This window comes from Pajaroellobacter abortibovis (genome assembly GCF_001931505.1).
GTDB lineage: Bacteria > Myxococcota_A > Polyangia > Polyangiales > Polyangiaceae > Pajaroellobacter > Pajaroellobacter abortibovis.
Window position 1 is genome coordinate 1,554,633 of record NZ_CP016908.1, and the last position, 57,671, is coordinate 1,612,303.

General features: G+C 48.3%; 57 protein-coding genes and 1 tRNA gene (1 of these 58 only partly in view). 33 read left to right on the forward strand and 25 right to left on the reverse strand.

Annotated features, from left to right (window positions below; translation table 11 throughout):
• Positions 1 to 168 precede the first annotated feature (168 nt).
• The 4 genes from ttcA to BCY86_RS07860 all read right to left on the reverse strand — a co-directional run bounded on the left by ttcA (position 169) and on the right by BCY86_RS07860 (position 5,797).
• A complete protein-coding gene (ttcA, locus tag BCY86_RS07845; RefSeq protein ID WP_075277227.1) occupies positions 169 to 1,005 on the reverse strand; it encodes a tRNA 2-thiocytidine(32) synthetase TtcA in 837 nt (278 codons plus the stop codon).
• Positions 983 to 2,509 carry a leucyl aminopeptidase gene (locus tag BCY86_RS07850; protein WP_075277228.1) on the reverse strand — a complete coding sequence of 509 codons (1,527 nt, stop codon included), beginning with the start codon at positions 2,507 to 2,509 and terminating at the stop codon, positions 983 to 985. Before BCY86_RS07850 ends, ttcA begins: the two co-directional genes overlap by 23 nt.
• 174 nt (positions 2,510 to 2,683) lie before the next feature.
• Entirely contained in the window at positions 2,684 to 2,971 is a 288-nt protein-coding gene (locus BCY86_RS07855) for a hypothetical protein (protein ID WP_075277229.1), read from the reverse strand.
• A 222-nt stretch (positions 2,972 to 3,193) separates the two neighbouring features.
• Positions 3,194 to 5,797, reverse strand: coding sequence for an FtsK/SpoIIIE family DNA translocase (locus BCY86_RS07860; protein WP_075277230.1), 2,604 nt, complete (start codon positions 5,795 to 5,797; stop codon positions 3,194 to 3,196).
• Positions 5,798 to 6,099: 302 nt separating this feature from the next.
• Between BCY86_RS07860 and BCY86_RS07865 the strand changes: the two genes are divergently transcribed.
• From BCY86_RS07865 to BCY86_RS07880, 4 genes are read left to right on the forward strand one after another with little or no spacing between them, the layout of a single operon-like run.
• A complete protein-coding gene (locus BCY86_RS07865) occupies positions 6,100 to 7,623 on the forward strand; it encodes a hypothetical protein (RefSeq protein WP_156865164.1) in 1,524 nt (507 codons plus the stop codon).
• On the forward strand, positions 7,620 to 8,387 hold the full coding sequence (locus BCY86_RS07870) for an FHA domain-containing protein (RefSeq protein WP_075277232.1): 768 nt from the start codon (positions 7,620 to 7,622) through the stop codon (positions 8,385 to 8,387). The genes BCY86_RS07865 and BCY86_RS07870 overlap by 4 nt, the downstream gene beginning before the upstream one ends.
• Before the next feature lie 34 nt (positions 8,388 to 8,421).
• Complete coding sequence (gene rph / locus BCY86_RS07875; protein WP_083604277.1) at positions 8,422 to 9,177, forward strand: ribonuclease PH; 756 nt, start codon at positions 8,422 to 8,424, stop codon at positions 9,175 to 9,177.
• Between the two features lie 4 nt (positions 9,178 to 9,181).
• Positions 9,182 to 9,817, forward strand: a complete 636-nt coding sequence (locus tag BCY86_RS07880) for a non-canonical purine NTP pyrophosphatase (RefSeq protein WP_075277234.1) — start codon at positions 9,182 to 9,184, stop codon at positions 9,815 to 9,817.
• 4 nt (positions 9,818 to 9,821) lie between these two features.
• Here the strand turns inward: BCY86_RS07880 and BCY86_RS07885 are convergent, their stop codons facing one another.
• Complete coding sequence (locus BCY86_RS07885; protein WP_156865165.1) at positions 9,822 to 10,505, reverse strand: hypothetical protein; 684 nt, start codon at positions 10,503 to 10,505, stop codon at positions 9,822 to 9,824.
• Positions 10,506 to 11,228: 723 nt separating this feature from the next.
• Here BCY86_RS07885 and atpB point away from each other — a divergent pair.
• Together atpB and BCY86_RS07900 are read left to right on the forward strand one after the other, a co-directional pair.
• Positions 11,229 to 11,996, forward strand: coding sequence for a F0F1 ATP synthase subunit A (gene atpB / locus BCY86_RS07895; RefSeq protein ID WP_075277237.1), 768 nt, complete (start codon positions 11,229 to 11,231; stop codon positions 11,994 to 11,996).
• 131 nt (positions 11,997 to 12,127) lie between these two features.
• Entirely contained in the window at positions 12,128 to 12,478 is a 351-nt protein-coding gene (locus BCY86_RS07900; protein ID WP_075277238.1) for an ATP synthase F0 subunit C, read from the forward strand.
• A gap of 10 nt (positions 12,479 to 12,488) precedes the next feature.
• On the opposite strand, the gene BCY86_RS07905 is transcribed toward BCY86_RS07900, so the two are convergent.
• Entirely contained in the window at positions 12,489 to 13,247 is a 759-nt protein-coding gene (locus BCY86_RS07905; RefSeq protein WP_075277239.1) for a hypothetical protein, read from the reverse strand.
• Positions 13,248 to 13,322: 75 nt separating this feature from the next.
• Between BCY86_RS07905 and BCY86_RS07910 the strand changes: the two genes are divergently transcribed.
• Positions 13,323 to 14,588, forward strand: a complete 1,266-nt coding sequence (locus tag BCY86_RS07910; RefSeq protein WP_075277240.1) for a prolipoprotein diacylglyceryl transferase — start codon at positions 13,323 to 13,325, stop codon at positions 14,586 to 14,588.
• Between the two features lie 8 nt (positions 14,589 to 14,596).
• On the forward strand, positions 14,597 to 15,121 hold the full coding sequence (gene tsaE / locus BCY86_RS07915) for a tRNA (adenosine(37)-N6)-threonylcarbamoyltransferase complex ATPase subunit type 1 TsaE (protein ID WP_075277241.1): 525 nt from the start codon (positions 14,597 to 14,599) through the stop codon (positions 15,119 to 15,121).
• A 36-nt stretch (positions 15,122 to 15,157) separates the two neighbouring features.
• Here the strand turns inward: tsaE and BCY86_RS07920 are convergent, their stop codons facing one another.
• Complete coding sequence (locus BCY86_RS07920) at positions 15,158 to 15,571, reverse strand: hypothetical protein (protein ID WP_075277242.1); 414 nt, start codon at positions 15,569 to 15,571, stop codon at positions 15,158 to 15,160.
• A 143-nt stretch (positions 15,572 to 15,714) separates the two neighbouring features.
• On the opposite strand from BCY86_RS07920, the gene BCY86_RS07925 reads away from it, so the two are divergent.
• From BCY86_RS07925 to BCY86_RS07945, 4 genes are all read left to right on the forward strand, one after another.
• Positions 15,715 to 16,668: a carboxypeptidase-like regulatory domain-containing protein gene (locus BCY86_RS07925; RefSeq protein ID WP_172824839.1), complete on the forward strand. Its 954-nt coding sequence runs from the start codon at positions 15,715 to 15,717 to the stop codon at positions 16,666 to 16,668.
• Positions 16,669 to 16,841: 173 nt separating this feature from the next.
• Positions 16,842 to 17,171, forward strand: a complete 330-nt coding sequence (locus tag BCY86_RS07930) for an acyl-CoA thioesterase family protein (RefSeq protein WP_075277244.1) — start codon at positions 16,842 to 16,844, stop codon at positions 17,169 to 17,171.
• Between the two features lie 25 nt (positions 17,172 to 17,196).
• Positions 17,197 to 17,607 (forward strand): hypothetical protein, encoded by a 411-nt coding sequence (locus BCY86_RS07935; RefSeq protein WP_156865166.1) that lies wholly within the window; start codon positions 17,197 to 17,199, stop codon positions 17,605 to 17,607.
• A gap of 678 nt (positions 17,608 to 18,285) precedes the next feature.
• Positions 18,286 to 18,708, forward strand: a complete 423-nt coding sequence (locus BCY86_RS07945) for a hypothetical protein (RefSeq protein WP_075277247.1) — start codon at positions 18,286 to 18,288, stop codon at positions 18,706 to 18,708.
• Between the two features lie 192 nt (positions 18,709 to 18,900).
• Here the strand turns inward: BCY86_RS07945 and BCY86_RS07950 are convergent, their stop codons facing one another.
• Together BCY86_RS07950 and BCY86_RS07955 are read right to left on the reverse strand one after the other, a co-directional pair.
• Positions 18,901 to 19,173: a hypothetical protein gene (locus BCY86_RS07950; protein ID WP_075277248.1), complete on the reverse strand. Its 273-nt coding sequence runs from the start codon at positions 19,171 to 19,173 to the stop codon at positions 18,901 to 18,903.
• Positions 19,173 to 20,153, reverse strand: coding sequence for a hypothetical protein (locus BCY86_RS07955; RefSeq protein WP_075277249.1), 981 nt, complete (start codon positions 20,151 to 20,153; stop codon positions 19,173 to 19,175). Before BCY86_RS07955 ends, BCY86_RS07950 begins: the two co-directional genes overlap by 1 nt.
• 469 nt (positions 20,154 to 20,622) lie before the next feature.
• Between BCY86_RS07955 and dnaA the strand changes: the two genes are divergently transcribed.
• Positions 20,623 to 22,113 (forward strand): chromosomal replication initiator protein DnaA, encoded by a 1,491-nt coding sequence (dnaA, locus tag BCY86_RS07960; RefSeq protein ID WP_075277661.1) that lies wholly within the window; start codon positions 20,623 to 20,625, stop codon positions 22,111 to 22,113.
• A 45-nt stretch (positions 22,114 to 22,158) separates the two neighbouring features.
• Here the strand turns inward: dnaA and cysS are convergent, their stop codons facing one another.
• Positions 22,159 to 23,727 carry a cysteine--tRNA ligase gene (gene cysS / locus BCY86_RS07965; RefSeq protein WP_216636013.1) on the reverse strand — a complete coding sequence of 523 codons (1,569 nt, stop codon included), beginning with the start codon at positions 23,725 to 23,727 and terminating at the stop codon, positions 22,159 to 22,161.
• A 154-nt stretch (positions 23,728 to 23,881) separates the two neighbouring features.
• Here cysS and BCY86_RS07970 point away from each other — a divergent pair, with 154 nt between their 5' ends.
• The 10 genes from BCY86_RS07970 (at position 23,882) to BCY86_RS08015 (ending at position 32,429) form a co-directional block, all read left to right on the forward strand.
• A complete protein-coding gene (locus BCY86_RS07970) occupies positions 23,882 to 24,385 on the forward strand; it encodes a hypothetical protein (protein WP_156865167.1) in 504 nt (167 codons plus the stop codon).
• 81 nt (positions 24,386 to 24,466) lie between these two features.
• Positions 24,467 to 25,252 carry an MlaE family ABC transporter permease gene (locus BCY86_RS07975; protein WP_075277251.1) on the forward strand — a complete coding sequence of 262 codons (786 nt, stop codon included), beginning with the start codon at positions 24,467 to 24,469 and terminating at the stop codon, positions 25,250 to 25,252.
• Between the two features lie 2 nt (positions 25,253 to 25,254).
• Entirely contained in the window at positions 25,255 to 25,818 is a 564-nt protein-coding gene (locus tag BCY86_RS07980; RefSeq protein WP_075277252.1) for a GTP cyclohydrolase I, read from the forward strand.
• Between the two features lie 16 nt (positions 25,819 to 25,834).
• Positions 25,835 to 26,527: an SDR family NAD(P)-dependent oxidoreductase gene (locus tag BCY86_RS07985; protein ID WP_075277663.1), complete on the forward strand. Its 693-nt coding sequence runs from the start codon at positions 25,835 to 25,837 to the stop codon at positions 26,525 to 26,527.
• 37 nt (positions 26,528 to 26,564) lie between these two features.
• Positions 26,565 to 26,894, forward strand: coding sequence for a Rieske (2Fe-2S) protein (locus BCY86_RS07990; RefSeq protein ID WP_172824841.1), 330 nt, complete (start codon positions 26,565 to 26,567; stop codon positions 26,892 to 26,894).
• Between the two features lie 7 nt (positions 26,895 to 26,901).
• The gene (locus BCY86_RS07995; RefSeq protein WP_075277254.1) at positions 26,902 to 27,906 is read left to right on the forward strand and encodes an aspartate-semialdehyde dehydrogenase; all 1,005 of its coding nucleotides are present in this window, start codon (positions 26,902 to 26,904) and stop codon (positions 27,904 to 27,906) included.
• Positions 27,907 to 28,052: 146 nt separating this feature from the next.
• Positions 28,053 to 28,328, forward strand: coding sequence for a hypothetical protein (locus BCY86_RS08000; protein WP_075277255.1), 276 nt, complete (start codon positions 28,053 to 28,055; stop codon positions 28,326 to 28,328).
• 46 nt (positions 28,329 to 28,374) lie between these two features.
• Complete coding sequence (locus BCY86_RS08005; protein WP_075277256.1) at positions 28,375 to 30,225, forward strand: hypothetical protein; 1,851 nt, start codon at positions 28,375 to 28,377, stop codon at positions 30,223 to 30,225.
• Positions 30,226 to 30,243: 18 nt separating this feature from the next.
• Complete coding sequence (locus BCY86_RS08010) at positions 30,244 to 31,413, forward strand: hypothetical protein (protein ID WP_075277257.1); 1,170 nt, start codon at positions 30,244 to 30,246, stop codon at positions 31,411 to 31,413.
• Positions 31,410 to 32,429, forward strand: coding sequence for a glycosyltransferase family 2 protein (locus tag BCY86_RS08015; protein ID WP_075277258.1), 1,020 nt, complete (start codon positions 31,410 to 31,412; stop codon positions 32,427 to 32,429). Before BCY86_RS08010 ends, BCY86_RS08015 begins: the two co-directional genes overlap by 4 nt.
• A gap of 52 nt (positions 32,430 to 32,481) precedes the next feature.
• On the opposite strand, the gene BCY86_RS08020 is transcribed toward BCY86_RS08015, so the two are convergent.
• Positions 32,482 to 32,555 (reverse strand) — tRNA-Arg (locus BCY86_RS08020).
• 129 nt (positions 32,556 to 32,684) lie between these two features.
• A complete protein-coding gene (locus tag BCY86_RS08025; protein ID WP_075277664.1) occupies positions 32,685 to 33,404 on the reverse strand; it encodes a polyprenol monophosphomannose synthase in 720 nt (239 codons plus the stop codon).
• Positions 33,405 to 33,952: 548 nt separating this feature from the next.
• Between BCY86_RS08025 and BCY86_RS10570 the strand changes: the two genes are divergently transcribed.
• The 4 genes from BCY86_RS10570 (at position 33,953) to BCY86_RS08040 (ending at position 35,238) form a co-directional block, all read left to right on the forward strand.
• A complete protein-coding gene (locus BCY86_RS10570) occupies positions 33,953 to 34,081 on the forward strand; it encodes a hypothetical protein (RefSeq protein ID WP_275935826.1) in 129 nt (42 codons plus the stop codon).
• 25 nt (positions 34,082 to 34,106) lie between these two features.
• Positions 34,107 to 34,397 (forward strand): hypothetical protein, encoded by a 291-nt coding sequence (locus BCY86_RS08030; protein WP_172824842.1) that lies wholly within the window; start codon positions 34,107 to 34,109, stop codon positions 34,395 to 34,397.
• Positions 34,372 to 34,776 (forward strand): histidine kinase dimerization/phospho-acceptor domain-containing protein, encoded by a 405-nt coding sequence (locus BCY86_RS08035; protein WP_075277260.1) that lies wholly within the window; start codon positions 34,372 to 34,374, stop codon positions 34,774 to 34,776. Before BCY86_RS08030 ends, BCY86_RS08035 begins: the two co-directional genes overlap by 26 nt.
• Positions 34,777 to 34,878: 102 nt before the next feature.
• Positions 34,879 to 35,238 carry an ATP-binding protein gene (locus BCY86_RS08040; RefSeq protein ID WP_075277261.1) on the forward strand — a complete coding sequence of 120 codons (360 nt, stop codon included), beginning with the start codon at positions 34,879 to 34,881 and terminating at the stop codon, positions 35,236 to 35,238.
• 524 nt (positions 35,239 to 35,762) lie between these two features.
• On the opposite strand, the gene BCY86_RS08050 is transcribed toward BCY86_RS08040, so the two are convergent.
• From BCY86_RS08050 to grxC, 3 genes are all read right to left on the reverse strand, one after another.
• Positions 35,763 to 36,533 (reverse strand): MXAN_2562 family outer membrane beta-barrel protein, encoded by a 771-nt coding sequence (locus tag BCY86_RS08050; protein ID WP_075277263.1) that lies wholly within the window; start codon positions 36,531 to 36,533, stop codon positions 35,763 to 35,765.
• A complete protein-coding gene (locus BCY86_RS08055; RefSeq protein ID WP_216636014.1) occupies positions 36,533 to 37,600 on the reverse strand; it encodes a hypothetical protein in 1,068 nt (355 codons plus the stop codon). The genes BCY86_RS08050 and BCY86_RS08055 overlap by 1 nt, the downstream gene beginning before the upstream one ends.
• A 78-nt stretch (positions 37,601 to 37,678) precedes the next feature.
• Positions 37,679 to 37,948 (reverse strand): glutaredoxin 3, encoded by a 270-nt coding sequence (gene grxC, locus BCY86_RS08060; protein WP_075277265.1) that lies wholly within the window; start codon positions 37,946 to 37,948, stop codon positions 37,679 to 37,681.
• A gap of 45 nt (positions 37,949 to 37,993) precedes the next feature.
• Between grxC and BCY86_RS08065 the strand changes: the two genes are divergently transcribed.
• From BCY86_RS08065 to BCY86_RS08080, 5 genes are all read left to right on the forward strand, one after another.
• Positions 37,994 to 40,579 (forward strand): ATP-dependent Clp protease ATP-binding subunit, encoded by a 2,586-nt coding sequence (locus tag BCY86_RS08065; RefSeq protein ID WP_083604282.1) that lies wholly within the window; start codon positions 37,994 to 37,996, stop codon positions 40,577 to 40,579.
• Positions 40,580 to 40,935: 356 nt separating this feature from the next.
• Complete coding sequence (locus BCY86_RS08070) at positions 40,936 to 41,145, forward strand: hypothetical protein (RefSeq protein WP_075277266.1); 210 nt, start codon at positions 40,936 to 40,938, stop codon at positions 41,143 to 41,145.
• A 42-nt stretch (positions 41,146 to 41,187) separates the two neighbouring features.
• Positions 41,188 to 41,376 (forward strand): hypothetical protein, encoded by a 189-nt coding sequence (locus BCY86_RS10855; protein WP_420814557.1) that lies wholly within the window; start codon positions 41,188 to 41,190, stop codon positions 41,374 to 41,376.
• Entirely contained in the window at positions 41,330 to 41,734 is a 405-nt protein-coding gene (locus BCY86_RS09915) for a hypothetical protein (RefSeq protein WP_156865171.1), read from the forward strand. The genes BCY86_RS10855 and BCY86_RS09915 overlap by 47 nt, the downstream gene beginning before the upstream one ends.
• A gap of 166 nt (positions 41,735 to 41,900) precedes the next feature.
• Complete coding sequence (locus BCY86_RS08080) at positions 41,901 to 42,758, forward strand: inositol monophosphatase family protein (protein WP_245776225.1); 858 nt, start codon at positions 41,901 to 41,903, stop codon at positions 42,756 to 42,758.
• Between the two features lie 69 nt (positions 42,759 to 42,827).
• Here BCY86_RS08080 and BCY86_RS08085 read toward each other — a convergent pair whose 3' ends face one another.
• The 4 genes from BCY86_RS08085 to BCY86_RS08100 are packed head-to-tail and all read right to left on the reverse strand — an operon-like array spanning position 42,828 to position 50,402.
• On the reverse strand, positions 42,828 to 45,377 hold the full coding sequence (locus tag BCY86_RS08085; RefSeq protein WP_075277269.1) for a S8 family serine peptidase: 2,550 nt from the start codon (positions 45,375 to 45,377) through the stop codon (positions 42,828 to 42,830).
• Entirely contained in the window at positions 45,377 to 46,909 is a 1,533-nt protein-coding gene (locus BCY86_RS08090) for an acyl-CoA carboxylase subunit beta (RefSeq protein WP_075277666.1), read from the reverse strand. Before BCY86_RS08090 ends, BCY86_RS08085 begins: the two co-directional genes overlap by 1 nt.
• 5 nt (positions 46,910 to 46,914) lie before the next feature.
• A complete protein-coding gene (locus tag BCY86_RS08095; protein WP_075277270.1) occupies positions 46,915 to 47,745 on the reverse strand; it encodes an enoyl-CoA hydratase-related protein in 831 nt (276 codons plus the stop codon).
• Positions 47,742 to 50,402 (reverse strand): M1 family aminopeptidase, encoded by a 2,661-nt coding sequence (locus BCY86_RS08100; RefSeq protein ID WP_075277271.1) that lies wholly within the window; start codon positions 50,400 to 50,402, stop codon positions 47,742 to 47,744. The genes BCY86_RS08095 and BCY86_RS08100 overlap by 4 nt, the downstream gene beginning before the upstream one ends.
• A 406-nt stretch (positions 50,403 to 50,808) precedes the next feature.
• Between BCY86_RS08100 and BCY86_RS08110 the strand changes: the two genes are divergently transcribed.
• Positions 50,809 to 51,525 (forward strand): YcbK family protein, encoded by a 717-nt coding sequence (locus BCY86_RS08110; RefSeq protein ID WP_075277273.1) that lies wholly within the window; start codon positions 50,809 to 50,811, stop codon positions 51,523 to 51,525.
• Positions 51,526 to 51,590: 65 nt separating this feature from the next.
• Here the strand turns inward: BCY86_RS08110 and BCY86_RS10860 are convergent, their stop codons facing one another.
• The 6 genes from BCY86_RS10860 to BCY86_RS08145 form a co-directional block, all read right to left on the reverse strand.
• Positions 51,591 to 51,728, reverse strand: a complete 138-nt coding sequence (locus BCY86_RS10860; protein WP_216636015.1) for a 3-oxoacyl-[acyl-carrier-protein] synthase III C-terminal domain-containing protein — start codon at positions 51,726 to 51,728, stop codon at positions 51,591 to 51,593.
• Positions 51,729 to 51,851: 123 nt separating this feature from the next.
• A complete protein-coding gene (locus BCY86_RS08120; protein ID WP_075277274.1) occupies positions 51,852 to 52,940 on the reverse strand; it encodes a 3-oxoacyl-ACP synthase III family protein in 1,089 nt (362 codons plus the stop codon).
• A 118-nt stretch (positions 52,941 to 53,058) separates the two neighbouring features.
• Positions 53,059 to 53,283 carry an acyl carrier protein gene (locus tag BCY86_RS08125; protein ID WP_075277275.1) on the reverse strand — a complete coding sequence of 75 codons (225 nt, stop codon included), beginning with the start codon at positions 53,281 to 53,283 and terminating at the stop codon, positions 53,059 to 53,061.
• A 31-nt stretch (positions 53,284 to 53,314) separates the two neighbouring features.
• The gene (locus BCY86_RS10575; protein ID WP_075277276.1) at positions 53,315 to 53,950 is read right to left on the reverse strand and encodes an acetyltransferase; all 636 of its coding nucleotides are present in this window, start codon (positions 53,948 to 53,950) and stop codon (positions 53,315 to 53,317) included.
• A gap of 425 nt (positions 53,951 to 54,375) precedes the next feature.
• Entirely contained in the window at positions 54,376 to 57,042 is a 2,667-nt protein-coding gene (locus tag BCY86_RS08140) for a hypothetical protein (protein WP_075277278.1), read from the reverse strand.
• 99 nt (positions 57,043 to 57,141) lie between these two features.
• Positions 57,142 to 57,671 carry the 3' portion of an RluA family pseudouridine synthase gene (locus tag BCY86_RS08145; protein WP_245776226.1) on the reverse strand. 406 nt of this gene lie beyond the right edge of the window, so 530 of the gene's 936 nt are visible here — the last part of the coding sequence; the start codon falls outside the window, past its right edge; the stop codon is at positions 57,142 to 57,144.

The following is a 57,671-nucleotide window of genomic DNA, read 5'->3' on the forward strand; positions in this document are numbered from 1 at the left end:
GTACGTACGATTTAGTTTTCAAGGATCGAGGCGGCTTTCATTACTTAGTCTTCCCAAGCAACTCCCCGCTGCTTTATTTTTTTATCTATAAACATCTATCCTATCAGGTGTCAACTCTTTTCTTGTATCGATCACAGATATTTCGCAAACATCCACAAAAACGTGATTTCAAGGGAAAAGCCGCTGCACTGGAATCAGAGAAGAATTGCATTCTTCCTGCAGTTGCTTACTTCCCTCTAGCTTAAAATTTAAAGCATTCCAAAGCTTTTTGTCAAGCAGGTGAGTGGGTTGCACATTCTGCAAAGCTGCAAACATAACCGATTGGATGCCAGGATTTTGTTCCTCCCACTCGCGGATCATATTCCCCACAACCTTACGTCGAAGATTAGATTGCATACCGCAAAGATCACACGGAAGAATAGGGAAATTCATACGCTCGCTGAATTGACGGATCATCTCTTCCGAACAATAGGTAAGAGGACGGATCACTATCTGCTCTCCCTTTTGATTGAGAAGCTTGGGAGGCATTGCAGCTAGTTGACCTGCAAAAAATAAATTGAGGAAAAAGGTCTGCAGTATATCATCGCGATGATGACCAAGTGCAATTTTCGTACAACCGAGCTCGTTTGCAACCCGATAGAGAATCCCTCGTCGCAAACGAGAGCAAAGAGAACAGCAGGTTTTCCCTTCCGGGATCTGTTCCTTCACAATTGAATAAGTATCTTCTTGAATCCCATAGAACTCATATCCCTCCTTTTTCATGTAATCACGGAGGAGATGAGCGGGATACCCTGGATGGCCCTGATCGAGATTAACAACCTTTAATTCAAATCGAATCGGCGCCTTTTCCTGCAATCTACGAAGTAAATGAAGAAGTGTATAGCTGTCTTTTCCCCCACTGACGGCAACCATAACGCAATCCCCCTCTGCCAACATCTCAAAGTCTGCGATGGCTCTCCCTACCAACCGACTGAGCTTCTGCTCAAGAAGATTGAGTGGCTCCATCGCACTTCATTGCTAGCGACTCGAGAAAGGCAAGAAAAGTCAAAATACCGTGTCCCGTTGCACCCTTTGGAAATCCTCCCAACCCTCTATCCAAAAAAGCAGGACCAGCCAGGTCAACGTGGATCCAATCTTTCACGTCACCGATAAACTCACGAAGGAAAAGAGCTGCCGTAATCGACCCTCCATAACGCTCACCCACTTGTTTAATATCGGCCACATCACTCTTAATTTGTTCCTCTAAGTCCTCAAGCAGAGGCATGCGCCAGATCTGTTCTCCAGAGATGCGAATTGACTCTTTGAACTGATCAGCCAATTGATCGTGGCTCGCGTAAAATGCAGAACATGTCTGCCCTAAAGCAACAACACATGCACCCGTTAACGTCGCATTATCAATCAGCAGATCCGGTTTAAGAGAGCGCGCATAAGCCAAAGCATCGGCTAACAGTAGCCTTCCTTCCGCGTCCGTATTGAGAATTTCAACTGTCTTCCCATCGAGAGAGCCCCATATATCTCCTGGTCGATAGGCACCGCCATCAGGCAAATTCTCACCACAAACCATAATTCCATGAACTTCTATTTTCAGCTGGAGTGCCGCTACTGCAGACATCAGTCCCACCACATTGCCCGCCCCAGACATATCCGCCTTCATTGCATGCATACCTACCGCAGGCTTAATTGAAATACCCCCTGCATCAAAAGTAACTCCCTTGCCCACACAAGCTACTTTTTTCTTAGGTTTTCCTGAGGGCTTATAAATCATATGGACAAATCTAGGCTCGTGCACACTCCCTTGTCCCACCGCCTGGATGAGTTTCATGCCTCGGCGCACGATTTCGTCAAAGTCAAAAACATGAATCTTTAGACCACATGCCTTCGCCATCTTTTTCGCAGCAGCGGCCAAGCCGATAGGGGTCATTACATTTGGAGGTTCATTCGCCAGATCCCGGCTAATGTTGATAGAAGAACCTATTTTGTGTCCCAGTTTAAGCTGGTCTTTCACTTTGTTGCCAACTGATGCAAGGGACACTAAAGTCACTTTTTTAAGTTTCTTTTGCAGAGGATGTGCTTCTGACAAATACTTCGTAAAACGATACGCTCCAAGCGCAACTCCTTCCCCGATCTGTCGCGCATGCTCTTCCCACCCTTCGGGAAGCCCTATCACCATCTGCTCTGCTTTCAGCTGATTCGCACGAGAAGCAGCCTTGATTCCAAAGGTTCTCGCATCTGATTGCTGGAACACAGCTCGACTCCCCAACCCATGCAAAATAGTATGAACAACTTTCCCCTCCTCTATGCTGGTCAGGGCCAAAGACTGCTCTTTTCGCCCAACAAAGTCCTCACGAACAGCTGCATCAAGCAGCCCACCATTCCATTGGTGATTGAGAGCAGCAATCCACTCGTTCTCTGTAAGTTTCTCATCTTTTTCTGAATAGACTCCTATCACCCTCACATCTGCTACGATCTCATGAGGGTTAGTTCGATCCACCGCAATCTTGATGTCCATTTATATGCGCTCCTCATATAAAAGAGGGGGAAACCCCTACGTGACGTGGCACAAAAACCTCTTTTTGCTCATGTTTCGCTCCTCTCGGAAAAAGCAAAAAAGCAGCAAAGTAACTCAACCATCAACATTATCTTGCTCTATCCACCAACTCATCAAAAGACTCGCCCTCATAGCTCATAGAGAGAGGACTTCCTCATTGAAAGGAGACCACATCATTTCCTTTTCTCGCTGATAGTATACGGCCCGAGCTTCTGCCACACCGAGGGTATGCGCTGACTCTCCAGGTAGCCGTCCCCCTAACCAACCCACTAACGTCAGAGCAGAAGCCCGAACCCCCTCAGGAATGTCACATTGAAGAAGCGAAATAACCACTTGAATAAGCTGATAACGGATCTTTTCATCGAGAATAGCTGGGATTAACTGAGAGCCTCCATTGGAATTTTCCACCATCGATGGTTGCATATATCCTTACTCTTTCTTTTATTTTTACCTGTGCATGCACTACAACACATGATATCTGCTTGCAAGCGACTCTTGTTTAAGTGAAGTGTAGTTCTCGTTTTGTCAATGTATAGACACGACAATCTGCTTTATTCACTTTTTCTATTTTCAACCAAAGTAGCAAATAAGAATAAAGATTTTACGGATTCTCTTCAATAGATAGGAGAAGTACTCCACTGTTATTCATGCAACAATAAAAATTTCTCGGTCTTTGGAACCATTCGGGGGACCCACGAGACCTTGACGCTCCATTCTATCCACGATTTTAGCCGCTCGGTTGTACCCCAACCCCAACTTTCGCTGTAGCCAGGAGGCAGAACAACGCTTTGTCTCTTTCACAACCCTCAGCGCATCCTCATACAGAACAAGGTCTTCCTGGCTAAATTCACTATCTTCAATCTCTTCCTCTTCTCCATGAGCCTGTAAAATGCTCTCGTCATACACAGGCTCCCCATGAGACCGCAAGAAGTCCGTCACTTGCCGCACTTCTTCTTCACTGACCCAAGGGCATTGAACACGCTTCATGTCATTCGTGCCATTCAGCTTGATGAGCATATCCCCACGCCCCAATAAGTGCTCAGCCCCCTGCTCATCGAGAATCGTGCGTGAGTCGACCTTTTGAGCAACCCGATAGGCGATACGGGTAGGAAAGTTAGCTTTGATCATCCCTGTGATCACATCCACACTGGGTCGCTGAGTCGCTAAAATCACATGCATACCTGCTGCGCGGGCTTTTTGAGCCAATCGAGCAATAGCCGCTTCTACTTCCTTCCCCTGTTGCATGATGAGATCAGCAAATTCATCAACGACCACAACGATAAGGGGGAGCTTCTGTAGTGGAGAAGAGCGCAATTGGGACGGATTATCAACCGATCCCTTCACATCCGAAGAAAACTGATCTCCCTTTTGCCTAACACGATCTACCGACTCATTGTAGGTCCCTAAATTTCGAGTCCCTGCATCAGCGAATAGCTGATACCTTCTCTCCATCTCATCCACAGCCCACTTGAGGGCGGTCGCTGCTTGCTTCATATCTGTCACCACAGGTAGCAACATATGAGGAACCCGATCAAATGGAGCCAATTCCACAACTTTTGGATCGATCAAGAGCAACTTCAATTCGTCCGGCTTCTTCCGATACAACAAAGACGTGAGCATCACATTAAGCCCCACGCTCTTACCCGCCCCAGTAGCACCGGCAACAATAACGTGAGGCATCGTTGCGAGATCGGCATAAACAGGAGTCCCCAGAATATCGCGGCCCAAGACAATAGGGAGTGCAGCTTCAAGCATATAGAACCGGTTGTCTTCAATCAAATCCCGCAAATGAACAGGAATGCGGCGATCGTTGGGGAGTTCAAATCCGATCCGATTCTTCCCTGGTATAGGGGCCACAATACGAACTTTACGCGCAAGCGCAAGCGCCAGGTCATCCGCCAAGGATGCCACTTTGGAGACTTTCGTCCCTGCCGCAGGGGAGACTTCATATGTGGTTACAGTAGGCCCAGGAAGGATATCTTCTACCTTTCCCTGCACGCCATAGTCACCAAGCGTTTTCACAAGAAGTGATGCATTCTTCAAAAAGGCTTCTTTATCGAGATTAAGGGCAGAGTCCGCCCTGGAAGGGGTCAACAAGGAAAGAGGAGGAAAGGTATAAACAGGAGCTTGAACTTCCCGTTTTCTTTTGGAAGTCTGTTTAAACGCATTTGCTGTGAGAGAATGAGCAAGCCTCTCCTCAAGCCCACAAGTCATCTTCCGGTTATCAAAGGGCTCTTCTTGGGTGTTAATTTCTTCACCCCCCTGACTTTGATGACACGGAGTCTCCATCTCCTCTTTCTCCTCAATAGGCTTTAGGTCAACCTCTTCGAGCTGGTGTTCGAGCCCCCCTTCTTCTTGATGAAATGTTATAAGAGGACCTGCCTCATCGGAGTAAACCACAGGAGAAGGGTAAGACACTCCCTGAATCGCAGCCTCAGCAAGGGCTTCGCTGACTCCACATGCCAGCCCCAAATCGAGTTCCTGTTCCTGATCGAGCTCTCCAAGCAACAGCATTTCTTCCTTTTCACCTCGATGTTCTTTTTCTCCATCTTGCTGGTATTTATCCACATTTAAGAGGGAAGAGGGCGGTGAGGCAGAAAGGGGCTTTGCATTCGAACCGTGTGAACCTATCGCATCCTTCCCAAGACGAATGAAACACTTGACAGCCATCCATAGGACACGCCCCCCTTTCGCAATACAAATCCAGATCAACCGGACGAATGCGATAAATGAGAAAGAAGCGCGACCGACTAAAATAAAACCGATAATGGAAAAGCCGATCAGAAAAGAACCGGCGGTTGAAAAAAGAGAGCGAATCCACTCTCCCAATAGTTCACCTAAAGCACCCGAAATATTCTGTGCACCGAAAAAAGTAAGTCCCGTATCACTCACTTGGAGAAGAGCACCCAAAATAAGAGCAATCACCAAATCCCCAGCAAGACGAGGCGTGATAGGCCTCGTATTCTGACCACGAAACAGTGGAAAAGCAAAAATAGCTAGCTCTACCGGAGCAGCCCAGGCCACCACTCCCAGCAACAGAACAAGAGCGTCGGCACACTCTCTCCCTACAGGACCTACCCAGTTTTTCTCGACCCCCTCTTCATAAGATGCCAAAGCCAAGAGGAGGAAAAGAGAAGAAGTCCACAAAAAGAGGGCGGTGATCTCTCTGCTTAACCCGTAGGCGCGAGCTCCTTTCCCTACAATCGAAGGGCTATGGGCGTTCGGGGGAGGAGAAGAAGAACCACTCATTACTCATTCTCGTTCAAAAAGCTTGGTTCGCAAACCAAAAAAGCATACCATGGATGTGTGTGAAAATGGATCCTTATCCTTATCAATCAAGTATGACATATTCGATATGCTTTACTAGAGTGATAGACCTTAGCAAGGAGCATTGCTCTCAAGATAACCTGAGACCGATAGGAAAGCACATGGGTGAGCAGTCAAGGCTAACAAAGAACGTTTTTTCTCATTTTTCATATGCATTGAACCTTTCTGGACACAGAAACAGAAGAAAGTTTCGATCTTCTTTTCTCTGCATTGCATTACTCATCATGGGAGGTTGTGCCGTTAACAAGAATGATATTCATCGTTGGGAAAAAACAGAACGAGGCCCTGACAAGTTAGCTGCTGTGGTTGCCCACGATAAATATAATTGGGAATTACGCAAGGAGGCAGCCTTTTCTTTAGTGCGGATGGAGCCAAGAGGAGGAAGACGCATTGGACTTGATCTGCTGCTTTCCACGTTACTCCCCCTTCCCCCTGCTACACAAACCAGAATTATCGCGGATATGACACCTGAATTGGTCCACTATATTATTCTGCAACCCCCTCCTCCTCCTAATAAAGAAGGAGCCACAATCGATCCGTCTATCTCCTTCAAAGATGCAGCCTTTGCTCTATTATCCCACGATCCTGCATTCACGTTGGATGAAGAGACTCAAAAACAGCTTCGCAATGCCCTCATCCGATGGATCCAAACGGATTTTGAAAACCGAGAGAATAAGCCACAGCAGTTTGGGATGGAACAAATGGTGCGGTCACTCGGCTCCGACGCAGTGAACAAGCTGCCGGATCTGATCAACGAAGAGTGCACCAAGATAGAACGAGTTATCAGCCTTATCGCTGATCACGGGACTCCAGATGTGAAAGCAAAGGCATCGGCTGCGCTGGTTCGTCTCGAAGAATCGATCGAATCCGATCAGTGGCTCACCAAACAAACTCCTATTGTGCAACAGGCCAATGAACAAGCAAAAGTCCATGCAACCCCAGAGCAGCTCAAGCAGCAGTTAACAAAATACCAAGATCAGGAAACGACTCGCATCTTCAGCGCAATGAAACGGTTAGGAGGCCGATCTGTCATTGAATACACGCTCAAGTACGCAGCAGATTCCAAAAAACCTGAGGAGCGCCGCAAAGCGGCATTGGCTGCCCTAGAAGGACACATCGACAAAAACTACGCAACAGATGCGAATCAGTTGTTTGAGATCGCAAAAGCAGACAGTACTCCAGATGCAGTGCGTGATCTAGCGTTCGTCCGTCTAGGTGAATTCCCCAAAGAAATGATTGTACCACGCCTCTACAGTGATTTCTTCCCCATGAAGAATTGGAAATTGCGCTGGCTAGCTGGGTCTCTCATTCTGAAGAGCATTTCAGTTTCAGAGTTGCCTGAATTCTTCAACAAGTTACCTGTGAGTGCCTCAACGAAAATCGGCATGAGTGAGCCTCTGACTTACGGAGCAGCCATCGCGAAGATGGAAGCAGTCCCACATGCAGCAACACCTCGCGATATTGTCCTCGCTCATATGAATGACCATTCCCTCGGCGCAAAACTAACTGCGATGGGCTTTTTCTACCATGGCAAGAAGAGTGATCTTTCTATCCTACAACCCTACGGAGAAAAACGAGATCCTCTCCCCAAGTGCGGTCCTGCTGATGAGTGCGGGTGGGTTTGTGAAATACCAAAACCCGGTTCGGAAGAGACAGAGGCAAAGCCTCTCAGTACAGTAGGGGATTTTGTACGGTATTGCATCGTACCCTCGATTGCTCCTGATACACTCACTCACAAAGAAAAATGAAAACGTCCCTCTTCCCCAAAAGTGCTCGGACGTTTCAATGCCGCGACGCACTGTGGGAAGCCTTCCAACAAATGGCTTCAGAGCTTCAATGCAGCCCTGACTATCTGATCAATGAGGCAATGAAACAATATCTGAAGCAGAGGGATGAAAAACGGAATCCTGCAACGTCCGGCTTGGGACAATCGGGCGCTTGTCCTCCCTCCACTATTATCCCCACTTCTCACGATTTAACAACAGATTCCGAACAAAATCTCCCATCTATCTCCCCTTCTACTCTAGCAGTTCCCCACATACCCGTAACACTCCCTTTTCAACAAGCTGTACCTTCGGTACGAGACCCAGTTTCGAGTTCCCCTCCCCTATCCTCTTCTTCCTCCCAAGCCCCTCCAGTAGCACCGGAGTCTTCTCTCGCTGTCACTCAACCTATCCAACCCGACTCTGCCCTCTCCTCTCCACTTCACCCTCTATCCATCACAACTCCTCTGCCAGCTCTAAAAATCATCTATGAAGGGGAGAAAACCGTCGTCTCAAAAACCCCTTTCATCATTGGTCGAGGGAAACAAGCTGTCGACTTGGTCATCAGAGATCCCAATGTATCGCGGCAACACGCGATGATTGAGTCCCGCGATGGAGCTTATTTTCTAACGGATATGAATTCGACTAATGGGATCGAGCATCAAGGGAAACACATTCAAAAGAAACAAATTTTTGAAGGGGACGCCTTCTCGATTTGCAATCACAAGATCACCTTCAGTTACTGTTAAGAAATCCACTAACTCAATGAGAAAGGAGCAAAAAATGCGAGCGGATGGTCGCTCTCTCGATGTTCTACGAACAGTAGAGGCAATTCCTCACTTTCACCATCTTGCTGAAGGCTCTATCCTCTATCGAGCAGGAGGGACTACCCTTCTGTGTACGATATCCTTCGAAGAGAAAGTGCCTCCGTTCTTAGAAGGGTCCAAAAGTGGTTGGCTGACTGCAGAATACCAAATGCATCCCCGAGCCCATCTCAAGCGCCAGGAAAGAGAAGGGCGACGCATCGGGATCACCGGGCGAACACAAGAAATTCAACGATTGATAGGGCGATCGCTGCGGGCAGCACTTGATCTAACGAAACTTGGTCCATATACGATTACGGTCGATTGTGACGTACTCGAAGCGGATGGAGGGACCCGCACTGCTTCGATCACAGCAGGATTTATCGCACTCGCGCTAGCATTGTTTAAAAAACGCCAAGAAGGTCTTCTTCCAACCCCTTTACTGCGTGAGCAAATCTGTGCAATCAGTGTCGGCCACCTCGACGGACTAGGAGCAGCACTTGACTTAACTTATGTAGAAGACAAAGAGGCACAGGTTGATCTCAATGTAGTGTCCAGCGCAAAAGGAAACCTCGTAGAGGTCCAAGGTGCAGCTGAAGGAATTCCGATCCCTCGATCCGATTTTGATGAGATGCTTTCCCTCGCAATCCGAGGGAATCAATCTCTCGCACAAATTCAAAACCAGATTCTCGCTTCTGCCAATGCAGATCTGGAAGCTCTACTGATTTACTCCTGAATCCATGTCGCTCACCCTGCTAGTCGCCTCGTCCAATCAGCATAAGCTGCGTGAATTCAATCACATCTTTGCACAGCTCCCCCTCACGCTGCTCCCCTTTACTGAGCACCCTTCCACGCATTCACTGATAGTAGAAGAAAAAGAGAATACTTTCTCTGAAAATGCTATCCAAAAAGCTCGATTGATCGCAGAAAAGGGGCAGATCATCACTCTTGCAGACGACTCAGGCCTTGAAGTGGACGCACTGGATGGAAAACCTGGTGTCCGCTCAGCCCGATTTGCTCACGAACATGCCTCAGACGCTGAGAACAGATTGACTCTCTGGACCGCTTTGTCTGCAAAGTGCCCTTCATCACTCCCTTCCAATTTCTTCCCAGCTCGATTTCGCTGCGTTTTAGCGATCGTGGATCCAGCTTCGCCCCACACTCCCCATATCTTTGAAGGGGCCTGCGAAGGACATGTGACGCTCACTCCATCCGGTACGCATGGATTCGGATACGACCCGATGTTTACCCCTTTAGGAGCCGAGCAAACATTCGCAGAGTTATCTCTCACCCAAAAGATGAAACTGAGTCACCGAGGAGCAGCTCTCCAGCGATTAATTCCCTGGTTGCAGTCGTATGTCCTCTCTCATTCTTAAAGTTTTACTTCCCAAAAAGATCAAAATGAGCGCCGCAAGCAACTGAGAGCACATAGTAATAAGGGGCACTTTGGATGGACTGTCCCTCCTGCTGATTCATCGAAGCTGCTATGAAAGATACCAGCGGAGAAAGAGTGAATAGATCGGTAAATCGAATCTCCGCACCAAGTCCAAATCGAAGGAACTCAAAACCACTAAGTTTGCCCTTGTCATTGGATTGGTTGATTCCCACCACACGGTGACCGATCGAATATTCGAGAATGAGGCCGCCACGATCGATGTCTCCGAAAACGCCACGGAACCCCCCTCCCAAAACGCGATCATACGCTGAAGCATCGGCCATCCCTTCAAAACGACGACCAACTCCAAGCCAATGATATTCTCCGAAAAGAAATGGAACCACCTGACCAGTCCACACCCTTGCCCCAATGTCGATCTGGAGCCCCCCTCCAGTGTTGACAAAATTACCTGTAGTTTCCAGCCGATCCTCTTGATCGCGACTAAAGGCTCCTCCGTACGCAACGAGAGCCGGGCGGACCCCAACCCATATCGAGTAATGCGGAGCACGGGGCAGCATCGGAGGAGGAGCATACTCATAAGCAGGAGGGAGGGGAAGGCGATAAGGTTCTGCTCGAGCAGTGGAGTGTTCAGACGGAGGGCGCTCACCCGCTCCAGCGATTGATACCATCGCTCCCCAATATAGGCACAGCACCCAAGACAATCGCTTAAGATAGTTCATAAAACCTCCCAAAAATGGATCGATGACCAGTTCTTTCTAGCTGGTAAGACAGTCCATATGAAAGACTGGCAAGAATATAACGGCTACACTTCCCTTTACATCGAACCCCTCATTTCTATCCTATTTGGATTGGATTCTGGCTGGTGTACAAGGCGGATCAGGGTTTAGGTACATGCCCTTGGCTAACCTTGGTAGGCCTCATCATAGGAATCTACACAGGCGTTCGCCCACTTCTTTTTGTATCCTCATTCTCCACCCGATTCATCGCAGAAATCAAAGAAGGGACCTAATGTTTTCTGTTATCCTCGCTGGACTTGTTGCGATTCTCAATCTGGCCCTAACCTACTTTCTTACAGTGGGATTGAGGGATCTACCTACTCAAACTAACACAGCCACACAGCGGAACACGTGGCTGTGGTTTGTCACATTCAAGACTATTCTCCTTTTTACTCTTACCGGTTTTTTGATCGTAAGGCACTGGGTCTCCCCTTTTCTCTTTACACTGAGTTACTGCACCATCTTAGTCAGCCTCGCTCTGATTCCAAGAATAGAGAGATCCTATCACAAAAATACATGAAATTCTCTCTTGGCAAGTCCGTATTTTTTCACCTAGAGTTCTGAAAATCTTTTGATCCCTACCGTCTGTAAGTTGAAAGAGAAAGAGCTGGGCTAATGCCTGAACATATTTCATTTTTCGATTATCTCCTGATGCAGTTCCCTTCGCTGCAACATCATGTCCAGGCTCTAGGGCACACACTTTTTGGTAAGCCTTTATCCAGACATTCGCTCGAGCCGATCACAGGGAGCGTGTTTGTCTGTCTGGTGCTGATTCTATTGGCTTGGAAAGCGCGGCAACAGCTCAATCGCGCGCAGGGGCAAGGAATCATCCCTGACGGAACACTCTCGCTGCGCACGTTCTTTGAGATACTCGTCAGCATTTTTTACAACATGATGAAGTCCATGATGGGGTATAAACGTGCCAAGCGTTGCTTTCCTTTGATAGGAACAGCTTCTTGCTTTATCTTTTTCTCCAATTTTATAGGCTTAATCCCTGGCTTCTCTTCTCCGACCAGCTCTTGGAGCATCACCTTCGGATGCGCTTTGGTCGTATTCATCCTATTTCACTATTACGGAATTCGAGAGCACGGAATGGCCTATTTCAAACATTTCGCAGGACCCATCCCAGCGCTTGCACCTCTTATTTTCCCTCTTGAGGTGATCTCGACCTGTTTGCGACCGCTCACGCTATCTCTACGTCTGATGCTCAATATGGCAGTAGGCCATCTTTTGCTGACCATCACGACAGGTATTGTGATGGTGGCTGTTCCGATCCCTCTTCTGATGCTTGAAACCCTCAATGCCACTGTTCAGGTTGTCGTCTTCTGCCTACTGTCTTCGATTTACATTTCCCTAGCCACTGAACATCACCAAGATCATTGAGGAAAAAGTACACGCGTTACCTTCCTCCCCCAATTGCTTTTCTTTTTTTCACTTTTTCTCTAGCCATACGCCGAAAAAACGAATAAGAGCGGGCCGGCATAGAGATTTTTTATCATAAGGAGCCATTCACGATGCCCACGATTAACAAAGTTGGACGATTTTCAACATTTTTCGGTATTATTGCATCTGTTTTCTCTCTTTTTCCAGGATTTGTTCACGCAGCAGAAGGCATGGCAGCAGGGGGGACCAGCCCTCAGGTAAAAGCTTGGGCTGCAATTAGCGCAGGGCTCGCTGTAGGCTTTGGCGTCATTGGCGGAACCTTTGCTCAAGGGCGAGCCGTAGCAGCAGCGCTTGAAGGGATTTCACGCAACCCCGGCGCAGCACCACGGATTCAGACTCCTATGATCTTAGGTCTGGCTCTTATCGAATCCTTAGTCCTTTTGACCTTCGTGATTGCATTCTTCCTTCAAGGTAAGGTTTAGTCTCATCGTCTCAAAGAGGCTCGATGCGCAGGTTGTCAAAGCACACCTGCGCATCCCAATCATTGAAGCCAAAATGATCGTGTCCATCTCCAACAAGCGGCTCTGGGTCAGTCCATGCGAATAAGTCAACTCCATTGACTTGCCATCGCACGGTTTTCCCGTCCGTTCGCTCAATATAAAAATGATATACTTTTCCTGGAATCACAGGCTGCTCCCTGAGATCAGATGAAGAAGGACGCACGACAATCTCTTTTCGATCCTCTCCGTGCTCATTGATGCGAGCAAGGACATGGAGGCTGTTTTTCCATCCTCCTAAAATCAACAGATAGCTGGTAGCATCCATGTAAGAGACAGAGGTCGCCCCCGATCGGCCGTCACCCCAAGCCTCCACCTTGAGATCACCATCTGACGAACTGCTGACCGCATCAAACTCAATACGCGCATTAGCAGGAAGAGTTCGCTTAAGCCATATGCCATGATTCCTAGCATGAACTGCACAAAGCCATCCCTCCTTAACAGACCAAGTACGCTCTTCATTTTGTCTCCAATCGCGCGCCAAGTCAAAAGGAGGAGGAAAATCAACTCCATCCCCTTCACCTCCCGCAGGAACTTCAAATCTTTCGACAAAAGCTTCAGTTAAAGGAGGATCAGCGATAAGTGCACCCCCTTTCTTCGAAGGTCCCAAAGGGTATTTTTTCGCTTTACATGCTCCAGAGAAAACCAAGAGAACCGCAAGCGAGTAGCTACATAGAAATCCCAATCGCGACATAACCGCCTTCCACTCGTTTTGTTTTGATCAATGTAGATAGCATCTGCTTTCATTTTCCAGTAGAGAAGATCTTCCATGCATCCTGTTCTCTTTCGAATTCCTCTCCCTTTTTCCTCTTTCAAGCTCTGGTGGCTCTTCGCAGGATTCGCTCTTTTTCTATCCGGAGCTACTATCTTAAGGATAAAAAAAGGTGAAATCGCTCAAGCATGGAGCAACCTGGGTTTAATTGCTTTAGCTTCTGTGCTGGCTTATCGCTTCCGCCTTGTCAGCCATTCGATCTCAAGCCTGCCTGTCTATTCTTACGGAGGGATGTTGTCCATTTCTTTCGTCGTCGGCTGGTACCTCACCCTCACCCTTGGAGAGCGAAACGGCCTTCCCCAGGAAACGATGGCCCAATGCTTTATCATCACCGCAGCAAGCGCAATCGCAAGCGCTCGACTACTCTACATTTTAACCAACTCGGATGAATTCGAAACGATCTCTGATTTCTTCGCACTTCAACACGGAGGGCTCGTCGCTTACGGAGGTTTTTTAGGAGGATTTATCGCCAGTTGGCTCTACCTTAGAAAGCAGCAGATCAGTTTATTATCCTGGGCAGATGCGGCAGTTCCCAGCCTCGCCTCCGGACTTTTGATCACCCGCATTGGTTGTTACCTATTCGGATGCGATTTCGGCAAACCGCTGAGCGACAAAGCCCCTGACTTTCTAAAAAAGCTGGGAACATTCCCGCACTGGCCTGCTGGTACCCTTTCACATGGAGATGGAGCACCCGCCTTCTTTCGTCACCTTGAGCTTTTCAGAGAGACTCCGCTTGAAAGTGAAATTCTCAAAAACAACGCTTCGCTCCCGGTTCACCCTACTCAAATCTATGAATCCCTGATGGGTGGACTTCTGCTCGCCCTCCTCCTCCTTCAACACAAGCACGTGCGATTTCGAGGGCAGCTCTTCTTCTTCTTCGTTTTTAGTTACAGTTTTCTCCGATTTCTGCTGGAACAACTGCGAGATGATGCAGAACGAGGGGAGTATGGACCCAGGATGCCTGCCCACCTTTGGATGTCCCTATCTGTCTTTCTCTTTGCTCTCGCTTTTATCTTTGGGCTCTCTCTCTGCATCGAATCGATTCAAATTCGCACAGTCGCACGTCTTCTTGCAATGATCCTCCCTTTCCTCACCTATTGGATACTCCATCCTTCGAACCCCAACCCAGCTAACCTCTACCAACTCTCGACGAGCCAATGGATCGCACTGACCACCGCACTGCTCGCAGCTTATCATTACGCTCGGTTGTGGCATCGGACGTTCTCCGCTTCCAACGCGAGGAGTTCCCCGTCAACCGCATAAACGGATCCGTGAAAACGATTCACGACGCTATGGACATACTGCCTCAGTTCTCTCAAAAATTGTACTCACAGCATAAAACAGTTCAACTCGCGCATGCATTGGCAGACGTGCTGCAACCTTCCGATCTCATTCTGCTCTCAGGCCCACTGGGTGCAGGAAAGACATTTTTTGCACGCGCTTTTGCAAGAAGATGGGGTGTCCCTCCAGAGCAAAGGATCCCAAGCCCCACCTTCACTCTTGTCCAAGAATATTGGACTGCGCGAGGACTTCTAATTCACGCTGATCTATATCGACTAATCGAGTCCGCTGAGCGGCTTGAACAAGAAGTCGCCTCTCTAGGGCTGCGCGAGCGCCGCAAGGAAGGGGCCATCCTTCTTGTGGAGTGGGGGGAGAGCGCACTCGCTTATCTTGGAGGCCCTCCCTTCCTTGCTCTTTCCTTCGCTCTTTTTTCTCCAACCGCGCGAGAGATTACCCTCAGCGGAGACAGAGCAGAGTCGATTCAACACCTCCTCGCTCTTCGACTTTCAACCTGACGAACGCTAACCAATGATTTTTTTCTTCTATTAATTCTAATTCATCACGTTATTCGAGCCACATGATCCTTGCTTTGCACTTGCAAAAGCTTCCCATTCAGCAAAGTCTTCGCGAATGGCGCTCGCAGCCCAAGCACGCACTTGAGGCTCAAAAGCCATCAGAAGTACTCTCGCAGGACATTTCAGAGATTCCGTCGCCTCACTAACACAAATAGGCCATCGACGGCGTCTCTCTTCGTCGCAGCGGAGAAGCACTTCAAGAATGATCCCAAATACCGACTCATGCCGCTTATTGCGTAACACGAAACAGAGATCGACATGAGGACTATAAGGCACGATCTGAGTGATTTCAGAAGGGACAACCTCAACCTCTGCATAATGAGGCAAGAAGGATTGTGCTGCTTTGAGAAAATAACCAGACACAATCGTTGGTCTGTTGCGAATAAGCATTACAATACTTTCCAGCAGACTCGAAGGGCATATTATTAGTATAATAACACTAAGAAAAAAAATGAAAGACTTTCTCTTTTTCCCCTTCCACGATGTTCTCATTATTTACGAAACGTGATGCCACCTTAGGGGGCTGGCAAATTGTGATAGCTGGGCTCTTTACAATGGGGGGTCTCTTCTTTTTTTTTAGATCTTTTTTGCTACCGAGAGAAGATTCAACACGCGTCACCCCTCAAAAGACTGAACCATGGTCTACTCCTCCTCCCAACCCAATTGGAGAGAGAGCACGCAAGGCCCATGCACAAGCCTCTACCTTCTCTGCATTGCATACGAAGGAGAGCCAAACGCCCGTCTCTTCCAATCCAACCCCGCACTTTTCTGTCAAAATCCCTAAAGGGGAACTTGGAGTCATACCAGGCCCTGTTCCAGAAATTCCTCACGACGGCTCACCTTCATGGCCTTTTTTCATCGAAACCAAAAAAGAAAAAGGGGATCTATTCAACAGGCTTACCACCCCACCTGCCACCACGCTTTCGAACACAATTCCTCTCCACATTGATTTAAAAGATAGCCGCGGTTTTCCGATCGCTCATGCTGCAATCGAAGCGATATCGCTTAACAGTGCACTGTCTACTCACTTTGCTACCCATACCAACCAATATGGAGAAAGTGTGCTCAAAGGGGCTGGAATGATCCCTTTGCGCATCATTTTTAAAGCTCCAGGGTATGTCTATCGCACGCTCGAACCTGTCCATCCCCAATCAGAAATCGAAGTCGTCCTCCAAGAAGGGACCACTGTATGTGGAAGCGTACGAGAATCTCGAAGTGGCATAGCGATTCACGCAGCAGAAGTGATCATCCATGGAATAGGGCAGCTCTCGCGTACCTCTACAGATCGCAATGGATATTTTACCTTTGCCGACCAAGCTCCCGGACGCAACCGGTTTGAAGTCCACGCCCGAGGATTCTGTCTATTTTCTCAAGAAGTCATGATAGAAAAGCCTAAAAAAGGGGGGCAACCACAATGGATCCCCCCTTTCGAAGTCGTTCCTTCCTCGAACAGCGCAAGAGTCTTTTCCTCTTCGCTAATAAAATGAGATTCTGTTTTCCCGCTTCTTTCCAAAGAAATTCTCTTAATGAAGCCATCCCTTTTGCTTCGTACAACGACCTCCTCATCTATACAACTACTCGTGCGTCTTCATGAAAAAGACGCCATGGGAATCATGCATCACATCAATTACTTTATTTTGAAGCCGGGTGAGGGGAATGGTTGCGTCGACGCGGATTAACTTATGCTTATTGGATCACCCAAGGATATTATGTTCCTGTAGTGGATGTACAGATACGATACTTTCAACCCACTCGGCTTGACGATCTACTCATCCATCAAACAACCCTAATCGAAGTGAAACAAGCCTTTCTTCTTCTCCGATGCCAGTCACACCCAGAGCAACAACTGCTGGTAAGAGACTCCACTCGATTAGCTTATATTGGCCATACCTATACAGTGCGCCAGATCGATGATATGCTAATGGCTACTCTTTTATCGGCAGAAGCCACAGCTGCTCCACACGCTCATGGATCACTTATGACACTTTAGCCACTCCATCTAATGGTGAGAACCTGTGTGTATCCTCTTCCCCCGCTCTCTCCCCTGTCGCTCACGGATCAAGCACCTAGCGTGCACGATGGGGCTAGTTGCGCTTTGGAGTGCGTGCACTCAGCAAGGAGTCCCTCAACTGCAAGGGACGTGGAGAGGAAGCAAAGCCGAAGGCGTCAGACCGGAAGCGCAGGGAGTAGCAAACCAGTGGGTTGCTCAACTCGAGTTGTCGTTTAAAAAAGACACGCTGTCCATCAGTCTCGGAACCGACAAAAAAACAGGGCATTACACCCTGATTCAGGCGCAAGAAAACACGTTCGTCATTCTTGCCGATAAAGACAAACCGAATGAAACCCAAATCTTTACGCTGATCACTCCAAACACCCTTAAGTGGTCTGTCGGTGAAGGGCAAAACATTGTGTTAACCCGCCGCTGATTGCTCCTTCGATGAGCGTCCCCCATTCGAAACACCGACTACCTCTTGTATCCTCGGATCCATCCACCCGTCCAACAGAGGGGGACACCATGGCAGTAGATTGGATTTGGCGTATTGATCATCCTAGTCGTAGGGATTTCACTCAATTACCTAGTAGAACAGATTATCCAAACTATCGTCCAGAGTTATCTTGGAGAAATCCAGCACATCGAAGAGGTCAAATCCAAGCTCACGACACTCTCCGATCAAGATCAAAAAACGCTCGGTTGGCGGGTTTTGATATTGCGCAGCACCCCCTTTCTACCTTTCTACTTTTTCTCTTCGCCGAAGGGTACTGCATCGGTCGATAGGGGAAGAGGGTCCGAATCCGACAAGCTATTCTTGCAAGACTCACCACTTTATTTCTCATAGGTAGCTTGATGCTCCGCACCAAAAGAGGATTTTCTCTGACCTCTCTTGCCATGCTAATAGGATTACCGATCGTTGCAGGCAGTGCTCGCCTAGGACTTATGAAACCCGCTTCAATCAACACTCAGCACCATTGATTCAGAAGGATTCAGATGGGTCGCTCTACGTATTCTCACCCTGAATGGATAGAGGTAGATCGCAGTACCCAAGCGATCTGGGCAGCTGTGACAAAAACAAGAGCGGCCTGAATCCAAGGAGAAAGAAAGTCTCTTGAAACTGACAATCCCTTCACGCACGCTCCACATTCTGATCCCTTTGACTCCCGCACGAGAAGGCAACACTTCCTTCTGCATTGGACCTATCGCAGTAGCCGTTCTTCTAACGCCGTTGTCCTCTCTTGCTTTCCCTCCCCTTCCGTTCCTCCCGACAATCTCCGCGCTTCTTCTCGAAGTTCGGCACCACCATGTAGTATTTACGTATGAAGTCCGCATCAGCGCAAGTGACGTCAAAAAAGACATTCAGCTTTTTGCAGCATTTGGCTCTCCCGGTCCACCAAAAGCGCCAGATGCTTTTTGGGTCACGCGTTCCAGCATGTCTCCCCTTTTTTTCCTCTTCACGCGTAATCCACCTCAATCAGAAAACGAGCGCATAGAACTGATCAAAGCAAGGCGGGCTCCTCGACGCCCTCCCTAAGCAACCCTACTTCTCGGTCCTCCCCGAATGGCAGGCATTTTAATGTCATTCCCTCACGCTTTCCTATCTCGTCCTCTCAATGAGAAATAGGAAGCTCTCCTGTGCATCCACACGTTGATCGAGCTCCCTCCTCAAGATGCAAAGGGGGGAGCACCAGCTACTGCGGTTAGGCATCCAAGAAGGGGCCTCCCCTCACCCTCGAACGGATTCATTTCTTCTCCGACGGAGACGGAAATAAAGAAGAGGCAATTCATAAGGTAGAAGCGCATCTGTGTGGCCATCTCTCAGATCCTCATTCCCTCGCTGTGGAATGGTTCGGTCATCCCATGCAACAGCAGGTGATTGTCGCTCGCAGTACATCATCCAGAAGAAGATTTGTGCGTTCGGTTTTGGCAAAATCCGACAAATCCTTAGTTGCCTCCGCCTCCCCCCACATCTACCAGCAAAAAGACGAAAAAAAGCCATTAAAAACCGCTGGAAGCCATGGTGCTTTCGAGAAACAACTGAAGACCGATTCCAAACATCGTCATTGGAAAAGCAGCAGCGATCGTCTGCTGCACGCTGATATCCAACCCCAAGGAAGGGCCCCTATACCCCACCCCTCCCGACACAGCATGAAATTCTTGGGCAACATGATACTGATATCCCAAACGCAATGGAAACACCTGGCCTACTGTCAATTGTCCCCCAGCACCCAATTGTGCCTTAGTAGAATCCCACGTTGTAAAGTCCAACGCTCCCCCCCCTTCCAGAATTAAATTACCGATCACGCCTCCTACACCTGCCGTCATTATCAACGGACTCAAAGGGGTATCTGGATAGCGAATGAGATTCCGGCCTGCGATCCCCATAAATAAGGAAGAATCTAAAGAGAGGTTCGCTCCAACATCCATATTGAAATGATCGAGGATCGGGCTATCAGGAGCCCCATCAGACACCACACTCGATCCAAAAGGACCACAACCGATCCGCTGGGTTATCCGCTTGTACTTGCCTGCCATCCCAACCGATAAGGAATCACCTAAAGGATAAGCAAGAGCGAGGCGCAGATCAACCCACTCTCTGTCTATTCCGCTCGGATCCAAAGAGGACCATACCCCCCCAAAAGCGCCCGCAAGAGCACTCGTCAGTGAATCAGAAATGGCCCCGCCATAGATCTGACGGCGAGCTTGAGGGGAGAAAAATGCAAATCCTTCCGCATGATACACTTGACTTTTCGGTAGATTGCCAACATTTGCAAAAAGCGCAGTCGTCGACGTTCCCACGGCAGTCACAGCACCTCCTGTAGCGAGACTGTAAGGAGTATACAATTCTCCCCCCTCATAGCCTTGTTCCATCGTTGTTGTGGATGGAGACGCGTATGCATCCCACACAAACCCTATTCCAAAGAAAATAACATAGCATAAGGACAGGAAGAGCAACAATGCATCAGAGCGAAACAGCATGGATTTCCCTGTGAATGATGCTTGCCAATTAATCAAACAAAAAGAGATAGCGTTTGGAGTTAATCTATCTATTAAAATTTCGCGGGTGGACTACAAGCAATAAACCTCTTTGCTTGCAAGCACTTAGCTACGATCGTCAGTTCAAGATAGACGAGCAGGAGCAGGGATGATACTTCCCCCTCTTGCTCGATACATTTGCTTCACGTTTCGGGCAAACAAGGCAAAAAAAAGATTATGTAAGAATATGTAGGTGCGAGATCAAATAGATAGCCCTTGTTACAAAATCCATATCATACTTTTCTTACATTGTAGTTTTTTACTCAATTTGCAAGCGATAATCTTCGTTTAAAGATTTGTAAGGGAGTGTGTTCCAATTATCCACAGCCTGTGGATAACTTGTGGATAATTCTCCTCAAAGGGATCTTTTTGCTGTTTAGATGCTTGCGGAAAACGGATGGGATTAACACTGATGCAAAGTGTGAAGAAAATAATAGACTACGACTCAGAGACTCCCCCTTCCCTATGGGAGAAAGCAGTAAAAAGCGTCCGGAATCGATCTCCAGGGAGTTTTGATCAGTGGTTCTCAGGGATTCAATACGACGGAATGGTAGACGGTATTTTGAGCCTGCGCGCACGCGATGAATTTGTTCGTTCCTGGGTAGAAGATCACTTTATCCCCTCTCTTGCCGACTACATCAGGGAACACACCGGATGGAGTGTACAGCTCACGTGGACCATCGATCACAATTTAGAACGACCTGTCGCCAGCATCCCTGCCACCCCTCCCCCTTTACGCACAGGTCCTGTTCCGCTGAAGCCAACGGCTGCAAATGGGAACTCAACGCCTCATCATCAAATGGAGCCCGCTCAACCTCCCAATGTCACTTCAAAAGATTGCGTTTCCCCTTCAGACAAGACATCCAGCACCTTTGCAGAAAGGATCAATAAAAAATATACGTTTGCCAATTTCGTGGTGGGCCCTTCGAACCAACTCGCGCATGCAGCTGCTATCGGAGCAGCAGGAGGAGGGGGGACTAGACACAATCCGCTGTTTATCTGCGGAGGGACAGGGCTTGGAAAAACACACCTAGTTCACGCAGTAGCTCACCGGATTCAACAAGAGCACCCATCCGCTCGGATCGTCTACGTATCTGCAGAACGATTCGTCAACGAATTCGTACAAGCGCTCGCCGATCACAAAATGAATGAATTTCGTTCCCGTTACCGCGTTCAATGCGACGTGCTGCTGGTCGATGACATTCAATTTCTCGCCTCCAAAACACAAACGCAGGAGGAATTCTTCCACGCGTTCAATGCTCTGCACCAATTCGGAAAACAGATCATCGTCACAAGCGATAAATATCCCCAGCAATTGGAAAGAATGGAAGAGCGCCTCATCTCCCGTTTTACGTGGGGATTAGTCGCTGACATTCAACCCCCTGAGCTGGAAACGCGCGTAGCGATCCTCAAGAAAAAGGCAGCTTTCGAAGGGATCCCGCTGGATGACGAAGTGGCACTCTATATCGCTCAAGCTGTACGGAGCAACATCCGTGAACTGGAAGGGGCTTTGATTCGATTGATCGCCAAATCTTCCCTGATTCACCAACCGCTCGACCTCGCATTTGCCTGCTCTGAAATGGCTGCCACGAGGGGAGATCGAAACAGCGATACACGAATTGAAGATATTCAACGGTTTGTCTGTCATCGTTTCAAGCTACGCAGCACTGATTTAACTGGAAAACAGAGGCACAAAACGATTGCTCTTGCGCGACATATCGCCATGTATCTCTGTAAAATCAGCATAAAAAGCAGTCTCCCTGAAATTGGGCGGGCTTTTGGAAATCGAGACCACACAACCGTGCTTAATGGGATTCGAAAAATTGAAGCCCTCCGGGAAGCTAACCTAGAGGTACGCGCCCATGTAGAATTCTTGGAAAAGAAGTTAGGTCTGAACGACTGATCGCTTAGCTATCGAAGTGAAGAACAATCGAACGGGAAAGGTACCTTAGAGGGATACTTTCCACCGAGTCCCATGTGGCGTGTCAAACACTGCAACTCCTTGCTCCATAAGCTGCCGACGCAGTTCATCGGCACGCTCAAAATGGCGAGCTGCACGCGCCTGATTGCGCTCCTCGATCAGCGCATGGATCTGTTGTTCATCCATCTGTTTGATCCGAAGGCGGCGAGAACAGACTCGTTTCTCAAATTCCTCATACGGACTCCCCATTAATCCAAGAACCGCACAGCACTGGTCAAAAGAAGCGAGAAGAGCGGCAGCTACTTGGCGATCTGCTATTTTGCGAGAAGAGCGTTTTGCGTTTGCCTCAACTGCTATTTCATTCGCGAGAGTAGCCAATTCACTTAAGCTTGCTAATGCAGCAGGAGTATTCAAATCTCTACGAAGCGCAGCAAACACATAATCCGTCATTTGATGAATCGAGCCCTGTACGGAAGAAGAAGCAGTTGGATCAGGCTCGACTCCAGCTGCAATCTCCGCAAGGGCTTGACGAGTCGCGTAGAGATACTCGACACGTCTCTCAGCCGCATCGACTCCCGGAAAGGAAACTCCACCCCCTTTTTCCCTAGGCATCACGTTAAAAGCAAGGGGGCTTCGGTAATGCGTACCTAACATAAAATACCGAAGCGCCTCAGGATCATTCCAAGCGAGAACATCCGCGATGGAAATAAAGTTACCCAATGATTTGCTCATCTTCTCCCCATCGACTGTCACGAATCCATTGTGAATCCAATAACGAGCAAAAGGAGGACCCCACACCGATTCACTTTGCGCAATTTCATTCTCATGGTGGGGAAAGATCAAATCCATCCCTCCACAGTGGATATCGAAATGCTCTCCCAAATAATGGCAAGACATTGCCGAACATTCGATATGCCATCCCGGACGACCATATCCCCACGGACTCGGCCACCCCCACTCGCTTTCCACACATCCTTTCCATAGAGCAAAATCGAGAGGATCGCGCTTGGCCTCCCCTTTTTCAACACGAGCTCCAACAAGCAGATCCTCAATCTTTTGATGAGAAAGCTTACCGTAATCGGAAAAGCTGCGGACAGAAAAATAGACATCGTGCCCTACCGAGGTTGCAGCGCAATAAGCTGCCCCTTTGGCCAATAGACGTTCGATGAGATGGAGAATATCCTGAATGTGCTCAGACACTCTCGGCTCGTGAGCAGGAGGGAGACACCCCAAAATCTGGAGTTCTTTTAGATTCAGATCGGCCATCCTCGCAGCAAAAGCGATCGGACTTTCCCCCAGTTCTTTCGAGCGGCAAAGGATTTTATCATCAATGTCCGTCACATTGCGCACAAACGTGACTTGCATGCCTTGTGAGCGCAGCAGTCGAACAAGGATGTCAAAGGTAATATTTGCCCTCGCATGCCCCACGTGAGCGAGATCGTAAGGAGTCAAACCACAAGCATAAATCCGGACGTGATTGGGAAGGATAGGCTCCAACGTTTCCATCTGGCGGGACAATGTATTATAAACAGTACAGGGTAGAACAGATGAACCCCCCTCTCCAGCACTGCATTCCTGATGAGATATTTTCTCCAACTTCTTTCCCCTCATTCATCCTCACATAGCAGGGCTTGCACGAAACTCCTCCCGCACTGCATTTTCTGAACATGACATACCATCAAAAAATCTTTTTTATGAATGACTTTCGAAGAAAGAAAGAGCAAAAAGGCATGCCATGAAGAAGAAGTGGATGATTAGAACCATCGCATTCGCTTTGTTACTGTGGATGGGCTGCAGCCCCAAACGCCCCTATTACCGCGAGGGGGTATTTCACATCCACGATGCAGTTTTTCAGCTCGGCCAGATTCCCCCCACGTGGACCCCCCTATCCATTCATGAAGCAACCATTGGTTTTCGAGATGCAGCACAACACGCTTCCGTTTTTCTTTACGCGCGATGCCATCAAAAACGTGATGATATACCCCTAACGGTCCTGACCAACCACCTGCTTTTAGGAACAACAGAACGAGATATTCGCGAGCAGCAAACTATTCCTCTCGATGGGCGCGAGGCACTCTTCACCCATCTCCACGCAAAGCTAGATGGCGTTGAAATGCACTATGAGATATATGTCCTCAAAAAGGATGATTGTCTTTATAAGTTCATTTACATGCGCTCCATTCAAGAAAAGGAAGAGCTCAGTGAGGCATTTAAGCGATCTGTCACTGGATTTCGCGCAATCCGACAAGAATGACCATTTGCTTCGCGATGATTTCGCAATCACTCGTCTGCGATCTATATTTTCTCTTCCGCTTAAGCTAACATGGGGGAACTCATGATCGCTTTTTTCGAGCGTTGGACGGCGCAAGTCAGTTATTTTATCGAGCAGGTAGGAGGGGTTTCACTTCTGATCCAAAAAACTTCAAAGATGCTTCTGCGAAGGCCTTTCGAGATCGACGCTACCCTGCATCAGATGGAGATGCTTGGCTTATGCTCAATGGGGATTGTCGCAGTCACATCCCTTTTTATCGGGATGGTGATGACCGTCCAATTTGCATTTGGATTGCAGCGATTTGGCGGACTTGAGTATATTCCTCGAGTGGTTGTGCTCTCGTTTGTGAGAGAGCTCGCCCCTACTTTGACAGCAGTCATCGTAGGAGGGCGTATTGCAAGCGGTATGGCAGCAGAAGTTGGTGCGATGAATGTTACGGAACAAGTCGATGCAATCCGCGCGCTTGGAGCCGATCCGACGAAAAAGCTCGTTTTACCCCGTGTATTTGCTGCTATCTGCGTGATGCCCCTGCTCAGTGCTTTTGCACTTACCTTGGGCACATTAGGAGCAGTTTCAGTTTGCTTCTTTCAATTCAACATTACCCCCGCTTTCTTTCTTCAATCCTCCCTGGAAAGCGTGACATTGAAAGATTTTATCAGCGGATGGGCAAAAACCCCCATCTTTGGTTTTATTATTGCAATCACAGGCTGTTACTTCGGTCTTCAAACAGAAGGAGGGACAGAAGGAGTTGGGCGCAACACTGCTCGCACTGTCGTTGTTGCTTCCATCGCGATTTTAATTGCGGATTATTTTCTCACCATGCTCCTTTTAGCCCTCCTTTCAACATAGTCATGCTTGAGATCGATGTCGCAATTCAAGGAATTCAAACCTTTCTCAAATCGATGGGTCACTTCGATCAAAATGACGCAGAGCTCGAGGCAACTGCAAAACGAGTAGCGATGACCTATCTTCACGACCTGTGCGATGGATACGCGGTCGAACCAGGACCCATGATCGCTGCTCAGCGTATCCGAGGGTCGACTGAGATCGTGTTGTTGCGGGACATTTACATCACAACGCTATGCCCTCATCACCTGCTTCCCGCCTCCGGAATGGCCACGATTGTCTTCTCCCCCAACGAATGGATTGTAGGGCTTGGAGCAATGATCCGCACTCTTGAAGCATTCGCCCATCGTCTGACATTTCAAGAGCAGATCGGAGAGCAGGTAGTAGAAGTGCTCATGGCACATCTCAAGCCCTACTGGACAGCTTGCCGACTCATCATGAGACACCAATGCTTAGCCTTGCGAGAAGCGACACAGCATCAAACACAAGTAGAAACATTAGCGATCAAGGGGACCCTCTCTGCTGAAGAGCGGCGAGCGATCTATTCACTTGTCGGCTTAGGTACTTAAACGGAGTTACATGCGTATGAGTTGTATTGTTATCACGGGAGCAAGCAGAGGCATAGGTCGATGTATTGCCTCTGCTTTTATCCAAAGGGGCTTTCCTGTTGCATTGTTAAGCAGACAAGAAGAGTCTTTAAACCAAGTGGCGCATGAACTCTCCACCCGAAAAGAGGGGCCTCCCATACTCCCCATCGCATGTGATGTCAGTCAGACAGATCAAGTCGAAACCGCTGTCGACCACATCCTCGTTCAACTCGGCCCTCCCCTTGCAATCATCAACAATGCTGGGCTCTTTCGCCACGCCTCCGTGATGAGCATGAAAGAAACAGAATGGGATGAGATCGTGGCCACTAACCTCAAGGGTCCCTTTCTAATAACCAGAGCTTTTCTTCCTGTTATGTTCAAGCAAAAAAAAGGGAGATTTATTGCCTTATCAAGCATTTCAGGCACACAAGGGACACCTTATTTAAGTGCATACTGCGCATCAAAATGGGGTCTGATTGGATTCACCAAATCGCTCGCTGAAGAATTGCGAGGGACTGGTCTACAGGCGCTTTGCATCCTTCCTGGTTCTGTGGACACAGATATGCTCAAGGAGAGTGGATTTTATCCACCAACCATGCAACCTGAAGAAGTAGCACGTGTGGTCGTCTACACAGCGATAGACGCACCTGCTGCTATGAACGGAAGCGCGATTGAGTTATTTGGACCTTAACCAACCGCTGAATCACCAAACCACATTGAGTACCCCTTTGACACCAATCGCTCGTATCCCACTCCACCACTTACAAGAAAAGGTCCTCACCCACGTGCCTCCCCCTTCTGATATCGTGATCACGTTGATCCAAGGTGTTCCCTATGCCATAGCAGACCGATGCGCTCATGCAGGAGCAAGGTTATCGGAAGGGACGCTATTGCAGACACACGTCCGTTGCCCCCAACATGGCTATCTGTTCGATATAAAGACAGGAAAGCTCATAACGCCCAAAGGACTTTGTGAAGATCAACTCAGCTATCCCACCTCTGTGGAAAAAGAAGAGGTCGTGATATGGAATCCACTTCCCGCAATCGTGTCTCCCTAAGGCAATTATGCCTCCTTTAAGCGTAGTAGTTGTAGGCGCTACAGGTACAGTAGGGCGCCAGATCATTCAGCTCCTCGAATCCAGCTCCTTGACCATTGCACACTTGCGACTGCTGGCGAGCACCCGAGGCGCAGGACAGCATCTCCAATGGAAAGGGGAGTCCATTCCGGTTGAAGTGCTGGCAGAAAATTCTTTTCGAGGGGTAGATCTCGCCTTCTTCAGTGTGGGCGCAACCGTTTCAAAACGCTATGCGCCTCTCGCCACAGCAGCCGGTGCACTCGTGATCGATAACTCGAGCGCTTGGCGGAACGAACCAGAAGTCCCTTTGGTTGTTCCTGAAGTCAATCTATCAGCGGCTCACAGGCGTCCAAAAAATATTATCGCCAACCCAAACTGTTGTGTCATTCCCCTGACAACTGCGCTTAAACCGCTCCATGATACCGCACACATCCGTCATATTGTTGTGTCCACCTATCAATCGACAAGCGGAAAAGGTTATGCTGCAACACAAAAGCTTCTTGAACAATCCAAACCATTCTTAGAAAAAACCGATCGTTTAATCCCCCCTTCTTATCATCCCTTTGCTTTTAACCTGCTGTGCGATTGGCAATCTAACTCCAACAACTACTGCGAGGAAGAGATCAAACTGATTCAAGAAACAAAAAAGATTTTCAATGATCCAACTCTTGGCATCTCTCCCACAACCGTCCGCGTCCCTGTTCTTGTAGGGCATGCCATATCGGTCCACGTCCAATTCCACCAACCGCTCCAGGCAGTTCAAGCCCGCCCCCTCTTGCAAGCAGGGGAAGGGATCGTTTTTGTCGATGAACAGAGTCACTTGCGTCATTATCTTCAACCGATTCACGCCGCAGGGACAAACGCTGTGTATGTTGGACGATTACGAGACGATCTGGCTATCTCCGGAGCTCTCAACTTATGGATCGTTAGCGATAACCTCCGAAAAGGGGCTGCGCTCAATGCCATCCAAATTGCCGAAAAGATAGGGATATAAAGCGCTTTTTTTCTCCCCCCTTTCCCTTTAAAAGAAGATGCGTTATAGAAAAAAAGGGGACGGGAAAGACGACAAAAAACCACCAAACCTTTCTCAAGATCGAATTAATTCCTGGTTAGAATTATTGGTGGAAAGGAAAAAAATGCATGGGCTATCATTGTAGTTGGCCTGAACTTCAAGAGAATAAACAGTTCCAGGGGCGGTGGGTCGCACTTCAGGAATGCAAATACGACGCAAAGACCTCACAGCTAAAAGAAGGCAACCTCATTGATTCCGATGAAGATTTTGTTAAGTTGTGTTCACGCATGAAAAAAGAAAATCAACGTCACTGTACGATCTTATTCTGTACGCAGGACAAACACTCTGGACCGATTCAACACAATAAAGCCAACCAGAGGACACCAATCGTTTATCCGTTTTGATTCAAACGAATAGAAAGGGGGGGTCTTGTTGGCCTTGAATAGCTTTATGCATCTATTATTTTCTGAGAGGTTACGATGTCAACGAAAAGGTGATATCGCAGCCCTTTTTGTGCTTGTCGTTCTTGGGTATTTTTATTTGTACCCATGTTCCTCCGATCTACTGAACGGCATAACCACGAGAATCATTGGGGATAATACAGACATCCTCCCATTGCCTCTCCATTACTCGATTCTGATCGACACATTTTGGCACCATCCCAGCCGCCTTTTCTTCGGCTCCGTATATACGGATCTGCTGAATGCCCCCGAAGGATTTGGCCTTTGGATTCCATGGATAGAGCGCCTTTTCGTTCTCCTAAGCGCTCCTTTTACAAACGATGCGACCCGGGTGACTGCAGTCATTTGGCTGCTCATGTTGACTAATGGACTCTCTTTTTACTTGTTAGGTAGAACGCTTCGGTGGTCAAAACCTCTCTCTCTGGGGCTAGCTATTTGTTTAGCCTATAATAATTATACAAGAGCGAGAGCAGCAGTTCATCCAGCGCTGGTTGGAGTTTTCTCAATGCCGCTTATCTTGCTCGCTTTTGAATTGCTTCTTAGGCCCAAAGAGGAATCGGCTTTTACTAGGCACTCACGCTGGTCTCAAGAGAGCTGGGGAGCTTTCTGTCTCCTCGCTGCTGCCTGGGCAGCTCATTATTATGTGATTACAGTTATTATTCTATCCCCATGGCTGCTCTGGTATTATCTACGCCGCGCTGCTGCTTGGGGTCAGCCCCTTCTCCCCTCAACGTTTCGCTTATTTCGATGTTCTATCCCTGTTCTCGTTTTTTTTCTCTGGAACGCACTTCTCCCCGTTCCATGGGAATTCAGGCATCAAGATACAGGCCTCTCTAAAACCAATATTCATCAGGCCTCTCACCTAGCTAACTTTGGAGCTCACCCGATTGACTACGTGGGATTTGATCTCAAGTTAGGAACAGAGGATTGGCTCAAACCTCGCAAAAAAATAACTGATCAGATTTGTTCGATCCCTGCAGGAAATGCTCACGAAAGAAGTAACGGTATCCGCTGGTTCGTCCTAACACTCTTCTTTTTATCAATCTTTGCAGGCTGCTGGTTCCCTAAACGCACCCCAGAACAACAGCGCAGCTCCGAGTTGCGCTGGCTTATGATCGCATCAGCAGCAATCTGTTTTCTCCTCTCTTTCTCGCCTCAAACGATCCAGATCGACTACCAAAACGCAGGCCCGATCGCTTATATTCATAAAATTTTTCCTCAATTCAGAGTCCCCTGCCGTTTTGGCATATGGGTTCAATTCTTCATCCTCGCTACCGTAGGCGAGCTCTGCCACGCGTCCAGTCAGATGTGCACGCGCTTTTGCTGGTTTCCCAAAGGAACGGTTCACTGGCTATTCCCCTTCCTCGCAATCGCTGATTACCCTCCTCTCAACCCCATGATAAGTTCACCGATGCTACCGCTCAAAACAGACATCTTGCCCAAGAGTGGGCCTTGTGGGATGGGGATACGTCTGCCCTACACGTATCAAGCCTCTGAATGGGGCGGGATGGATTGGGCGAGAGAACTCGAGAACTATGGGCTCTTGCAACAATTGAGAGGGACGAACTGCGCCATAATCAGCCTCAGCAATTATGAGCATGGCCAACAGTTATTCAATCAATTTGGTCTTGGCCAAAATTTTCAAAAAAGAGAAAAGCAGGATCAATGGGTTCAATTTGCACGGTGTGTAGGATTAGACTGGATCCTCTTTGAACCCGGAATCAGCGAATCCGCAAGAGCATCCTTATGCAGCCAATTGGGCTTTCAACAGACCACGCCTGAAGCATGCCGGACAAACACCATCCATCCTCTCAAAAAAAGAGTGACAGATTGCTTGTAAGATCGAAAGAAGAATAGGGTGCGCATTCTACCAATTGCTTTCAAATTCGCCGTTTTTAATTTAGCCCACTTTTTTGGATTGCTCTTCAGTTATGGACACCAAGCGCACGCAAGCGCATGCCTAAGCACCGCTGATTTCGCATTTTTTTCTCTATGGCACGCTTACATGGGGATTTTTTTCATGCTGGGCTCTTTCGCCCAATACAGCATGAATTATTTTTCTCTCTCCTCTAAGCATCAAATCATATGGCGCAAGGGCAGCACTCTTTTCGCCATTTTCTCTCTATTTCTTTTAGCAGTTGCCTACCAGCGTATCAGTTTTATCCACTTAGCCATTCTCTCCATTGCATTGAACGTAGGCATGAGCGGATGGCTCGGTCAACTTCAAAGGCAAATGGCCTTTGAGCGCCTCTCTTTCATTCTCTTTATTTCTTTCGGAGTCCGATTCGTTCTCCCTTTCTGTCTGTCAATCAAAGAAAATACTCAGTTCTTTCTCGCAACCCCCTTTGCCTTCGCGATGGCTACGTTGGCACTAACTGTGATTGGAAACGTACAAGACTCCCCCCCTAAAACCACATGGCACTATAAACAACTCCTTGCGTCTTCGCTTCTCGCGCTTTGCACGACGCTATTTCCCGTGATGGACATCCTCGCTGTTAGCCACTGTACCCCTCCTTCCACATCAGGCCTATTCGCTCAGATTAGCCTGTTCACCAGAGTCCCCTATTATGTGTGCATTTTGATTATGCAACTCACCCTCCCGTATCGAATCAGCATCGCACAAGGGCATTCTAAAACTATTTATCAGCGTCTCCTCACGCAGGCGGAGGGGCTCTGTATCCTCGCTATTGTTCTGGTCGCTCCTTTTACCCCTACCCTTGTCCCTTTCGCTGCAAAGCAAATGGTCGGTAAAGCACTTTATGTGGAGCCTGTGTGGCTAATCCTCTCCACCTTTTGTTTTGGTGCACTGGTGGCTCTTTATCGAGAGATCCAGGTACGCTGCACTCGCCTCGAACTCCGGCTCCCCTCCCTCATTCTCGTAATCGTGATCGCTTCCCTAGTACTATTCACTCACCTTCAGCACGAAGTGAATATTACCTATTATATGAAGTTCGCGCTTTTCATTTACATAGGCGGCGTACTTGCACTACAGGGAGACCGTATACGACACTGGTTCCAAACAAGATGATCAAAGAATTTTCTATTGTAATCCCCACCTACAACATGAGTTCTTTCCTGCCAAAGCTCTATGAGAGCCTCACAGAGGGTGGATTAACTACAGCCGCACATGAAATCATCTTCGTTAATGACGGTTCTACAGACAACACAGGAGAAGTTCTTCACACCCTTCAGTCTCAAGAAGATCCAAATAATCGGAGAATTCGCCCCCTCCATTTAAAAACCAATCAAGGTCGTTTCCATGCTCGCCTCATGGGGGCTCGAGCTGCTACTTCTCCTCACCTTTTTTTCTTGGACAGCCGGCTAACGCTGGCCAGTGATTTTCTCCCTCACTTCTTAAACGCAATTGCACACTACCCAATCTTTGTTGCTAACATTCAAATCAATATCCATAGGAATTTGTTCTGTCTTTATTGGGTCCGGTCACATGAATTCATTTTCCGCAACCATTTTCAACATCTTTCTCAACCGATCACGCTCACTCCAGAAAATTACGATCGATTCCTCAAAGGAACCGCTGCCCTCTTTTGCCCAAGAAACGCCTTTCTAGCATCCTGCGATCATTTCAAAGAGACCAACCTGCTTAGCGATGATACCTTTCTCTTGCGCCATATGGTACAGAAACATCCGATCACCATCGATCCAAGGGTGCAGCTCTACTGGGTCCCTCGAGAGTCGACGTGGCCTTTCCTCCTCCATCTTATCGAACGGGGTCCTTTTTTTGTCGAATACCATATTTTTGCAAGAAAAGGTCTGTTCTTCTGGATCGTGATGGGTGGATTAGGCTGCCTGATTGGATGGTTCCTCCTGCTTCCCTTCAAACCTGCTTTAGCCACCTCTATCCTATGGATCGCAATGGTAGTGTTGTTAGGCTCCACAGCTCTCTTCGCGAAGAGCCCCCGCGAGTTTTTCCTCCTTCTTCTTCTCCATACCTCAGTTGTCATCGCCTTTGGAGTTGGAGTCCTCAAAGGGTTAGTGGTGAACACCATACGATGGTTTCAGAAAAAGATACCCTCCCTCTCTTAGAATGAGAACAGGATTCCACGACGCGTTTTCTCCTTTCCACCCTCCCTCTCTGCGCGCTCGGCAGGACTCGAACCTGCAACATCCGGCTTCGAAGGCCGGCGCTCTATCCAGCTGAGCTACGAGCGCAATCTCTACACAAGTGTAAGCAGTTTATCATAAAAATGAACCCAAGGAGAAAACCTATTGCTCGCTTTCTCACAAAATCCATCCAATCCGGTAAGAGTGTACAACGAGGTGATCAAACTCCGTTTGATTTTAAAGCAAACCTCGCCATGCTTCATACCGAAGTTTCCACACCATCCCTACCGCTTCCATAAAAATTGTGTGATTCATCTTGGAGTGCCCCTGCTTCCGATCTACGAACATAATAGGGATTTCTACAATATTCATCCCTTTCTGAAATGCGCGATAGGTTAGTTCTATTTGAAATGAATAGCCATTAGAACGAACGCAGGATAAGTCGATCGCTTCAAGCGCTCGTCGAGAAAAGGCCTTATAGCCGCTTGTCCAATCCCGTATGGGAGCTCCCAGGATGCTGCGCGCATAAAAAGAGCCCCCCTTTGAAAGAATGTGTCGACCGATCCCCCATCCTTCGATCCCGCCTCCCTCTATGTTTCTGGAACCGATCACCACATCCCCCCCCCTTTCAAGAGAATTCAAAAACTGAGGGAGGTATTTTGGACTGTGAGATAGATCTGCATCCATCTCAAAAAAGCATTCATACTCCTCCTTAAGCCCTAGCTGAAATGCCTTTAGATAAGCAGTGCCCAAACCCAACTTTCCAGATCGATGCAGGACACGCACATGGGAGTCGCACGCTGCCCATTCATCCGCAATCCGACCCGTCCCATCTGGAGATCGATCATCCACAACAAGCACATCTGCATCAGGCACAACCTGTCGAACTTGCTCTAGAAAAAGAGGAAGGTTTTCTCGCTCGTTATAGGTGGGGACAACAATCAACGTGGACAACACTCCAAACCTCAAGAGAGACAAGCGCTGTAGAAACAAAACGCATTGGCATATGGGAAAGATATTCTTTTTCGCCTTATAAGTATATTATAATGAAAAGGTATAGGATATAGTTACGCTCGCTCTTGAGTTACCTCCCCTCCTGATTCTTTCATCGCACTCGAAGCTGTTCCGGCGCGTGAAGCCAAAATCAGGCTCGCCCTTCAAGAAGTCGGTCTTGCGCAAGGAGTGATCGTCAATCTCGACGAATTGCTCACGCTCAGCCTTTCTAAAGTGACAGAGGTAGAAGCCGATCACGCAATCCTTTATCTGCTCAATGGAAGCACAATGACTAACTGATCTCGCGCATCACACAGGGGAGCGAAGTCCGGTCTATCCAATTGAAGGTAGGAGAAGGCATTGCAGAGTACGTTGCAGAAACAGGCGAACTTCTCCATGTGCGCGAGCCCTATCACGCTCAGCCTTTTTAGGCAGAGATGGGGATATCCTTTCCGGATACCGCACGCAGTCGATTCTTGCAGCCCTAATGAAAAACCACTTAGGATACACGTGTGATTCAAATACTCAATAAGAAAACAAAGGAATTGGGGGGGGAAAATACCTCTGTACTCACTGCACTCGCTACCCAAGCAACCATCTCTATTGATACCGTCCGGCTGTTGTTATCAGCAGCTCCTTGAAGTCAAGAAACAACTCGAGCGAAGAGTGCACGATCCAAACTTGCTCTTTGAACTGGAACATACGATGAGACATACCCCTTCTCTCAAAGAGCTTTTCTTGGCAGTCCTCAATAAGTTGATCTCCCCTTTTGAAGCGCAAGCTACAGCCTTCGCGATCCATCCGAATAGCTTCTCTCCCGTTGGTTTATCTGTGCTGAACGTTAAACGAAACAAGATTCACCGGCTGGCCTTTCCTCACGAAGACAGTTCATGGAAGAGAGGCTTGCGCATCGCCATGCGACCATGGTGCAATGGAAAGAAGGGGATACTGCATTAGAAACGCTCCTCGGATCAAATACACTTATTTTGTCATTGCCCCTCTTGAAGTGGATGACAACACCTCAATAGGTGCTATCCTCCTCTTCTATCTTTGCCAAACCGATCACCTCTCAGTGACAGATAAAGATCTTTTAGAATTGATCGCAGCCAATGTCTCCACCGTAATAGGCCCTCAGCTGGAACGAGAGGCAAGGGCACACCAGGATCGGCTAAAAATGATTGGAGGCCTTTTCTCAGGCTTTCTCCAGGATCTTAAAACTCCCCTTTCGATCATTCAGGGATACACTCAACAGCTCCAAGAAACAGACGAACGGAAGATTTGGAAACAGTACAGCAAGCTGATCTACCAACAGATAGAACATCTCAAAACCATGTAAAAAGAAGTCCTCGCATTTGCACGAGGAGAGCGTAACATTTTAACCTGGAAGATCTATTTAAAGCCTTCTTCTGAAGAAGTTCAAAAAGTTCTTCAGGAGGAAATGGAAAAACAGCATGTGCATTTCATTCTCGATCTGCAGAACAAAGGAATAGCTCGGTTTGACAAAAGGCAAATTCTACGGGTTATCCACAATCCGTCGCGCAATATAGCTGACACAATAGAACCCCAAGGGGGGGATTTCACACTAACCGTCGCAAAAGAACAGGGAAATCTAACCCTCATGTTTGCTGATGCAGGGTCAGGCATCTCACCGAAAATTGAGCCCCGGTTGTTTCAATCTTTTGTTACCAACGGAAAACGAGGGGGGATCGGGTTAGGGCTCTCCATCGCGCAAAAAAATAGCAGAGGAACATGGAGAGAGCATCCAACTTTACCCTTTAAAATAGGGTGCAGTCTTTAAGCTTTCTCTCCCCTAACAAGAAGAATAACATTCGGGCTACAGCATCCTCTGTCATCCACAACGCAAGCTGTGAAAACTCCAGCCAGTTCCTAACACACCTCACCCATAGCACATCAAATTTAAACCTCATACCTTCCAAATGTTGGCCTTCATACACACCAGGTCTCTCCCCTTTGCACAAAAGTGGATCCCCCCCACTCCATCAACACCTACCATCTCTTCACTTCATTGGATCAGGATTAGAGGTATCTTCCTTATGCTGGGAGCCATGATACCGAGAGCTAGCTGCAGGGGAACCCTTCTCCCCACATGCACCACATGCGCTGGGGCTCTCTACAGAATTCATCAGGTAAGCACATAGAAGAATAGAGCTAAGGCGAATCGATCCCCTCCCCATCCATACAAGCCAGTGCTGGCAAGACAATGAGGTCCCAAAATAAAGACACACGCTTTGCCACCTGCTGCATTCAGCACCCCTCCTTTTTTAAATACAGTATAAGTTAACGGCCGTAGCGACTTCTAGACTAAAATTCGAACGTCAATCCAGCCGTCCACATATTGGATCCCAATCTCAATGAATCTCCCTCCCCTAATCCATTTAAGACGCTTTTTGTAAATTCCCCGAAGAGGTAGATGTGGTTGATTCCCGTCCATTCATCGAGACTGCGCGCAGCTGAAGGATCGAGGATATCCAACTGAAAAGTGAGACCCGCTGCCACATGAAACCCTAAACTATATCCTTGCCCTTTTTCAACACGCTGCCCGTTTTTATATTCAGCAATCCCATACTCATTGGTAACCCACCAGATTCCCCAACCAAATCCGCCTTTTGCGTAGGGGACAAAAGGGACGCCGAGGTTCCGAGGGAATACATCCACACGGAAAACCGCATCCAAATATCCTGGAATGACCCACAACGAATTGTTATCACCGGAACGGGTCCCAGCCCCACCCTGAAAGGATTCGGCTTCAAAAACCGTACAGGCAATTTCAATCCCTGGACCCAGCGTCCCTATGTACGGGATACGAAGGGCCTGCCAATCAAATTCCATCCCCAACAGGAAGCGCGGAGTAGAACCAAACATATCTTCATACGGACGCCGCCCACCAAGTGAAGGTTCAGTATCGATATCCGGTTGATAGAGGCTAGCACGCATCTCAAAGGCAAAATTTTGGGGAGATTCCCTTGGCGTCACAGCCCCCCCAGCCGTATTGATAAAAAGGTCATGACCATAAGCCAGCGCTGGCACATACAATGCACCAAGAAAACAAGAAAAAAAAGGTGGGGAGCGCATCAAGGAAGCCTCCTGCAGTTCATCCAGCGACGCGCCAACCAGATCATCCCCATCCATCCTATTCCCTGCACAGCTGATCTCACAGTCGACCCTGGATAAACAGCTGCACACTGTCCCCCTGCCTGACCCCCTTGCTCTTTATACACAGTAAAAAAATCTTTGGTCTGCACTGGAGTCACACAAATCCCTTCCGTTAAAGAACCCATATTGCCTAAAGAATCGATCCCCGCAAGTGACACAACGTACGGCTGCCCCAGCTCCAAATTCCTTATCGTAATACTCGACATGACGCTCCCCAATGTGCGTGCACATTCCCACTTCGGATCCGCCTTTTGGAATTTTCCGAGTGGAGAACCGGGATCTATGAAAACGACATTGGAACAGTCGCCTGGATTGGTCTTCGCACAATACGCTGCGACCCCTTGAATATCCTCGCGCGAGGAAGAAAATTCTGCGAAAGGGATTTTGACAGTGAGCCCGGTTTGGATATGATCGACATCCACTTGAAGAGGCTCAGGTCCTGCCAAAGACACAGGAATGCTTTTGGTCTCAGAAGGGAAATCCACTGCGTTCACCACTTCATAAGAACTATTATCGACCAATAAGAAAAACAGCTGAATGCGCTGCTTGCGAACAGGACGAGAACAGACGTCCTCTCCCATATGGACATAAGTCGTTTTGACAGCTTGAATATTCCCGATATAGCCAATGAGATCACGCATTCGGATCCGAATCGTCTGAGGAGTTGTCTGGGTCAAATCGCGATCCATGACAGGCCAACAAGTAGGATTGGAAGTGCTTGTCCGCGCCAGCTTATCCACGCAATCAGCCCCCCCCGCCCACACCTGAAGGCGGTAGGTGGGTGAGGTCTCTGTCAAGATAAGGCTATACTGGAGAGCGAGATCTTCGACACAATCTTGAAAATTGATCCCATTCGGCTCAAAACTAGAGGGTCGAAGTTCCGCAGTTCCTCCATCCGGCTTCACTCTCGAGTTGCTCTCCAACAACTTCACTGCAACAGAAGCGGCAGCATGGACAACCGAACTGAAGAGAAGAAAAGAGGGCATCCCAAAAAGCCACATCAAGGAGAGACGACTTTTTCTTCTATGTAGGGCAAGTTCTATGTTCATGTAGAACATCTTATCTTAAGGATTCATAGGCATTGCAAGGAGCTGCGCGAGTTGTCCAGATGCATCCAGAGCATGGAGATCATTGCATCCTCCAATCGGTTTGCCATGCACAAAAATTTGGGGAACCGTTCTTCTCCCACCACTTGCAGTAACAAGCCATTCCCGTTTCTGAGGGTCATTGGTCACATCGACTTCGTGGAAGTCAACTCCACGTTGACAGAGCAGTTCTTTAGCACGTACACAATAAGGGCAGTAGTTGGTTGTATAAATAGTTACAGGATGCATATCTCTCCTCTAGAAATCTATCTTGTTAGGAAAAAGTTGTAGCCCATGCCTTTTGAACAGACAATCCACCTTGAACAATACACGCCTGAAGCAAAAGCTTTGGTTGCAAGTGCCCAAGCCCTTGCAGATGAGCGAAGTCACCTCCACGTAGAACCTCTCCACCTCCTCGCACGCGCCATGGAATATCCTTCCACCATCGGAGAGGTTTTTCGTCGAGCAGGAGTCAATCTTTCTGATCTCAACGCAGCCATTGAAGCGCAGTTAAATCAACTCTCCTCGAGCCATCGCAAGCTTTCCTATCTTTCTTCATCCATGCTCACTCTGCTCAAGCGCGCTGAAAAAGAAGCAGGAGCGGAAAAAGTTGGAATCGAACATCTGCTCAATTCCCTCGCGCAGGAGATCCGGGGAGGGGCTGCCATCGCTCTGCAATATGTCGGCATAGGTCCCGGATCGCTCAGACCTCACATGAATGCGCTTGCTGCTGCTAAGGCATCTCCCTCTCTTCCCCCTTCTTCGGAAGAGAGGGTTCCTTACACGCACGATCTGATCACACACAGCAAAGAGGGGAAATACGATCCTGTTTTCAATCGCGATCCCGAAGTGCGACGATTGATTCAAATACTCGAGCGGCGCAAAAAGAATCATCCCCTCTTGATAGGAGAAGCTGGAGTCGGCAAAAGCACGATTATTCAAGCACTCGCGACACGGATCGCCGTTGGGGAAGTTCCGCTCAACTTGGCCTCGATGAGTCTGCTTGAATTGGATACGACTGGTCTGCTTGCAGGGACCAAACTGCGTGGGGAAATAGAGGAAAGGCTTAAAAAGATCATTGCTTCGCTCCCTCAAAGAAAAGAGATGATTCTCTCGGTACCCAATCTGGAATCCTGGTTTGGTCAAGGGGTCCTTGGAGGGGCTATAGGGGAGTTGCTCAGACCGCTGCTCACCAACAACCGCATCCGACTGCTTGGCTCCACCACACCGGAAGGGATGCGCAAGATCCAAAATCGCGATCCGGCTCTTCTCCGAAAGTTCTCCATTTTGACGATCGAACCTCCCACTCCTGATCAAACCACAGAAATTGTGCGCGGAGTAGTCAGCCGTTACGAAGCTTATCATCGACTCAAAATTAGCGATCCGGCGATCCTCGCCGCAGTTCGTCTCGCTCACCGATATTTACAAGATCGGGTGCTCCCTGACTCAGCCTTCGATCTGCTGGATGAAGCTGCCGCCAGAAAACGCGTTGAATTCGAAGGGATCCCTGCGCATTTCGATCGCGCTCTTCGTCGCCTCGCTTCTCTTAAAGCCCAGTTGGCTTCACTCGCAGACGATACGGACATCATAAGCCTCAAAACGCGAGAGCGCATGCAAGCAGAGCTCAAAGAGTTAGAACCCACCGCCCTCTCTCTGAGAGCTCAATTGGATTCACGGCGCGGCGCGATCGCAGCACGCAATGCTTTGCAAGCGGAATACGAACGGGTACAAAGGGAAATCGATCAAGTGCGGAGTGAGCAGAATTTGACCCGTCTAGGAGAACTAGAGCATGTCATCGCACCCGATCTCAAGCGTCGATTGGAAGCTGCAGAAGCCGCAGTTGCCAAAGAGAGCCCCGATGCCTCTTCCCCCTTTGTCACAAAAGAAGATGTAGCGATCATCTTAGAAGAATGGACAGGGATCCCTGCAGCAAAGATACTCGAAGGGGAATCAGAAAAACTACTCAAAATGGAAGAGCGGCTGAGCGAGCGGGTCATTGGTCAGCAGGAAGCGGTGCACGCCGTTTGTCAGGCCACCCACCGAGGGCGAGTGGGTTTACGCGATCCTCGTAAACCGATCGGTTCCTTTCTGTTCTTAGGACCGAGCGGCGTTGGGAAAACAGAGCTCGCGAAAGCACTAGCTGAATTTTTATTCGATGATGAACAATCGCTCACACGCCTCGATATGAGTGAATTCATGGAAAAACACATGGCACAGCGGTTGGTCGGAGCACCCCTAGGCTATGTGGATAGCGAAGAAGGGGGATTTCTGACAGAAGCGGTCCGCCGAAAGCCTTATAGCGTCCTTCTCTTCGATGAAGTAGAAAAAGCGCACGCCGATGTGTTCAATCTCCTTCTCCAAGTTTTGGATGATGGTCGCCTTACGGATGGGCGTGGCCGAACTGCCGACTTTTCTAATACGGTTGTCATCATGACAAGCAACATTGGCTCGGGGCAAATTCTAGAAACTGACCCGGAACTGTTCGAGACTGCTGAAGGAAGAGAGACCGTACATCAAGCCCTGCAAGCCGAATTGCATCATTTCTTCCGCCCCGAATTTCTGAACCGCATCGATGACATCATACTCTTTCAACCTCTTTCGAAAGTCCATCTGCTCAAAATTACTGATACCCAACTGAAGCGACTCGAAAGGTTACTATGGGATCGAGAATTGCACCTCTCGATGACTGAAGCTGCAAAACAACACCTCGTCGACTGCAGTTACAAGCCTGCCCTCGGAGCACGCCCCCTTCAGCGCGCAATCCTCAAGCAGGTCCAAAACCTACTTGCAGAGGAAATCTTGGCAGGAAAATATGAAAAGGGAGACACGCTGAAGATTGACAAGCAGGGGGAACAGATCACCTTATTTAAACAAGTTTAATACGGATATACATTTACTGCATTGGCCGAGGGGGGATAGGCGTGGGCTCCTTGGCGCTCCTCTTTCAAGAACAAGAAAAAGGGGCGACGGTGGCAGGTTCTGATGTGCATTTTCATCCCCCTATGGGACCTCTTTAAAAGCTAAAGGGATTCGCTGTTTAACACCCGCTCACTTGCACCCTGCTCCTGTTCTTGTCATTGTCGGAAATGTCATCTGTCACGAAATGTCGAAGCAATCGAAGCACAACGACAGGGACTCTTCATGGCCAGTATGTTGGGTGCGCTGCGCCACGGGTTTCTCAAAACCCACTGACCTCTTGTCGTAGCAGGAACCCACGGAAGACAATAACCTCTGCGATGTGCGCTTGGATGCCATCTCAAGCTGGATTGTCCCCCGGTTATTTCATCGAAGGCATCCCAAAAAATTTACCGATGTCTGCCTCCCCAGGGGAAAAACACAAGAAAATCTTCCTGATCGATCGCACGGACAGCTCCTCATGCAGCCTTCCCCTTTTCGTGATCGAAGGGGATGAATACAATGCCGTATATTGGCAAAAATCGCTCTAATTTTTAGATTATATCGGGATAGGAGATGAAGATGTAGCGATCATCACTAGCATGGAAACCGACCACATTGATATCTACCCCAAGCAAGAGGCGTACGAGACGGTCTTTCAACAATTGATCAGGGAAGTCCCCGAGAAAGGACTTCTTGTGTATAGTAGAAACGCTAATCGTCTCTACGAGCCCGTTGATCAGAAAGCAAAGGCACGAATGGTACGGTCTCGCCCAAGATGAACCTCCTCATAACTTACCCACATGGCTCGCTTGCCCAGGCCATTACGATGTTCATGGGAACACTTCCTTTGAAATCTACGGAGCCGGTTCATTCTGCAGCTGCGTGACCCTCCGGGTACCCGGTATTCACAATATACGCAATGCAGTCGCTGCGATTGCGGCATGTTGTGAAGGGTTTGGCGTCAGCATTGAGCAGTCCAGACACACCCTTGCCCAATTTAAAGGGGTACGACAACAAGAACTTCTCGGGGACACACTCGGTTACAACGATTGTGCACATCATCCCACTGCAGTACAAGTAACCAGAATCTCCGAGCTCGACATCCACAGTAGAGATTATGGGTTATCTTTGAACTGAGAAGCGCAAAGGCCTGACGAAAATTGCATGAAAAAGAGTATGTAAGAGTTTTAAAGCACTTTGTTGGATGTGTTAGAGAAGCTCAAACTCGGAGACATCATCGTTTTGCTCTCCAATGGGCATTTTCAAGGTCTCCCTGGTCAGCTCTTGGAGACGCTGAACGTTCGTGATAAAAATTAAAGGGATGAACACCCTCTCCCTCCCTGAACTTCGCTCGATGCTGCAGCTAGCCACAGAAGCTGCTCGAGAAGCTGCAAACTACATTCAAACTGGGTTTCGGAAAAATCCGCTCGCCCATCATAAAGGTCCCATCGATCTCGTAACCGACTATGATAAGGAAGGGGAATTGTTAATCAAAGCTCATCTCCAGGCGCATTCTTCCTTTCCGATCATCGGAGAGGAGCATGGGAGGTTTGAAGGGACAACAGAGACAGGTACCGTTTGGTATGTTGATCCGATTGATGGAACTTCTAATTTCGTCCACGGACATCCCTTTTACGGTGTGTCGATCGGCCTGATGGAGGGCAACATACCTATTCTCGGTGTCGTGATCGCTCCTTCTCTAGCCATTGAATGGGCAGGAATCGTCGGAGATCAAGCGACACGAAACGGAAGCAAAGCGCAAGTAAGCAGCACCCAAGAGCTCTCGCAAGCGATGCTAGCAACAGGATTTCCTCATGAGCGAGCCACCCATCCAGATAACAGCTTTGACGCTTTTTGTGAGATGAAAAATCAATGCCAAGCCATTCGTAGATGCGGCTCAACAGCCATCGATTTATGTCTGGTAGCGGATGGGACCTACGATGGCTATTGGGAACGGAAATTGAAGCCGTGGGACTTTGCCGCAGGAATTGCAATCGTGATTGCCGGAGGGGGAAAAGTTGCATCTTACACCGGGAAAGAGATCAACATCCAGGAAGGGCACATCCTAGCGAGCAATCCCTTTCTCCACCACGTGATTGCAAACACTTTAAAGCCTTTAACGCTTAGTGACAGTCCACCCGTTCCAATCAGAAATCGCTAGCATCAAGATGTTTGCTGGTCCCTTTTGATCAGAAAACCGATTCGATTGGATAACATTCGATGATTCCAGTCAGGAACGATTGCGCAAGGAAGAATGAGTACGACGGCATTGCCACCGCAAACACACACCTCCTACCCCCAATAGACCCACTATCAGCCAATCCAATCCATCTCCACTTTCTAAAGACCCCAATCCAACTGCACAACCCCCTTTTACAAGGGAAGGATATGTAGAACGCCAGGGATCGACAGCAACTGATATGGTCTTTGGCTCAACAATAGCTTCGCCATCAAAAAGAGCGTATACTGTTAAAGAAGAGCCTCCAAATCCAGCAGGGACTGTCACAGTAAATGAGAAAAGACCTGGTCCTCTCCGTTCGATAGGAGGATTAGGCTGTCTCTGGCCAGACAGAACTACAAAAGGTTCCAGACGGGCAAGATCAAATCCGTCAGCCTGATGTTGACCGTCTTCCGCCTGGAGACGCAGCAGTGCATAGATCGGCCGAGATCCATCCGCATGGATAAATTCAGAACTCAAAAAGAGCCAACTCGTAGAACGACTAGGAAGTGCAAGGGCAGGGTTTTGGATTTGTTCGAGAACTTGTAGAGAACCCATGACATCCAACTCACCGAGGCTCGATTGATCAGAAAAAGGGGCACTCCCTCGAAAATAGTGCGCACCCGCTTGAAGGATATCCCTGATTTTCCCCTGCGTGAGGTCTGGATATTGTTCAAAAAAAAGTGCAACTGCACCTGCGACCGCTGGGGATGACATCGAAGAGCCCATCGATAATGCATAATATGGATCCATTGGCCAACATGTTCCCCTCTCCCTTTTCTGGCCCTGACTAAAAGAGGAGGTGCACTCTTTCCTCAACATACTACTCGGCTCATCCAAAGTGGTTTGACTGCTCATCGCACCAATAATCACAGCACCAGGAGCAGCAATTTCCGGTTTTGGAACCCCTTGGACAGTAGGCCCAGCCCCTGAGAATACACAGATGTCTCCATCCATTGCAGGACTCCATTCACTTCCTACCGGAAGGAATCCACTCTTCGGATCAAATAGAGGTCTGACCAATTGATAGTGTGTCTGGTCAATCGCAGTCCACGGGGAACGGCTTATCGTACACCCTACTGCAATTAGATTGGGATGCGTGGCAGGAAGGGTCACTGTGCCCATTCGCACTCCTGTTTCAAAGGATGTCCACGAATCTTCATCAGCTTCATTCGATGCGAGATACAGATCAACAACCCCCCACCCTCGCAAGTTAACGAAATAAGAACCTGCAGGCCAAGGTCCTACCCAAGCAATCCTCGCATGCTTCAATGCGTTATGAGCGCTTGGCCCTCCATAGTTGGCCACTGCCGCACGGGAATTTTGCTCGAGCGTGAAATCCACTTGTCTGAGTTCTACAAAAGGTACTGAAAAGCCCGTTGGCATATCTAATCCAATAGCGATTTCAGCAGTCTGGTTGCTAGAAACCCAAATGTTGACACTTCCCTTCTTCGATCCTGTCGTATAGATAGGGACTCGCATCACATTCCCTTCTGAAACATATACGCTCTGGTGAGTTCCGCCCCTCACAGGCAACCCCATGTTGCCTGCAGCAACAACGATCGCTCGACCTGGTTTATCCTCTCCAACGTAACTTGCAAGCTCTTGCTCCCATAGAGAAGTCCCATCATGGGGTCCTATGGTGGATCCCATAGAAAGATTTACAACAATCGGTTGATGGAGCTCATTGGCCCGATCAAATAAAAAAGCCACCCCCTTGAGCAGATCTTGGACATCGATACCAGATACTAATTCAGAAACCCTAGCGACAATCAAGGTAGCCTCAGGAGCAACCCCCATATAACGCTTATCCTGATGAGCTCTCCCATTTCCTGCGGCAATAGAGGCCACATGGGTACCATGCCCCATCAAATCAACCGTAGACAAATCACCTTTATGAAGAGAGGCATTGATATCCGCCGCAGCCAAAACAGCTCCCTTGATAACCTGTCCATCCCCATCTTTAACACCGTATTTCTTCTCCAAGTCAGGATAGAGACCAAGAGGGGCTTGAGTGAGATCGAGAACCCATGCCACTCTTGTCTTCCCACTCTCATCAATAAAATCAGGATGTGAGAGATCAATTCCAGTATCTGCAACTCCGATCAAAACCCCTTTCCCTCTTAGGCCATACACTTGCCTAGCTTCTGCAGCCCTGATATATGTGCCAACCCGATCGAGGAGGAAATGAAGAGGAAATGAAAGCTCGATGCCACGCCCCCCGTAGAGACGGTCAAACACAAGCATATTGGCAGGGGTTGTCGTCAGGTGACCTATGCCAGGACTCAAAAATTCAACTCCTCTTTTTTCAAATTCTCTTCTGAGCTTTTTCCCCAATTCCCCTTTCTCTGGAAACTCAATTAATGCTGTAATTACTCCCCGTTCTGGATGAGTTGTAAATGGAGACAAAAGTTCTTGACCTTCAGGGGACAACAATCCTTTTTCAAACGCCGATAGAAGAGGTGTTTCATCAGGATGAGCTGAAGCCTGAGAGATCTTCAGGATCCCAAGAACAAGTAAAAAATTAACCAATCGAACGAGACATCGAGAAGTAAAATACATCAGAGAGGGGTGATCCTATGTTTTTTTAAAGGACGAGGCTCCTGCTTATTCGTGAGATAGGAGAATCTTGACACAATCTCCTTGCGCAAACAGTCTGCCGCAACGAGTGCATCTACAACCAGTTCTGAGGCGACGCGAAAGATATCAATATCCGCGCGGTATTGCTGCTGCAATTCGAAAACCAGCTGATCGCGTTCAGGCCCTGGTTGGATTTGACGGATCTGATGGTAGTAAACAGCATTGACAGCAGCTTGAGGTCCCATCACAGCAATGGAAGCTGTTGACAAAGCCAACACTACATCTGGCGCAAAAGCAGGTCCACCCATCGCATACAGACCTGCTCCATACGCTTTGCGCAGGATCACGCTGATTTTCGGCACAGTCGCTTCACTGACCGCCGCGATCATTTTGGCACCAGCCCGAATGATCCCCTGTTTTTCCACCTTGGTTCCGATCATAAAACCAGGAACATCGACTAAATAAAGCAAGGGGATATTGAATGCATCACACAGCTCGATGAAACGTGCTGCTTTGTTCGCTGACTCCACGAAGAGAACCCCCCCTAACCATTTCGATTGGTTAGCGACAATGCCTATGACTTGTCCATCCATCCTGGCAAATCCTGTGAGGAGCTCACGCGCATAGAGAGATTTGATCTCCAGCCACGAACCTTCATCGACCAGCGCTTCAATGACCTGTTGAACATCAAAAGGTTTCTGTTCATCGGAAGGAATAATCTCTGCTATCGGTCGGGCAGTGGGAGACGGGGGACGAGAAAAAACCCTAGGGGGGGACTGCTGCCAATGAGACGGCATGTAAGCGAGGTAGCGCTTGCAGAAGGCAATCGCCTCATCTTCTGTCGAGCAGAGCACGTCTCCGCATCCGGACACAGAACAATGCATCTGAGCACCTCCCATTTCCTCCAGAGTCACTTTCTCTCCAATCACGGACTCAGCCATCCGTGGAGATCCGAGATACATGCTTGCATTCCCTTTGACCATCCCCACCACATCACAAAAGGCTGGGATATAGGCTCCCCCTGCCGCGCTCGGCCCAAACAATAGACACACCTGAGGGACAACCCCGCTCATCTGGACTTGATTGTAGAAGATACGACCTGCACCGAGCCGTCCAGGGAACATTTCCAATTGATCGGGGATTCGCGCCCCTGCAGAATCCACCAAATAAATAAGAGGGACCTGGAGACGACAAGCTGTTTCCTGAATGCGAATTATCTTCTCTACTGTTTTCTTCCCCCACGAGCCAGCTTTCACAGTGGCATCGTTGGCCATGATCGCTACTGGCCTTCCGTCCACCTTGGCGACCCCTATGATTACCCCATCCGCAGGAAGTTCATAGGCATGACAATTGGCTAGTGCTCCATCCTCCACAAAGGAATCAGGATCGACCAGACGAGTGATCCTTTCGCGACAGAAAAGCTTCCCTGCTGCTTCATTCTTTTGATGATACCGAACGTCCCCTCCACGATGAATCCGCGAAAGCGTGTCCCTGAGCATGTGATCATCAGCCATCACTATCATTCTCCTCGAAAGGAAGGTTTGCGTCGCTCCTGAAAGGCCTGTAAAGCCTCCTTGCGATCCCAGGTGCTAAGCACTCTTGCATACTGTTCTCTCTCTTTGATGAGCCCTTCGGCGAGCCCAACCTCCGATGTCTGGTCAATCGCTCGCAAAGCTGCAGCCTGAGCCAAGGGAGCCCCCTGCATAATTGGTTCTATCCAATCCAATGTACCTTGGACGACGTCCTCCCCTTCTGGAAGAACATGATTGATCAGACCCCATGCACAGGCCTGAAATGCATCGATCCTGCTGCCCAACAAGATCATCTCTTTGGCCCTACCCTCTCCGATCAAACGGGGGAGCCGCTGAGTTCCTCCTGCACCCGGAATGATTCCAAGAGATATCTCAGGAAATCCAAATTGCGCGTGAGGCACAGCAACTCTGAGATCGCACAGGAGAGCGAGCTCTACCCCTCCTCCCAATGCAATCCCATTGATCGCTGCAATCACCGGTTTTGGGGAATGAGCAAGAGGTGAAAACCCTTTTTCATAGCACTCGAGCTGCTCTTGAACCTCTTGCTCTGTCATCTCTTGCCTCTCCTTGAGGTCCGCTCCCGCACAGAATGCTTTGTTACCCATCCCTGTCAAAACGATGGCACGGATAGCCGGATCCACAATTGCACGGCGAGCAGCGACCCCCAAACTCATCACCATGGCTCGGGACAAACTGTTCAGGCAGGACGGAGCATCCAACGTCAGAAGAGCAATTCCCCCCTGACAAGTCACCTTCAAAGAAGGGAGCGCAAGAAACTCCTCCCTTCTGTCTTGAGAGACACTATCCGAATAGTTCATCGATCCTCACCAGAAACATGCTGACCTACCTTGAGAACAGCAGGAGACGATCCTGCTTCAGCGAAGCGGGCTTCCAATTGAATAAGACGCGATTTCATGGCGGCATGCTCCATTTCCAATTTCTCTACCTGCTCCTGTAACTGTTGCACTGCCCCCTGCTGTTCTTGACCAAGCGCGCGAAGAGCCTCACGCATCGAGCGCTTAGCGCGCGCATCGGGTTCTCTCTCGAGGCGATCGCTTAACGCAGCCATCGCTTTCCGTTCCCCCATTCCTTTCAAGGCATGCGCAGCACCTCCCCTCACGGAAGGGCATCGATTTTCAAGCTGCTCTTCAATCACCTCTCGGACATGCTGTTCTACAGTCAATGCGGCTAACGCAGCCATTGCCGCATTTTTGATCTTACTGGAATAACTACCTTGGACTCTCTCCAAAAGAGGTTGAATCGCTTGTGGATCCCGCAATGCAGCAAGCCCCTGAATCGCACCTACGCTGATCACGTCCCCCCACGACGGACGCGCCAATGCCTGCACCAGATGCTCGAAAGCCCCTCGCTGTCTAGTTTTCCCCAACGACTGGAGCGCTGCTGCTTCAACAAGATAACTTGTGTCTTGCAACGCATAAGGCAGGATAGCCTGATATGCTTGTTCCGTCCGAAATTGGCCAAGAGCAGCCACAATCCCTCTACGCACTTTCGGGTGACCCGTTTTGACAGCTTGATGAAGGATGGCAAAAGAATTGAGAGTGCGAAACTTGGCAAGCGCATTTGCACATTCCACACGAACCCCCCAAAATTCTTCCTCTCTCGCTAAACAATCCGCAAGGGTGGCTAAGACCATACGATCTTCCCATGTACCCAGAGCAGTTGCAGCAATCCAACGACCCCTAGCAGAAGGGGCATGCTGCAATTGATTACAAAGCATATCGGACGGAATTCTGAGTTCAACCTCTGCAATGATGTCCATGTCAGGATCGACAACGACGAAAGAAGGCCGTTCAGGACAGGGTAAAACAAATTGCTCCATCGCCTGTGTTACCTCTATTTTTTTTCGAGAAGTATCTTTGGCAACAAACCCGATCTCGCAGATCAAAGGGAATCGAAATGGGAGGGCATGTGGCAGAGAAGAGGAAGGGGGGAAACTAGAGGGGGAAGAGGACGGAGACAATTGCTTCTGGCAGACGTTAAGGGTCAGAAAGCCATTGTTCCACTGCAGCTCCAGATGAAGTTGAGGATGACCTGCTCGATACACCCACTGATCAAAGAAGAAAGCGAGACTTCTACCGCTCACTTCTTCCAAATCGCGCATTAGATCCCGTGTTTCCACAAGATCATATGCATGCTTGGTGAGATAGAGATGGATTCCTTTCCAGAACTGCACAGGTCCAAGGTAGTTGCATAGAAGGTGTAGGACAAGCCCACCTTTTTCATACAGGTGACGATCGAAAAGATCGAGAGGGCTATCATATTCCTGACACACAAGAGGACGACGATAACGGCTTGCCGCTTCTTCTAAATAAGCGTCCAGATCGATCTTGAGCCCATAATCATACTCATCTTTCCCTTGATCGGCTGCACGCCACACATGCTCCATGTAGGTCGCAAAGCCCTCATTGAGCCACCCCTCCGGCCAATCTCGACAAGTAACATAGTTGCCGAACCACTGATGTGCCAACTCATGGGCGATCAGACTGTCCGAGGAAATATCTAGCGCAGCGCGGTCATCCACCAACACGTGCTCGTAGAGCGTAGTAGCAGACGTATTCTCCATCCCCCCAAATAAAAAGTCAGCAACGACGATCTGGGCGTACTGAGCCCATGGGTACTTGACCCCCGTGAGCTTCTCAAACAACTGGAGCATGCGATACGTATTTTTAAAGGTTCGCCATCCATCTTCTTCTTTTCCAAGAGGGACAAAATAAGACATCGGCAAGATCGCATCGGATTCTTTGAGCTCAGCATATTCACCCGCAACCAATGTAACAAGATAACTGGGGTGAGGGCGCTCCATCCTCCATCTGTACTTCCATCGACTCCCTTGATCAGAAGGGGTTTCCTTGAGGACAAGCTCCCCATTCGAAAGAGCAAACCAACCATGAGGAACAAGAACTGTCAGCTCGGTCTTCATTTTGACATGCGGTTTATCCACCGCAGGGAACCAATAACGAGCATCCTCTTCCTGACACTGAGTCCACACCTGTCTAGGACGATGCGGGAAATTGCTATCGGGTGCTAAGAAATAGAGTCCACGTCGAGGCACTGTGCGATAAGAGATCGTAATCGTGCATTCATTAACAGCGAGCGGGATGGAAATCACAAGGAGACGCCTGTCATATCGAAACAAAGCAGGTCGGCCTTCAACAGCAACTTGCTCCACCTCAAACTCCACAGCATCCAGCGCAATTTCGGTTGCTGCAGCATCGACACGCTGAATGTGCAATGCTGCAGTTCCTACAACGGCTCGCTCTTCTATTGCCAATACCAGTGTGAGCTTCAGGTGAGACACCAAAAAGGGGCGATCTCGTTCAAATTGCCGCAGCGTATGAGCAAAGGCAAACGAAGGGGGATTATCTCCACACGACTCTTTCCTAGAATCACCAGAATCATAAGAAGAAAGAAAGCCAGCACCACAGTGTGCATGAAGGCGAGAAAAAAAAGACATCGGCTATCCTTATGATGCGAACAAAATCAACAATATATCTTCGTGATACGCTCTAAAAATTCAGTTACACAAAAGCGATCTTTAAACAAGAGCACCATTGTTCACAAAGAAGTGGACAGAAATAGTTCATCTAGCTTAAATTTAATGAAATTTTTCTTCCCCTTGATTTACTTCTGTTCCACGCATGGCTCCCTTTCGTTTTTCTGTACATTGGCGAAGTATGCTTTGTGCCACTCTTGTAGTTGGCCTGTCTTCCCTGAGCAAAGCATTCGCAAAGAGTGCGCCTGCGGCACTGCTAAAGCAGGCTACAAGGGTTACTTCTCCTAAGCAAAATCCCACCCCCTCATCACAGAAAAGATCCAAAACAACTAGTCTTGCCCATTCTAAAAAGAGTACACATAAAGGCGTGATTCACGCGATGCGGGTCGCTACAGGTGAAGAGATGCGAATCAAGTTAGTCGGAAATGGAGGGAAAATAAAGCCCGACGTGCTCAAAGCGTTTGGTCATTTAATGCGTTCTTTCCCCAACCGCGTCCATGCAATCCATCCACGCTTGATTAGTCTGCTGACCCGCATATCCGACCGCTTTCACGGCCACAGGATTGAAATTATCAGCGGATTTCGCCCCTTTTCTCCAACTCAATACACTCCCCATTCGAAACACAATGCAGGACACGCGATCGACTTCCGAGTGGCAGGTATCCCCAATGAAATATTGCGAGACTATTGTAAAAGCTTTCACAATGTAGGAGTCGGGTACTATCCTAACAGTGTTTTTGTGCACTTGGATGTACGCCCGACATCCGCTTTTTGGATAGATTACTCGCACCCTGGAGAACCTCCCCGCTACCACCACACAGAGAAAGCGCCTAAATCAAATGAAACCGCAACCGACTTAGAGGAAGCGGGCTCCTTAGCAAATACCATCCCCCCTTCTCAGAATCCTCTGGACATCAATCATAAAATAGATTCACAAGCGGGCTTCGTTCCTATCCCTTCAGCGACCATGACCCTCCCTTCCCCTTCTCTCTCACCGTCCTCAAACAATAAATTGAACTTTAGGCCATCCTCTGCTTTTGCCCCAACCCACCTCACTTTAAACTTCTCTTCAGAGTATGAATAGCATCCCCCACCGCAATCCGTACTGCACAATTCCCGAAACACAAATGAATCTGCTCACCGAGCGCATCATCTCACCAATGTAGCACTCCACAAATACCCCACTCCAAACCCAACCAGCATTACTCGCATATCCTCCCACGACCTATTTTGTGATCTGCAAAGCGCAATTGGGATCGTAGAGGAAGCCGCAACCAAGCACCCCACAGATATGGGAATCTCAAAGCGCTACTCCAGAATACAAGCCACGGTAAGATAAAATAGCTATAATCCTAAATCCCACCGTCGTTAATAAAAGATGAAACGATCTTGAAGGGATAAAGCAAGCGGTCAAGCAGTATTTTCTTGTTTCGCAATGCTATTTACTTCTATGATTTCTGGAATTACGATTGGACCACACTCGAGCAAGCATGCACCCCAAGACCAACCTACTCCAAACCCAACGAGCATAAGGCGCATGGAATCTTCACAAAGACGTTTTCTCAGCGCATGAGTTATAGCAAGCGGAATCGATGCTGAACTTGTATTCCCGAATTGTTCCATTGCAATAACGTTCTTGCCTTCAGATAGCTTGAGCCTTTTCGATAAATAATTCAACGCAAACTGATTTGATTGATGCATTACAAACGCATCCACATCGTCCTTGGATAGTCCACTTATTTCAAGAAGTTCACAAACAAGAGGAGGCACCGTACGCTGCATAAATGAAAAGACCTCTGCACCATCCATAAATAGGTCTTCCTCACTTCGAAAATTTCTCTTATCGTACTTTCGTCTGATCGATGTTTCAGGAGAATGAGGTTTACGAAAACCCCCTGCTGGTATCATTAAATATTGCGCTCCACTACCATCAGTTCCTATCTTAAAGGTGATAGGCGATGCGACACTAACACGCTCGAGTCCAGTCGCTGTACCCGCATCACCAAACAGCATAGCTGTCGCGCGGTCTAAAGGAGACACTCCCCGAGACGAAGTGTCACCAGCAAGAACAAGAGCACGACCTCCAGCGCCGCTAGACAGCAAATGAGAAGCGAGCCATAAGCCATATACGTATCCAGAACAACCTAAATTCACATCAAACGCAGCACAGGCTCGTGATAGAGCCAAGCGCTGTTGAAGAATACAACTTGTAGCAGGTAATACGTAATCAGGCGATTGTGTCACCATAACGAGGATATCAACAGAATCTCGTTCCCAATTAAGCTCTTTAATAAGCCTATCTGCAGCTTCCCAACAAAGATCGGAAGCACATATATTCTCATTTTTAACAACACAACGTTTTTTTACCCCAATGTATTCAGCAATTCGAGCAGCATCCTCTCCAAAGATCGCCTCTGCTTCCCTCCAAGACACTTTATGAGAAGGCACTGCAGTAGCAATACCTCGAATTCCCACATTATTTACGTGGCTTACACTCATGCATCTTTTTTATTGATAAAATGTTTAAATTTTTACAAAATAACTTCTGCTTTAATCCAGATATTCATAAACTTAGAATAACCATCTTTATCCATATAACCACACTATGCTTTAAAACTTATTCAGAAACAGAAAGCAACTCCATTAAATCGCTCACAGATTTACATAAGCTAACTTCCCTCGCTCTCAACTGAACACCCAATTCATCATCACACATAGCAAGAAAGCGGACTACGCTAAGAGAATCCCAATTAATCTCATCTAGTCTCTCATCGCCAGAGAGATGTTGCTTATCCAAATTCAGAATTTTCTCAAGCACTTTAAGAAATTCTTCCTTTTTCACAATTCAATTCCTCTTCTTCATACTCACAGATTCAACATAATAATTTCGCCGGAGGAGAAAATACCGTCTGATTAGCTAGTACTGGTCGGACAACCACACTCCCTGCACCAACACGAGCAAAATCACCGATAGAAACACTCGGCAGCACAATAGCTCCCGCTCCCAAAAAAACACCTTTTCCTATTTTAACCCTCCCTAATACATTACAGTGAGCACTTACTGTAGTCCCACTGCCGATTGTCACATCATGCCCAATATGTGCATAAGAGTCAACATGAACCCAATCAGCAACTTCAGTATCGCAACCAATGCTTACAGCAAATCCAAAACAAGTTCCATACCCCAATTTAATGTTACCTGACAAGTTTTGCTGTTGAGGGTGACAAAAAGATATAAATTTTGCACCTTTACCTACAAGAGCTTCTACAACATTTAGCTTAGCTTTGGGTTCAGCAATAGCGAGTAAAAACTCATCCTCAGAAGTAACATGATATGTTGTTGGAGATCCAACTACTGAATGGGGATAATTATATGCTTCAAGTGCTTTAGGATTATCATCAATAAATCCGATAAAGGGCCATTTATATTGAAAATTAGGAACACGCTTTACCCAATCTAATAAAGTACGACCAAAGCCTCCTGCCCCCACAATAATCAGACGTTTCATTCTGGTTTACCTAACCTCATCTTTCCAAGGCATTAAACAGTCATAATTAACACTTTGAGAGGCTTCTCAACAAGGGGTCCTTCCTCCTCAGAAGTACTCAATAAACCAAGAACTCACAGGTAAGAATACTCCACTCTACTACCATAAAGCTTTAATCTTTTTTAACAAATCTGCCAATTAAAATCAACCGCCGCCTTATAAAAGGAAAGGCTACCATAAACTAGTAATTCCACTAATATTAAATTTACTTTTAAAAGTGATTCATTTTTCATATTCTTACAAATATAGATGAGGAAAAGTATCTTAAATGCGGGATCTGTCGATTCCATCTTCCAATAATTCAATTGAGACATTTTTACATCTGCGCTACACAGTCATATTCATCAATGGCCACCCTACAAGAATCATGCTTGAATTACATTTGATTACGGAGGAAGAGGAGAGGAAAAAGGAGATGCATGAAAGGCGTTGGGTAGCATGGTCGTGGCTATCATGTAGAGGGCTGACTCTGGATAGCGAATCAACGGGGGATGATTCGTCCCTGTCCGATGCAAAAAACCCTCTGCTGAGCCACCTCGATTAAACAAGACAGCATGAGAACATCCTGCGCGCGCTAGAATTTTAGCCAGAGCCGATGGAGCTACTGAGCCTCGCGCAATCAGGACTTGGCCCTTTTCCGTTAATCCCAGCGCGGTCCGTTGGACTTGTTGAATTGGGTTACTTCCGTGTAGCTCAGAAATTATCGGATTACCTCCATCCACAAGTAATGGAAGCTCAATTGCATCCGTACCAGGGAGAAGTTGAAAACCTTCTTCAGAGGGATGAATAGCAAGCTTCCCATCCGTATCCGCAACGAGAAGAGCACGATGCATATCTGTCCTCGCCGCCTTATTCTGCAGGAAAGGAAGAAACTGCATTCCCCGAACAGCAATGCCATACATATCGCGATCTGTAGAAAATCCCATACCTACACTTGCCAAAATATGCGCCGAACTGTCCTCCCGGATAGGAGAAGGGCGAGAGACTCCTGTTTTGGGATCAGGCTCTTTCGAACCCAGCTGAAGACGGAAGCGAACGCGACCAGGAACTACTTGAAGAATTTCGACAGGGTCTTGGTCCCACAAGATACGGGCCGACCAGAGAGCTGGCAACCACGACGGAGAGGATTGAGTGCCTGGAGAAACTGACCAAAATGGTTCCTTGGCGTCCACAGGCGTGAGACCTGGAAGAGGAGGTGGGATGGGATCTCTCAGCAAAAGATAGAAAAAGTCTTTGGATGCATGCTCAATGTATCGATTAGCTGCAATGCCCATGAGAGGATTGAGCAGTGCGGTGCGATAACGGCGCCCTTTCAAGTCTTCAATGGCAGCGAACAGAAAACCTGTATTTTTCGGATTCATGTCGAGATGAATACCGTACACGCAGCCTGCCATTTTCATTCCTCGTCCTAAGGTCGTTGCACTCGCATCATCGCTCCAAGCATAAAGGAGATGGCCGCCCTCCGTCAATCCCACAGCAGAACGTTCTGTCTGGACTCCTGTCCCGGGCAACGTATATCCCCATAGCCCCCGTTTCGTCGGATTGACCTCAAAATGATCAACAAGAGGATCAAGATTCTGCCGCAGCGAGACAATTTGGCTTGGGTCAATTCCAGCAAACCCATTCAACGTCTCGACAGGACCCCACGTTCCCATAGCAACCCGCTTGTCCGATAAAACGGCGACTGTGGCCGCATTGGGTTGAGGGGGAAGGAGGATCCTGCGATGGACCATCATCCCGTAGTAACCATGTTCACTCTTAAATGCCCCATTAAATGCAGCGAGTACCCGTCTAGAAATAGCAGGATCTCTTGGAATACGTCCCAAACCAAAAGGACCCAAAGAAGGTTTGGGGTCTTCGGAGCCACCCTCCATCTCCAGTTCTAATTGACGCATGTCCATAACGACCAGGAAAACTTTAACGTAAGATCGCTGTTTATCAGGACGGACAAACGTCTGAAAAAATGGAGGGGGGGCCTTTATATCTCCAATCGACAGGGAGCGGATCCACGGAATAGGAGGAACTTTCCATCGGCCTTCATCGGGTTCAGGGGATGACCAAACGCTTTCAATGGGAGGCGGTGGCCATCCTTTTCCCTCAGCATCTGAGAGTTCAGGATGCAGCGGAAAGGTGGAAGGTTTCTCTTCTTTTTCTGATGAGGCGAGTGAGGGCTCTCCTTTCCCCCACCAAAAGCAAAATCGGCGAAGCCAATCTCGCGCTCCAAAAAATCTTTCTTCGAGCCAGGCAATCGGCGCAGGACCGATCCAAGAAACAGATCGTACCGTATCAACAAGCCAATGGATCAACTGTTTCTGAACAGGTTCTGCTCGATCGATCTGCACACCCCGTCCTTCTGAAACAAACTCCCCTTTTTCCAAGTTAGCTACTTCCTGATGGAATCCGTCTTGCTCCATCCATTCTAGCCGGAGCTGAGAATCCTCAAGAAAAAGACCAATTTGCCGAGGGGGTTGTTCAAAGGATATCGTCAATTTCCCCATCCCTGCAGTACTCCCTGTACGTTGGTAGTTCGTTAAAGAACGTGCCCATCGATCTGTAAGCCCTTCTTCCAATCGTTGTGCATCCTCTCCAGCCCTATCAAATACCGTAACGCTCTGTACCTGATGATAGGCCAAGGTAGCAAAGGCCACCCACCTTCCCTTCAACACCAGTGCGTATTCATCCCCTAATTCTGTAGAAGTCAGGTTGTATATTCCAGCCACTCCAAGGAGCCGTCCATTAGGCCCTATTCGAACGCGAGCAGACCATACATCGCGCAGTCGATCCGATTCGCTTCCAAGGAAGAAAAGAGAGCGGCCATTCCAACAATCCCTGAAAAGTCCTTGAGAAGGGGCCCAGCGAATACTCGAAGCATGGACCTGCACATGACTCGCTTGCTCAAGAATACGCACAAGTCCCTGAACATTCTGGTCGGGCAATCTGCTAACAAACAGGAATACGAGCAACCCCAACAATCCACCCCCACAAAAGAGAGGCAGAAGAAGGGAATTTTTTTCTTGTGAAGTACTTTTTGGACGATACAAGGAAGTCATCATGTCATTGAAAGCAGCTACAATCCATCACAGCGACCGTTATCGTTCCACGGTAAATGATAGACTCAAAAAGAGCGAGAGAGAAAACAAACACATGTCTTTTCAAGAAACAAGTAAGGCCTCCATCTCAGGGGGGAGGGGAGAATTGACCTCCCATGGCTCAAAACCATCTTTTCCTTTAAAGAAAAGATAAGAAGCGTGCAGGGCATGGCGATTGAATCCATGGATCAATTCACCTCCATAGAGAGAGTCCCCTACGAGGGGATAGCCTATAGCCATAAAATGGACTCGAATCTGATGCCGCAATGCACAGTTCACCTGAGCCTCGACCAAAGCCCATCGATGGACACGTCTGACCACCCGATAGGTGGTGAGAGCAGGTCGATGAGCATATTTCACTTGGTCATACGAATGAACACAAGAGTGTATTTTTCTAGCATCCTTAGGGTGAGCAGCGATTGGAAATGCTATTTCTCCCGATTCAGGCAATCCATCTGAAGCACAGACCAGAAGATACCGTTTGCACAAATTCCCTGATCGAAGAGCATCAGAGAATACCTCGAACGCCTTCTGATGACGCGCCACCAGCACGAGTCCAGAGGTATAAGTGTCAAGGCGATGAAGGAGCCCTG

What these genes read in the sequence shown, in the direction of transcription:
- BCY86_RS07905 (WP_075277239.1), bottom strand. Translation starts at nt 13,247, where the DNA reads ATGTCGCGATTGGGATTTCTATGTAGCTACTCGCTTGCGGTTCTCTTG.
- atpB (WP_075277237.1), top strand. Translation starts at nt 11,229, where the DNA reads ATGCCTGAACATATTTCATTTTTCGATTATCTCCTGATGCAGTTCCCT.
- BCY86_RS08090 (WP_075277666.1), bottom strand. Translation starts at nt 46,909, where the DNA reads ATGGCTGATGATCACATGCTCAGGGACACGCTTTCGCGGATTCATCGT.
- BCY86_RS07850 (WP_075277228.1), bottom strand. Translation starts at nt 2,509, where the DNA reads ATGGACATCAAGATTGCGGTGGATCGAACTAACCCTCATGAGATCGTA.
- BCY86_RS07995 (WP_075277254.1), top strand. Translation starts at nt 26,902, where the DNA reads ATGCCTCCTTTAAGCGTAGTAGTTGTAGGCGCTACAGGTACAGTAGGG.
- BCY86_RS08065 (WP_083604282.1), top strand. Translation starts at nt 37,994, where the DNA reads ATGCCTTTTGAACAGACAATCCACCTTGAACAATACACGCCTGAAGCA.
- BCY86_RS07950 (WP_075277248.1), bottom strand. Translation starts at nt 19,173, where the DNA reads ATGGCTTTTTTTCGTCTTTTTGCTGGTAGATGTGGGGGGAGGCGGAGG.
- BCY86_RS07955 (WP_075277249.1), bottom strand. Translation starts at nt 20,153, where the DNA reads ATGCTGTTTCGCTCTGATGCATTGTTGCTCTTCCTGTCCTTATGCTAT.
- ttcA (WP_075277227.1), bottom strand. Translation starts at nt 1,005, where the DNA reads ATGGAGCCACTCAATCTTCTTGAGCAGAAGCTCAGTCGGTTGGTAGGG.
- BCY86_RS07870 (WP_075277232.1), top strand. Translation starts at nt 7,620, where the DNA reads ATGAAAACGTCCCTCTTCCCCAAAAGTGCTCGGACGTTTCAATGCCGC.
- BCY86_RS08040 (WP_075277261.1), top strand. Translation starts at nt 34,879, where the DNA reads ATGGAAAAACAGCATGTGCATTTCATTCTCGATCTGCAGAACAAAGGA.
- BCY86_RS08000 (WP_075277255.1), top strand. Translation starts at nt 28,053, where the DNA reads ATGGGCTATCATTGTAGTTGGCCTGAACTTCAAGAGAATAAACAGTTC.
- BCY86_RS08100 (WP_075277271.1), bottom strand. Translation starts at nt 50,402, where the DNA reads ATGTCTTTTTTTTCTCGCCTTCATGCACACTGTGGTGCTGGCTTTCTT.
- BCY86_RS08070 (WP_075277266.1), top strand. Translation starts at nt 40,936, where the DNA reads ATGTGCGCTTGGATGCCATCTCAAGCTGGATTGTCCCCCGGTTATTTC.
- BCY86_RS07980 (WP_075277252.1), top strand. Translation starts at nt 25,255, where the DNA reads ATGCTTGAGATCGATGTCGCAATTCAAGGAATTCAAACCTTTCTCAAA.
- BCY86_RS07860 (WP_075277230.1), bottom strand. Translation starts at nt 5,797, where the DNA reads ATGAGTGGTTCTTCTTCTCCTCCCCCGAACGCCCATAGCCCTTCGATT.
- BCY86_RS08085 (WP_075277269.1), bottom strand. Translation starts at nt 45,377, where the DNA reads ATGTATTTTACTTCTCGATGTCTCGTTCGATTGGTTAATTTTTTACTT.
- BCY86_RS07865 (WP_156865164.1), top strand. Translation starts at nt 6,100, where the DNA reads ATGGGAGGTTGTGCCGTTAACAAGAATGATATTCATCGTTGGGAAAAA.
- BCY86_RS07855 (WP_075277229.1), bottom strand. Translation starts at nt 2,971, where the DNA reads ATGCAACCATCGATGGTGGAAAATTCCAATGGAGGCTCTCAGTTAATC.
- grxC (WP_075277265.1), bottom strand. Translation starts at nt 37,948, where the DNA reads ATGCATCCTGTAACTATTTATACAACCAACTACTGCCCTTATTGTGTA.
- BCY86_RS08005 (WP_075277256.1), top strand. Translation starts at nt 28,375, where the DNA reads ATGCATCTATTATTTTCTGAGAGGTTACGATGTCAACGAAAAGGTGAT.
- BCY86_RS08035 (WP_075277260.1), top strand. Translation starts at nt 34,372, where the DNA reads ATGGAAAGAAGGGGATACTGCATTAGAAACGCTCCTCGGATCAAATAC.
- BCY86_RS08120 (WP_075277274.1), bottom strand. Translation starts at nt 52,940, where the DNA reads ATGAGTGTAAGCCACGTAAATAATGTGGGAATTCGAGGTATTGCTACT.
- rph (WP_083604277.1), top strand. Translation starts at nt 8,422, where the DNA reads ATGCGAGCGGATGGTCGCTCTCTCGATGTTCTACGAACAGTAGAGGCA.
- BCY86_RS08095 (WP_075277270.1), bottom strand. Translation starts at nt 47,745, where the DNA reads ATGAACTATTCGGATAGTGTCTCTCAAGACAGAAGGGAGGAGTTTCTT.
- BCY86_RS07975 (WP_075277251.1), top strand. Translation starts at nt 24,467, where the DNA reads ATGATCGCTTTTTTCGAGCGTTGGACGGCGCAAGTCAGTTATTTTATC.
- BCY86_RS10575 (WP_075277276.1), bottom strand. Translation starts at nt 53,950, where the DNA reads ATGAAACGTCTGATTATTGTGGGGGCAGGAGGCTTTGGTCGTACTTTA.
- BCY86_RS07970 (WP_156865167.1), top strand. Translation starts at nt 23,882, where the DNA reads ATGATTAGAACCATCGCATTCGCTTTGTTACTGTGGATGGGCTGCAGC.
- BCY86_RS07880 (WP_075277234.1), top strand. Translation starts at nt 9,182, where the DNA reads ATGTCGCTCACCCTGCTAGTCGCCTCGTCCAATCAGCATAAGCTGCGT.
- BCY86_RS08015 (WP_075277258.1), top strand. Translation starts at nt 31,410, where the DNA reads ATGATCAAAGAATTTTCTATTGTAATCCCCACCTACAACATGAGTTCT.
- BCY86_RS08050 (WP_075277263.1), bottom strand. Translation starts at nt 36,533, where the DNA reads ATGCGCTCCCCACCTTTTTTTTCTTGTTTTCTTGGTGCATTGTATGTG.
- BCY86_RS07920 (WP_075277242.1), bottom strand. Translation starts at nt 15,571, where the DNA reads ATGCTTATTCGCAACAGACCAACGATTGTGTCTGGTTATTTTCTCAAA.
- BCY86_RS07885 (WP_156865165.1), bottom strand. Translation starts at nt 10,505, where the DNA reads ATGGTATCAATCGCTGGAGCGGGTGAGCGCCCTCCGTCTGAACACTCC.
- BCY86_RS07900 (WP_075277238.1), top strand. Translation starts at nt 12,128, where the DNA reads ATGCCCACGATTAACAAAGTTGGACGATTTTCAACATTTTTCGGTATT.
- BCY86_RS08055 (WP_216636014.1), bottom strand. Translation starts at nt 37,600, where the DNA reads ATGCCCTCTTTTCTTCTCTTCAGTTCGGTTGTCCATGCTGCCGCTTCT.
- BCY86_RS07910 (WP_075277240.1), top strand. Translation starts at nt 13,323, where the DNA reads ATGCATCCTGTTCTCTTTCGAATTCCTCTCCCTTTTTCCTCTTTCAAG.
- BCY86_RS08140 (WP_075277278.1), bottom strand. Translation starts at nt 57,042, where the DNA reads ATGATGACTTCCTTGTATCGTCCAAAAAGTACTTCACAAGAAAAAAAT.
- dnaA (WP_075277661.1), top strand. Translation starts at nt 20,623, where the DNA reads ATGCAAAGTGTGAAGAAAATAATAGACTACGACTCAGAGACTCCCCCT.
- BCY86_RS07985 (WP_075277663.1), top strand. Translation starts at nt 25,835, where the DNA reads ATGAGTTGTATTGTTATCACGGGAGCAAGCAGAGGCATAGGTCGATGT.